The 57,671-nt window shown below is 58.8% G+C and carries 52 protein-coding genes and 1 tRNA gene (1 of these 53 running past the window's edge); 36 read left to right on the top strand and 17 right to left on the bottom strand.

Annotation, left to right across the window (positions count from 1 at the left end; genetic code table 11):
- The 13 genes from J2D73_RS12840 to J2D73_RS12780 form a co-directional block, all read left to right on the top strand.
- Positions 1-217: the end of a TetR/AcrR family transcriptional regulator gene (locus J2D73_RS12840; protein ID WP_243429920.1), read on the top strand. Its footprint begins 626 nt before the window's first position; only the last 217 of its 843 coding nucleotides appear in the window; the start codon falls outside the window, past its left edge; its stop codon occupies positions 215-217.
- A 96-nt stretch (positions 218-313) separates the two neighbouring features.
- Complete coding sequence (gene hisB / locus J2D73_RS12835; protein ID WP_207881933.1) at positions 314-910, top strand: imidazoleglycerol-phosphate dehydratase HisB; 597 nt, start codon at positions 314-316, stop codon at positions 908-910.
- The gene (locus J2D73_RS12830) at positions 907-1,356 is read left to right on the top strand and encodes a hypothetical protein (protein WP_207881932.1); all 450 of its coding nucleotides are present in this window, start codon (positions 907-909) and stop codon (positions 1,354-1,356) included. Before hisB ends, J2D73_RS12830 begins: the two co-directional genes overlap by 4 nt.
- A complete protein-coding gene (gene hisH, locus J2D73_RS12825) occupies positions 1,353-2,051 on the top strand; it encodes an imidazole glycerol phosphate synthase subunit HisH (RefSeq protein ID WP_207881931.1) in 699 nt (232 codons plus the stop codon). Before J2D73_RS12830 ends, hisH begins: the two co-directional genes overlap by 4 nt.
- Positions 2,048-3,379 carry a 1-(5-phosphoribosyl)-5-[(5-phosphoribosylamino)methylideneamino]imidazole-4-carboxamide isomerase gene (hisA, locus tag J2D73_RS12820; protein ID WP_207881930.1) on the top strand — a complete coding sequence of 444 codons (1,332 nt, stop codon included), beginning with the start codon at positions 2,048-2,050 and terminating at the stop codon, positions 3,377-3,379. Before hisH ends, hisA begins: the two co-directional genes overlap by 4 nt.
- Complete coding sequence (gene hisF, locus J2D73_RS12815) at positions 3,379-4,140, top strand: imidazole glycerol phosphate synthase subunit HisF (RefSeq protein ID WP_026398381.1); 762 nt, start codon at positions 3,379-3,381, stop codon at positions 4,138-4,140. Before hisA ends, hisF begins: the two co-directional genes overlap by 1 nt.
- 303 nt (positions 4,141-4,443) lie before the next feature.
- Positions 4,444-4,791, top strand: coding sequence for a phosphoribosyl-ATP diphosphatase (locus tag J2D73_RS21445; RefSeq protein WP_084440601.1), 348 nt, complete (start codon positions 4,444-4,446; stop codon positions 4,789-4,791).
- Between the two features lie 49 nt (positions 4,792-4,840).
- Positions 4,841-5,215, top strand: a complete 375-nt coding sequence (locus J2D73_RS12805) for a histidine triad nucleotide-binding protein (protein WP_207881929.1) — start codon at positions 4,841-4,843, stop codon at positions 5,213-5,215.
- Positions 5,216-5,326: 111 nt separating this feature from the next.
- Positions 5,327-5,791 (top strand): RidA family protein, encoded by a 465-nt coding sequence (locus J2D73_RS12800; protein WP_207881928.1) that lies wholly within the window; start codon positions 5,327-5,329, stop codon positions 5,789-5,791.
- Positions 5,791-6,957, top strand: a complete 1,167-nt coding sequence (locus tag J2D73_RS12795; RefSeq protein ID WP_207881927.1) for a GNAT family N-acetyltransferase — start codon at positions 5,791-5,793, stop codon at positions 6,955-6,957. Before J2D73_RS12800 ends, J2D73_RS12795 begins: the two co-directional genes overlap by 1 nt.
- A gap of 157 nt (positions 6,958-7,114) precedes the next feature.
- A complete protein-coding gene (locus J2D73_RS12790) occupies positions 7,115-7,342 on the top strand; it encodes a putative hemolysin (protein ID WP_207881926.1) in 228 nt (75 codons plus the stop codon).
- Between the two features lie 56 nt (positions 7,343-7,398).
- Positions 7,399-8,226: a DNA/RNA non-specific endonuclease gene (locus J2D73_RS12785; protein WP_341535090.1), complete on the top strand. Its 828-nt coding sequence runs from the start codon at positions 7,399-7,401 to the stop codon at positions 8,224-8,226.
- 294 nt (positions 8,227-8,520) lie between these two features.
- Positions 8,521-8,898, top strand: coding sequence for an RcnB family protein (locus tag J2D73_RS12780; RefSeq protein WP_341535089.1), 378 nt, complete (start codon positions 8,521-8,523; stop codon positions 8,896-8,898).
- Positions 8,899-9,279: 381 nt separating this feature from the next.
- Here the strand turns inward: J2D73_RS12780 and J2D73_RS12775 are convergent, their stop codons facing one another.
- Positions 9,280-10,197, bottom strand: coding sequence for a LysR family transcriptional regulator (locus tag J2D73_RS12775; RefSeq protein ID WP_207881925.1), 918 nt, complete (start codon positions 10,195-10,197; stop codon positions 9,280-9,282).
- Positions 10,198-10,386: 189 nt separating this feature from the next.
- Here J2D73_RS12775 and J2D73_RS12770 point away from each other — a divergent pair, with 189 nt between their 5' ends.
- From J2D73_RS12770 to J2D73_RS12760, 3 genes are all read left to right on the top strand, one after another.
- Entirely contained in the window at positions 10,387-10,854 is a 468-nt protein-coding gene (locus tag J2D73_RS12770) for a lipocalin-like domain-containing protein (protein ID WP_233140515.1), read from the top strand.
- A 197-nt stretch (positions 10,855-11,051) separates the two neighbouring features.
- On the top strand, positions 11,052-11,603 hold the full coding sequence (locus J2D73_RS12765) for a hypothetical protein (RefSeq protein WP_207881924.1): 552 nt from the start codon (positions 11,052-11,054) through the stop codon (positions 11,601-11,603).
- 578 nt (positions 11,604-12,181) lie between these two features.
- Positions 12,182-12,940: a C1 family peptidase gene (locus tag J2D73_RS12760; RefSeq protein ID WP_207881923.1), complete on the top strand. Its 759-nt coding sequence runs from the start codon at positions 12,182-12,184 to the stop codon at positions 12,938-12,940.
- Positions 12,941-13,115: 175 nt separating this feature from the next.
- Here the strand turns inward: J2D73_RS12760 and J2D73_RS12755 are convergent, their stop codons facing one another.
- The 6 genes from J2D73_RS12755 to J2D73_RS12730 form a co-directional block, all read right to left on the bottom strand.
- A complete protein-coding gene (locus J2D73_RS12755) occupies positions 13,116-13,343 on the bottom strand; it encodes a hypothetical protein (RefSeq protein ID WP_207881922.1) in 228 nt (75 codons plus the stop codon).
- A 547-nt stretch (positions 13,344-13,890) separates the two neighbouring features.
- Positions 13,891-14,043, bottom strand: coding sequence for a hypothetical protein (locus J2D73_RS12750; RefSeq protein ID WP_207881921.1), 153 nt, complete (start codon positions 14,041-14,043; stop codon positions 13,891-13,893).
- Positions 14,044-14,943: 900 nt separating this feature from the next.
- A complete protein-coding gene (locus tag J2D73_RS12745; protein ID WP_207881920.1) occupies positions 14,944-16,440 on the bottom strand; it encodes a YifB family Mg chelatase-like AAA ATPase in 1,497 nt (498 codons plus the stop codon).
- A 31-nt stretch (positions 16,441-16,471) separates the two neighbouring features.
- Complete coding sequence (gene serA, locus J2D73_RS12740) at positions 16,472-17,725, bottom strand: phosphoglycerate dehydrogenase (RefSeq protein ID WP_207881919.1); 1,254 nt, start codon at positions 17,723-17,725, stop codon at positions 16,472-16,474.
- A 214-nt stretch (positions 17,726-17,939) separates the two neighbouring features.
- Positions 17,940-18,737 (bottom strand): histidinol-phosphatase, encoded by a 798-nt coding sequence (gene hisN, locus J2D73_RS12735; protein WP_207881918.1) that lies wholly within the window; start codon positions 18,735-18,737, stop codon positions 17,940-17,942.
- Between the two features lie 43 nt (positions 18,738-18,780).
- Complete coding sequence (locus J2D73_RS12730) at positions 18,781-19,272, bottom strand: c-type cytochrome (protein WP_207881917.1); 492 nt, start codon at positions 19,270-19,272, stop codon at positions 18,781-18,783.
- Between the two features lie 161 nt (positions 19,273-19,433).
- Between J2D73_RS12730 and J2D73_RS12725 the strand changes: the two genes are divergently transcribed.
- The 4 genes from J2D73_RS12725 (at position 19,434) to smpB (ending at position 22,491) form a co-directional block, all read left to right on the top strand.
- On the top strand, positions 19,434-20,177 hold the full coding sequence (locus J2D73_RS12725) for a 3-deoxy-manno-octulosonate cytidylyltransferase (RefSeq protein ID WP_207881989.1): 744 nt from the start codon (positions 19,434-19,436) through the stop codon (positions 20,175-20,177).
- The gene (locus J2D73_RS12720) at positions 20,174-21,037 is read left to right on the top strand and encodes a prephenate dehydratase (RefSeq protein ID WP_086643710.1); all 864 of its coding nucleotides are present in this window, start codon (positions 20,174-20,176) and stop codon (positions 21,035-21,037) included. Before J2D73_RS12725 ends, J2D73_RS12720 begins: the two co-directional genes overlap by 4 nt.
- A 63-nt stretch (positions 21,038-21,100) precedes the next feature.
- Positions 21,101-21,997 (top strand): 4-hydroxy-tetrahydrodipicolinate synthase, encoded by an 897-nt coding sequence (gene dapA, locus J2D73_RS12715; RefSeq protein WP_207881916.1) that lies wholly within the window; start codon positions 21,101-21,103, stop codon positions 21,995-21,997.
- Positions 21,997-22,491: an SsrA-binding protein SmpB gene (smpB, locus tag J2D73_RS12710; protein ID WP_086643708.1), complete on the top strand. Its 495-nt coding sequence runs from the start codon at positions 21,997-21,999 to the stop codon at positions 22,489-22,491. The genes dapA and smpB overlap by 1 nt, the downstream gene beginning before the upstream one ends.
- A gap of 119 nt (positions 22,492-22,610) precedes the next feature.
- On the opposite strand, the gene J2D73_RS21040 is transcribed toward smpB, so the two are convergent.
- Positions 22,611-23,336, bottom strand: coding sequence for a cold-shock protein (locus J2D73_RS21040; protein WP_086643707.1), 726 nt, complete (start codon positions 23,334-23,336; stop codon positions 22,611-22,613).
- A 405-nt stretch (positions 23,337-23,741) separates the two neighbouring features.
- Here J2D73_RS21040 and J2D73_RS12700 point away from each other — a divergent pair, with 405 nt between their 5' ends.
- Positions 23,742-24,788 carry a lipid A deacylase LpxR family protein gene (locus J2D73_RS12700; protein ID WP_207881915.1) on the top strand — a complete coding sequence of 349 codons (1,047 nt, stop codon included), beginning with the start codon at positions 23,742-23,744 and terminating at the stop codon, positions 24,786-24,788.
- A 101-nt stretch (positions 24,789-24,889) separates the two neighbouring features.
- Here the strand turns inward: J2D73_RS12700 and J2D73_RS12695 are convergent, their stop codons facing one another.
- Together J2D73_RS12695 and recG are read right to left on the bottom strand one after the other, a co-directional pair.
- The gene (locus J2D73_RS12695) at positions 24,890-26,569 is read right to left on the bottom strand and encodes a putative bifunctional diguanylate cyclase/phosphodiesterase (protein ID WP_207881914.1); all 1,680 of its coding nucleotides are present in this window, start codon (positions 26,567-26,569) and stop codon (positions 24,890-24,892) included.
- A 140-nt stretch (positions 26,570-26,709) separates the two neighbouring features.
- On the bottom strand, positions 26,710-28,848 hold the full coding sequence (gene recG, locus J2D73_RS12690) for an ATP-dependent DNA helicase RecG (protein WP_207881988.1): 2,139 nt from the start codon (positions 28,846-28,848) through the stop codon (positions 26,710-26,712).
- Between the two features lie 196 nt (positions 28,849-29,044).
- Between recG and J2D73_RS12685 the strand changes: the two genes are divergently transcribed.
- Both J2D73_RS12685 and mfd read left to right on the top strand, forming a co-directional pair.
- Complete coding sequence (locus tag J2D73_RS12685) at positions 29,045-29,392, top strand: succinate dehydrogenase assembly factor 2 (RefSeq protein WP_207881913.1); 348 nt, start codon at positions 29,045-29,047, stop codon at positions 29,390-29,392.
- 27 nt (positions 29,393-29,419) lie between these two features.
- Positions 29,420-32,908 (top strand): transcription-repair coupling factor, encoded by a 3,489-nt coding sequence (gene mfd, locus J2D73_RS12680; protein ID WP_207881912.1) that lies wholly within the window; start codon positions 29,420-29,422, stop codon positions 32,906-32,908.
- Positions 32,909-33,018: 110 nt separating this feature from the next.
- Here mfd and J2D73_RS12675 read toward each other — a convergent pair whose 3' ends face one another.
- Together J2D73_RS12675 and J2D73_RS12670 are read right to left on the bottom strand one after the other, a co-directional pair.
- Entirely contained in the window at positions 33,019-34,125 is a 1,107-nt protein-coding gene (locus J2D73_RS12675; RefSeq protein WP_026398773.1) for a glycosyltransferase family 61 protein, read from the bottom strand.
- Between the two features lie 513 nt (positions 34,126-34,638).
- Positions 34,639-35,061, bottom strand: coding sequence for an organic hydroperoxide resistance protein (locus tag J2D73_RS12670; protein WP_026398774.1), 423 nt, complete (start codon positions 35,059-35,061; stop codon positions 34,639-34,641).
- Between the two features lie 141 nt (positions 35,062-35,202).
- Between J2D73_RS12670 and J2D73_RS12665 the strand changes: the two genes are divergently transcribed.
- Entirely contained in the window at positions 35,203-35,658 is a 456-nt protein-coding gene (locus J2D73_RS12665; RefSeq protein ID WP_207881911.1) for a MarR family transcriptional regulator, read from the top strand.
- Between the two features lie 93 nt (positions 35,659-35,751).
- Here the strand turns inward: J2D73_RS12665 and J2D73_RS12660 are convergent, their stop codons facing one another.
- The 4 genes from J2D73_RS12660 to alkB form a co-directional block, all read right to left on the bottom strand.
- The gene (locus J2D73_RS12660; protein WP_026398776.1) at positions 35,752-36,204 is read right to left on the bottom strand and encodes a hypothetical protein; all 453 of its coding nucleotides are present in this window, start codon (positions 36,202-36,204) and stop codon (positions 35,752-35,754) included.
- A 280-nt stretch (positions 36,205-36,484) separates the two neighbouring features.
- On the bottom strand, positions 36,485-37,717 hold the full coding sequence (locus tag J2D73_RS12655; protein ID WP_243429919.1) for a nicotinate phosphoribosyltransferase: 1,233 nt from the start codon (positions 37,715-37,717) through the stop codon (positions 36,485-36,487).
- Positions 37,718-38,324: 607 nt separating this feature from the next.
- Positions 38,325-39,740 (bottom strand): class II 3-deoxy-7-phosphoheptulonate synthase, encoded by a 1,416-nt coding sequence (locus tag J2D73_RS12650; protein WP_207881910.1) that lies wholly within the window; start codon positions 39,738-39,740, stop codon positions 38,325-38,327.
- Positions 39,741-39,944: 204 nt separating this feature from the next.
- Positions 39,945-40,643, bottom strand: coding sequence for a DNA oxidative demethylase AlkB (gene alkB, locus J2D73_RS12645; RefSeq protein WP_207881909.1), 699 nt, complete (start codon positions 40,641-40,643; stop codon positions 39,945-39,947).
- 274 nt (positions 40,644-40,917) lie between these two features.
- Here alkB and J2D73_RS12640 point away from each other — a divergent pair, with 274 nt between their 5' ends.
- The 4 genes from J2D73_RS12640 (at position 40,918) to J2D73_RS12625 (ending at position 43,897) form a co-directional block, all read left to right on the top strand.
- Complete coding sequence (locus J2D73_RS12640; RefSeq protein WP_026398780.1) at positions 40,918-41,331, top strand: hypothetical protein; 414 nt, start codon at positions 40,918-40,920, stop codon at positions 41,329-41,331.
- Positions 41,332-41,578: 247 nt separating this feature from the next.
- A complete protein-coding gene (cysS, locus tag J2D73_RS12635; protein ID WP_207881908.1) occupies positions 41,579-42,982 on the top strand; it encodes a cysteine--tRNA ligase in 1,404 nt (467 codons plus the stop codon).
- The gene (locus tag J2D73_RS12630; RefSeq protein WP_026398782.1) at positions 42,979-43,746 is read left to right on the top strand and encodes an RNA methyltransferase; all 768 of its coding nucleotides are present in this window, start codon (positions 42,979-42,981) and stop codon (positions 43,744-43,746) included. Before cysS ends, J2D73_RS12630 begins: the two co-directional genes overlap by 4 nt.
- A 75-nt stretch (positions 43,747-43,821) precedes the next feature.
- A tRNA-Glu gene (locus J2D73_RS12625) sits at positions 43,822-43,897 on the top strand.
- A gap of 829 nt (positions 43,898-44,726) precedes the next feature.
- On the opposite strand, the gene J2D73_RS12620 is transcribed toward J2D73_RS12625, so the two are convergent.
- A complete protein-coding gene (locus J2D73_RS12620; protein WP_207881907.1) occupies positions 44,727-46,232 on the bottom strand; it encodes an LTA synthase family protein in 1,506 nt (501 codons plus the stop codon).
- Between the two features lie 727 nt (positions 46,233-46,959).
- Here J2D73_RS12620 and J2D73_RS12615 point away from each other — a divergent pair.
- The 8 genes from J2D73_RS12615 to J2D73_RS12580 all read left to right on the top strand — a co-directional run bounded on the left by J2D73_RS12615 (position 46,960) and on the right by J2D73_RS12580 (position 57,031).
- The gene (locus J2D73_RS12615; protein ID WP_341535092.1) at positions 46,960-48,291 is read left to right on the top strand and encodes a capsular polysaccharide export protein, LipB/KpsS family; all 1,332 of its coding nucleotides are present in this window, start codon (positions 46,960-46,962) and stop codon (positions 48,289-48,291) included.
- A 9-nt stretch (positions 48,292-48,300) separates the two neighbouring features.
- On the top strand, positions 48,301-49,665 hold the full coding sequence (locus tag J2D73_RS12610; RefSeq protein WP_207881905.1) for a capsule biosynthesis protein: 1,365 nt from the start codon (positions 48,301-48,303) through the stop codon (positions 49,663-49,665).
- Positions 49,662-50,963 (top strand): glycosyltransferase family 4 protein, encoded by a 1,302-nt coding sequence (locus tag J2D73_RS12605; protein ID WP_207881904.1) that lies wholly within the window; start codon positions 49,662-49,664, stop codon positions 50,961-50,963. The genes J2D73_RS12610 and J2D73_RS12605 overlap by 4 nt, the downstream gene beginning before the upstream one ends.
- Positions 50,964-50,989: 26 nt before the next feature.
- Entirely contained in the window at positions 50,990-51,289 is a 300-nt protein-coding gene (locus J2D73_RS12600) for a hypothetical protein (protein WP_207881903.1), read from the top strand.
- A gap of 284 nt (positions 51,290-51,573) precedes the next feature.
- Positions 51,574-52,149 carry a D-glycero-alpha-D-manno-heptose-1,7-bisphosphate 7-phosphatase gene (locus J2D73_RS12595; RefSeq protein ID WP_207881902.1) on the top strand — a complete coding sequence of 192 codons (576 nt, stop codon included), beginning with the start codon at positions 51,574-51,576 and terminating at the stop codon, positions 52,147-52,149.
- Entirely contained in the window at positions 52,142-53,578 is a 1,437-nt protein-coding gene (gene rfaE1, locus J2D73_RS12590) for a D-glycero-beta-D-manno-heptose-7-phosphate kinase (protein WP_207881901.1), read from the top strand. Before J2D73_RS12595 ends, rfaE1 begins: the two co-directional genes overlap by 8 nt.
- A 2-nt stretch (positions 53,579-53,580) precedes the next feature.
- Positions 53,581-54,756 carry an AGE family epimerase/isomerase gene (locus J2D73_RS12585; protein WP_207881900.1) on the top strand — a complete coding sequence of 392 codons (1,176 nt, stop codon included), beginning with the start codon at positions 53,581-53,583 and terminating at the stop codon, positions 54,754-54,756.
- Positions 54,757-54,880: 124 nt separating this feature from the next.
- The gene (locus J2D73_RS12580) at positions 54,881-57,031 is read left to right on the top strand and encodes a glycosyltransferase family 9 protein (protein ID WP_207881899.1); all 2,151 of its coding nucleotides are present in this window, start codon (positions 54,881-54,883) and stop codon (positions 57,029-57,031) included.
- The last annotated feature ends 640 nt before the right edge of the window (positions 57,032-57,671 follow it).

Here is a 57,671-nt window from a genome sequence, read left to right as displayed (position 1 = left end):
CCGTGCACAGGAACTGAAACAGGATATCCGTGAGTGGATGACGACCAAATGCCGGGAGACGAAGGTCGCCGATCCTGAAACGCTCGCCGACAGGCTTCTGCTGTTGATGGAGGGGGTTTACGGCGCGGGGCAGGCGTTTGCGCTGCCGGGTCCCGCTGCGCAGGCGGCGGCGCTTGCGCGTCTCGTGCTGGATGCGGCGGGATGTGCCGCACCCTGAAGCGGGCTTCACGGCGCGTCCGGGCAGTGCGTCGTTCCGTGAAACTTCTCAGACCGAAGGTGGTGTCCGAAGCAGCCATCCTGTACAAAGGTTGGCATGACCCAGCAGCGCATCGCCTCCATCCACCGCGTCACCGGTGAGACTGATATCGCCGTCACTGTGAACCTGGACGGGACCGGCGTCGCGTCGATCGACACAGGCGTGGGGTTTTTCGACCACATGCTGACGGCTCTGGCTCGGCATGGAATGCTCGACCTCGATATTGTGGCGAAGGGTGATCTGCACGTCGACTTCCATCACACGGTCGAAGATACGGGCATCGCCCTGGGGCAGGCGATCACACGTGCTCTGGGCGACAAACGTGGAGTGCGCCGATTCGGTCATGCGCTTGTGCCGCTCGATGAGGCTCTGGCCGAAGTTGTGGTCGATCTTTCCGGACGGCCGTTCATCGCGTGGACCGTAGATTTCCCGGCCCCTGTGGTTGGTGAGATGGACACGGAACTGTTTGAGGAATTCTTCCGGGCGTTAGCGATGGCGGGAATGATGACCCTGCATGTCACGAAAAAGGCAGGGCGAAACTGTCACCACATCGCGGAGAGCGCATTCAAGGCTGCGGCCCGAGCGCTGCGAATGGCGGTCGAGCCGGACCCGCGCGCGTCGGGCGTGGTGCCTTCGACGAAGGGGGTGCTGTGAAAGTCTTCACCGTATGGGCGCCAGGGCCGAACGCACCGGTCTCGCAGCGTGATGCGCGCGCGCCTGTTCTCGTAAAGGACGGGATTGACTGGCGCGTCGCTTTTTTCGGGTGGCTCGGTCTGCTTCGCGGTGGCGCATGGATGAGCGGGTTGTTCGCAGCCTCCGCGACGATGCTGCTTCGGACCGGCGCGGGTGGCTTCGTGGCGCCGTGGGCTATCCTGTGCCTGAGCCACCTTGTGTTGGCGGTGTTCGCGGGCGATTTGCGCGAATGGGAGTTGCGCCTGCGTGGCTTTCGCCCCGACGGCGTGATCGTGGGCGCGTCTCGCGACGGCGCGCTGTTGCGTTATCTTGACCGCGTTCGGACTGAGGGCGCAGGCGAGCTGCGACGCGGTGCGCCGGGCGGCCTTATTCCTGATCCGTTTGCGGTTGCGAGCGCCCGGTTATGACGACGAAAAGCCCTGATGGCGTCAGGTTGGAACGGCAACTGATCGTTGTGATCGATTACGACGGCGGCAATCTTGCGTCTGCGGCTCGCGCCGCGACGCGGGCCGCAGAAATGGTCGGCGTCGACGCCGAAGTCGTGATTTCAAACGATCCCGGCGCAGTGCGGCAGGCTTCGCGCATCGTGCTGCCTGGGCAGGGCGCGTTTGCGGATTGCGCACGCGGATTGGCGGCGGTTCCCGGCCTTCGGGCGTCCATCGAGGACGCTGTTGATGGCGGTTCGCCGTTCCTTGGCATCTGCGTGGGTATGCAGTTGATGGCCGAGCGCGGGCTTGAGCATGGCGCGACGCAGGGGTTGGGCTGGATCGCCGGGGAAATCGCGCCGATGGAGGCGCCGGGCCTGCGGTTGCCGCAAATGGGGTGGAACGAACTGACGCTGACCCGTCCGCATCCCCTGACCGAGGGACTTGGCCCGGCGCCGCATGGCTACTTCGTGCATTCGTACGCCCTGACTGGGGCCGGGTCGGGAGATTTGCTGGCGACGACCGATTACGGCGGCGCCGTTCCGGCGATCGTCGCGCGCGGCAATCGGGCAGGGACGCAGTTCCACGTTGAGAAAAGTCAGGCTGTGGGGCTGAAAATCATGGCGAATTTTCTGCTGTGGGAGCCTTCGCGCGAATCGGAAGGGGTTGAGGCGTGAGCGAGACGCAGTTGACCGCCGAGCGTGTCCAGGAGTTGTCGGAAGACGACCTGCATGCGTTGTGCGAGGCGACTGACGCCGCGATCCTTGATGGCGGGGGATTCGGCTGGGTCAATCCGCAAGGGTTAAAGACGCTTTCCCGTTATTTTCAGGGCGTCATGCTGGTGCCGGAGCGCCAGTTGTTTGTCGCACGGCACGACGGCGTGATCGTCGGATCGGCGCAACTCGTCCGGCCGCCGCGCAACAACGAAGCGCAGGCGATGGCCGCGAGCCTGATGCATTTCCATATCGCGCCTTACGCTCGTCGCTTCGGGCTGGGGCGCAAGCTGCTTGACGAAATCGTGCAATGCGCTCGCGCGATGGGATATCAACTTCTGAATCTTGACGTGCGTGAAACGCAGGATCGCGCCATCGCGCTGTTTCGCCGCGCGGGCTTCGAGCAGTGGGGCACGCATCCGGGATACGCCATTGTTGGCGGGCGGCTGGTGCGCGGTCATTATTTTGTCATGCGTCTTCAGGAGCAAAGTCGGGTCGTGCATCAGGTGTCGGAAGAAAACTCAAGGTCTGACGCGGGCGTTGTCGGCGCGTCAGCGCGTCCGCTTACGCTGTACCCGGCGATCGATCTCAAGGACGGCGCCTGCGTGCGGCTTCGGCGCGGAGAGATGGATGACGCGACGATCTATTCCGACGATCCCGGCGCGCAGGCGCGACAATGGTGCATCGCCGGGTTTCGCTGGCTGCACGTTGTCGATCTCAACGGCGCTTTTGCCGGTCGCTCAGCCAACGTAGACGCTGTACGCCGGATCGTCGCGAATGCGACGACGCCGGTGCAACTCGGCGGCGGCCTGCGCGACATGGAAGGGATCGCTGCGTGGCTGGAGGCTGGCGTGACGCGGGTTATCCTCGGTTCCGTCGCCGTGAAGAACCCGGAACTCGTGCGTGAAGCCTGTCGCGCTTTTCCCGGCCGCATCGTCGCCGGGATCGACGCACGTGGCGGGCAGGTCGCGACGGAAGGCTGGGCGGAGGTCTCGGATATGCAGGCGACCGAACTCGGGCTGCGCATGCAGGATGCGGGGGTTGCAGCGATCATCTTCACCGAAATCAGCCGTGACGGGATGCTGGAGGGGCTCGATCTGGAGCAGACGGCGCAGCTCGCGCGCACGGTATCCATTCCAGTCATCGCCAGCGGCGGCGTGGGCTCGCTTGATCATCTTGCCGCCCTGAAGCGCGTCGCACAGGACGCGCCGGGGATCGAGGGCGTGGTCGTCGGGCGCGCGCTTTATGACGGGCGTATTTCTCCGCGTGAGGCTCTTGAGGTTCTGGCCTGATGTTGAAGCTGCGCGTCATTCCCTGTCTCGACGTGAAAAATGGCCGCGTCGTGAAAGGCGTGAATTTCGTGTCGCTCAGAGACGCGGGAGACCCGGTCGAACAGGCGGCGCTTTATGACGCAGCCGGGGCGGATGAGCTGACTTTCCTCGACATCACCGCCAGCCATGAAAACCGAGATACGATACTGGACGTCGTGAGCAGGACGGCGGAACGCATTTTTCTGCCGCTGACTGTTGGCGGAGGCGTGCGCGTCACCGACGATATGCGGAGGCTCCTGTTGGCGGGCGCGGATAAATGCGCGATGAACTCTGCTGCGGTGTCCCGGCCTGAACTGATCAACGAAGCGGCGAACAAGTTTGGAAGCCAGTGCGTCGTCGTGGCGATCGACGCGCGCTCCGACGGGCGGGGCGGCTGGGAGGTGTACACGCATGGCGGTCGGACGCCGACGGGACGTGACGCGGTCGAGTGGTGTCGTGAGGTGGCGGCTCGCGGAGCGGGGGAGATACTGCTGACGTCGATGGATCGCGACGGCACGCGGTCCGGTTTCGATCTTGACCTGCTGCGGGCGGCCAATGCGGCTGTCAGATTGCCCGTCGTTGCGTCAGGAGGCGTCGGGGAGCTGGAGCATTTTGTGGAGGGCGCTCGCGCCGGGGCGACTGGCCTTCTGGCGGCAAGCGTGTTTCATTTCGGGCAGTTTACGGTGCCGCAGGTGAAGCGTGCTTTGGCCGACGCAGGTTTGCCGGTGCGGACGACTGCTTGACGCCGATACAATGAATACGCTGCGCAGTGTGATGGGCGACCTGATCGCAGAGTGCGCAAAAGTTTGCAACTGACCGGATGTGAGATGGCCAAGACGCCTGTGAAGAAAAGTTCCGCCAAGACCGCCGGCGCTGCGAAAAAGCGCCGGAGCGCCGGTGTTGACGCCGTCTCGATTGAGGCCGCGCCTGCGACCGGGTCACTTAAGGCGCGCGTGGCGACGGCTCTCGCCAAGGGGCGAGGCAAGGGGAAGGCCAAAACCAAGGCGCGTGTTGGAAAAAACACGTCGCAGTCTTCGGATGTCCGAATTGCGCCCGATTCGGCGATCGACGCGAGCGTTCTGGATCGTCTTTTCGACGTGGTGACGAGCCGCCGCGATACGGACCCCGCGATCAGCCATTCTGCGCGTCTTCTGTCGCGCGGCACGCGCAAGATCGCGCAGAAGTTCGGCGAGGAAGCGGTCGAGTGTCTTATTGAGGCTGTTGCTGGACGCTCCCATGAGATGATCGGAGAGAGTGCGGATGTTCTCTACCATCTGATCGTCATGTGGGTGGATGCGGGCGTGACCCCGGCGGAAGTATGGGCCGAGTTGGCGCGTCGCGAGGGCACGAGTGGAATCGAGGAAAAGGCGTCCCGCGTTCCCGTCAAATCCTGATCGGCGTTGACGCCGCGGCGGACAGTTTTTGCGTATGGAGGAAGACAGGATGGCGGTAAGCGGTATCGGGCCTTACGATCCCCAGAACATTTTTGCAAAAATCCTGCGAGGGGAAATCCCTTGCAACAAGGTTTATGAGGATGACTGGGTTCTGGCGTTTCACGATATTGGACCGAAAGCGCCTTCGCATATCCTGGTGATCCCGAAGGGCGCATACGTCTCATTCGCGGATTTCAGCGCGAAAGCCTCAGGAGAGGAAATCGTCGGCTTCAATCGAGCTCTGGGCTCGATCGCGCGCGAACTGGGGCTTGAGGAGGACGGTTATCGCGTGATCATGAACGTGGGGCCGAACTCGGGGCAGGAAGTCCCGCATTATCACGCGCATCTGCTCGGCGGCGGTCCTCTGGGCGCGCTGATCGGCTGATTTCGTCTGTGGCGTTGGAAGCGCCCGTCTGGCGGAGCCCTGGCTGCCGGGCGCCGGGTCAATGTCGGGGTGAGGCCGCAAGGTGCGGCTCCGAATATGAAGGATCGTTCAATGTCTGAAACTCCCTCTTCTCGTCTTGCCGCGTTGGGGATCGTTCTGCCCACGCCCGCGACGCCTGTCGCCAACTACGTGTCCTGGACGCGTTCGGGTTCGCTGATCGTGATTTCCGGCCAGCTACCACTCAAGGATGGCAAGTTGCTGGCGACTGGCAAGCTTGGCGGGGAAGTGTCGATCGAAACTGGCGTCGAGGCCGCGAAATTCTGCTTCATCAATCTTGCCGCTCAGTTGCAGGCGGCCGTGGGCGATCTGTCGAAGGTCACGAAGGTCGTGCGTTTGGGCGGATTTATCTCCTGCACGCCGGACTTCACCGCGCATGCGGCTGTGATGAATGGCGCGTCGGATCTCGCCGTCGCAGTGTTCGGTGATGTCGGCCGTCATGCGCGTTCGACCGTCGGGGTGCCTTCCCTTCCGCTCGACGCTCCGGTCGAGGTCGAGGGCATGTTCGAGATCGTCTGATGACGGCGTGGGCGCTCACGCTTCACGATTCTATTCGGGGGCTTTCTCCGGAGGCGTGGGACGCCTGTGCGGGCGACGATAATCCCTTCGTCAGCCATGCTTTCCTGTCGGCGATTGAAGACAGCGGTTCAGCGACGCCACGCACTGGATGGCTGCCCCGTCATGCGGCTCTGCACGATGGACAGGGGTGTCTGGTCGCGGTGGCTCCGACATATCTCAAGGCGCATTCATACGGCGAATATGTGTTTGACCATGGTTGGGCCCGTGCGTTTGAGGCAGCCGGAGGAGCGTATTATCCTAAGCTGCAGGTGGCATCGCCGTTTTCTCCAGTTCCAGGGCCGCGTTTGCTGGTCCGACCTGAACTCTTGGCTCCGGGGGGCGCATCGTCCGCACGAGACGCGTTGGCGGATGGTCTCGCGCAGGTATGTAGAGAGTTGGAGCTTTCCTCTTGCCACGTGACGTTCTGCACGGAGCAGGATTATGACGCATTGGGCAAGCGCGGTTGGCTGCAGCGGTTGGGCGTGCAGTATCATTGGCATAATGACGGTTACGCGTGCTTCGACGATTTCCTTTCACGTTTGGCGTCGCGAAAACGAAAGGTTCTGAAGCGGGAGCGGCGGGATGCAAATGCGTGTGGCCTTACGTTTCGCGCGGTTCGCGGCGGCGACATCTCTGAAGCTCTATGGGATGCATTTTTCGAGTTCTACCAATCGACCATCGATCGAAAATGGGGCAGCGCGTATTTGACGCGCGAATTTTTCTCTTTGCTGTCGGCCCGTTTGGGCGACAGCGTGGTGCTTATGATCGCCGATCATGACGGCAAGCCCGTCGCCGGGGCGTTGAACCTGTTGGGGCGCGACGCGCTTTATGGGCGGAATTGGGGATGCGTCGGCGAGTGGCCGTTTTTGCATTTTGAATTGTGCTATTACAGAGCGATAGAGTTCGCTATAGAAAATGGGATTTCGCGCGTCGAGGCGGGCGCTCAGGGTGATCACAAGATTCAGCGCGGTTATGTTCCAAGTTTTACGCATTCGGCACACTGGATAGAAAATCAGGGATTGCGAAACGCGGTAGCCGAATTTCTTGATCATGAGCGCATGGCGATGATTGGGGAAGCGGAGGCCTTGCGTGAATTCTCACCGTATAAACAGGAGGATGCGGGTTGATGGCCGCAACTCGAATGCCGCGTCAGCAAACGAGCAAGATTGTTTTCGCTGTTTTTCAGGAAGCGTTTTCTGGAGTTTGTTGACGTCGCCGATCAAGAATTGCCCTCGGCCTTAGGATGTGTGTCTTCAGCGCTCTCTGTTTTGGATAATTTTTTTCATGAAGCGTTTGTTTTGTGCTGCAGCGGTGGCGTGCGGCATCGCGGGATGCGGCGCCGCGCAGCATCCGTCGGCGGTAGGCATGGCGAATCCAGCGTCGGTGTATTGCCATAAGCAACGCGGAGCGCTGGAGATCAGAAAAGAGCCTGATGGTCAGACCGGGTATTGCCACCTCCCGGATGGCCGGATCATTGAGGAATGGGCTCTGTTTCGCTCTTCGCGCTCGTGAAGTTTTGGGGGCAGGGGTAAGGACGCTTTCTCGTAGGTGAATTGCAAAGAACATTTGTGCAACGCGGCGTGATCCTGAGCCTTCTACGACTTGCGTGCGTCGTCGCGTCAAAGTCGACTCATCGGTGCTTTCCTGGCGCGACCGCGCCGTTGGTCGCCGCGATTGCAGCGATGCTGCCGGTGGCGGTTTTCGCAGCATGCCCTGAGCATTTCGCAGCGAGGAGGGGGCCGCAATCTGATCGGCAACTGATTCTCCTCTGCTCTGCGGAGTTTGCCAGCGGTTACTCTGCAGAAGATCGGGAGCCAGCCTGGAGTGCAGAGCGGCTTACAAGAGCAGGCGTCATTCAGGGAGAAAATCTGAAGGGGCGGGGACGTTTTCATGAGGATATGAGGCTGCCGCGATCCGTTCGCTCGACACGATCCGATTATAAGCGTTCAGGTTGGTCCATGGGGCATCTGGCCCCGTCGGGCGACGCCACGACGAGATCGGGTCGGGAAGAAACATTCGCCCTGTCGAATATTGTGCCTCAGGCGATCGTTCTGAATTCGGGGCATTGGAACGAAATCGAGCGAAACGTGCGACGTATCGTGAAGCGGGAGGGCGCGGCTTATGTCGTTACCGGCCCTGCCTTTCGCGAGCCGCTTGGCGTCGTCGGCGCCGATCGTATTCGCGTCCCTTCGTCAGTCTGGAAGGCCGTCTATGCGCCCGGAAGACACGCGGTGTCTGTCATCGTGTGCCGCAACGTTGGGCAATACGGATGCAACGCAGTAGGGCTCGACGCACTGGCTCGGGTGGCGGGCGTAAAACCCTTTCCCGGCCTTCAGGTCTCTGAACTTCGTAGGGACGAAGAACTTGATCGATTTCTGTTGAGTGGCCGAAGCTAGCCTCATCACGCCATTGGCGCGCGCAGAAGGCGTCGAGGCTCATCACAGGAGTCCTCGGCGCTTTCACGGGATGCTTGCGGAAGTTGCGTCCGGTTGGGACGGGACGCATTTCCGTATATATGTTATGCGAAATAGATTTGAAAGCTATGACTGATCTGATCGCGCGGGTGTGATTGGCGGCGCATAGTCGGATCGGCGAACGCTGGCCTGATTAAGCGCTCTCAAGGCTCGTCTGCCAGCATTTCTCCATATTGTTGCGCTATTGCGGGTCTGTGGCATTTTTTGGAGGTCGTAGTGAGATCGATAGCTGCCGTCGTTACTATGGTCGCATTGTGTGTGACGTTGCCGGTTCAGGGGCAGGCTCAGCCCGCTCCGGGTGGCTGGCACGGTTCAGGTCGCGGCCCCGGCCCCGGCCCTAACCATTTGCGGCATGGCGGAGGTCCGGGCCGGTTCCGTGCGCCACCGCCAGCCCCTATGCGCCCTCCGATGTGGCGATCAGGAATGCGTTATTACGGCGGTTCTCCATGGGTGAACGATTGGCGCGGTTATCCGGGCCTCTATGCGCCGCCTTACGGGTACCGCTGGGTTCACGACGGGAATTCATTCCTGCTGACAGCCGTTGCGACCGGGGTAATCTCGGCAGTAGTGGCTGGCGCTTTGGCGCACCCGTAACGGGAGAACAATGCAGGACTTCTGTTGGCTGCTCCGGGCTTGGGGCAGCATTAACTGACGGCTGCACGGCCACTGAATTCCGCGTCGTCATTTGCAAACAAAATCGTCGACGCGGACTTAACGCCTGTGAAGAATTTATTTGAGAGCGTGACTACCTGAATCTGGCGGCTCAGTCTTTACGATAGCTGCGGATGGTTGGTGGACGCGGATGCTTTTTGGTTCATGGCGAGAACTGGTCGTGGTGGGGAGGATGAGCTCCGCAAGATTCTGTAGTAACTGTCAGAAATTTGGGGTTTTTCATCGATGTAGTTATCTATTGTATATTTTATATATTAGAAAAATAGAGAAAAATTTAATATATTTAGATTTATATTTTGGAAATTACAAATAGAAAAATCCGAGGTTTTGAATGTGAGGTTTGAGTTCTCGTAAGAAAGCCTGAACGCTGGCTCGCGCATGCTGTCTTGTCGGTTGCACAGCGTAGAGGTCAATAGTCTCGCCTCTCATATTCGGCAGAACGCGTATGAGTCGACCATTTTCGAGGTCTTTATGGACGTCGCAGAGAAGTTTGTAGCCGATTCCTTGGCCAGATAGAATCCAGTCGTGAAGTATTTCTGCGCTTGTTGTTGAAAGTCGTGGTTTTACAGAAATTACATCGGTATCCATCTCATCGCCTATCACCCATTTATTTAACAATGTCATTGTTTTGTTGCGGACGAGGCAGAGGCAATCGTGGTCGAGTAGGTCTTTGGGGGTGGCAGGAACTCCGCGGCGGGCGAGATAGGATGGGGATGCGCACAGTACGCGCGTGGTGGAGGCCAGTCGCGTGACGACTGCGCCGGCTTCGTCTGGCATCCCGAGGCGCAGGATCACGTCCAGGCAGTCGCTGAAATTGTGGAGGCCTTCGGCGGCGACGGCGAGGCTGATATTGATCTGGGGGTGCTTCAGGCTGAATGCTTCGATGAAGGGAGCTATTTGATAGCGACCGATTTCGACGGGAGCGCCGACGTTCAAAGAGCCTCTTGGCGCATGCGCCGCGGCGGCAATTTCGCTTTCAAGCTGATCTATCTCGGCAACGATACCCAGAGCGTTTTCATAATAGACCCGACCAGTCTCGCTCGGCGCAAAATGTCTTGTGTTGCGGATCACCAATGTGCTGCCGAGACGCTTTTCCAGTCGCGCGAGATGACGCGATATAGCTGCGGGCGAACTGCCGAGACTACGCGCCGCTGCGGTCAGGCTCCCTGCCTCGATGAGCGATATGAAGAACCGCAGATCCCCTGTCTGGTCATCCGCCATGATGGACACTTCTCCCTGGAGCGCATTTCGGGTTTATTTTTGCATTTTTGTAAATAGTTTTTTTCCCAAAAAAGCACTACTCGAGCGCAATCAACGGGAGCATTAAAGGACCTACTACAACAGATTGTGATGAAGCTTCCGGTGCGGTTGACGACGACTGCCCGGAGAGGGCTGTGTCGAGGTGATGGCATGTCGATTTTGAGTGATGAGCTGGTGTGTGAAGGCGAAGAACTTCGGAGCAGACTGATCGGAACGTGGGAGCTCGTGTCCTACAAGGTGGAAGAGAAGGACACTCTCCGCACGATCGACGCCATGGGGGCTTCACCGCGCGGCCGCGTCATCTTCACCGACAGCGGTTGGGTCGCCTTCAATCTGGAGGGAAGCGGGCGCGAGTTCTCCAACACCGACGCGGGGCGGGCTCAGCTTATGAAGACCCTCGTGGCCTATATCGGGCGGTATCGCATTGAGGGTAACTGCTGGATCACCAGCGTCGAGACCGCGTGGACTCCCGACTGGGTAGGAACCGAACAGCGTCGTCAGGTTGTTCTGGATGGCCGTGATCATGCGGACGTGGTGACGCCTTGGCGGAAGATGCCGAACTGGATGCCCGATAAACTCACGCGCAGTATCATCCGCTTCCGCCGCGCAACGCCGTAACTGGCGCGCTGGCCTACGCCGACCAGTTTCCTCGCGGTTACCCTCTTGTCTTTCATAGTGCACGGTAATCCGGAACAGGGCGGATAGCACGCTCCAAGCCGCGGCACGCCACGTCAGCCGAATACGGGCTTTCGAGACAGATACTCTTGCGAACCAAGCCGCTCTCTCCGGGCGGCTTTCTTCGTGGAGAGCATTCCGTGTCCAATTTTTCTCGCCGCTCATTTCTGCGTAATTCTGCGTTTGTAGGAGTTGCGTTGACTGCGGCGGCCTGCACCGTCACGGCCACCGGCGGCGTTACCGCCATTACTCTGAATGTAGCCAAGCTGCAGGCTTATGGTCAGGCGGGCCTGAATGGCGCTGCGACGATTGTAGGACTCGCTGCTGGCGTGGCGTCGTTGACGCCCTATCTGCCGACGATCGAGGTGGCGGAGACGGCTCTGGTCGCCGCATTGACGGCGTTTAGCTCGGCGGCGGGCGCGACTGTAACGATCACCTATGACGACACGAACTGGAAAACGCGTGTCGACAGCCTGCTCTCAGACCTTTCGACAGTAGCGAGTTCGATCGACGCCGCGATTCAGGGGGCCGGTTCGGCTCTGTCAACGGCGGTGCGAAATGACGCCACGACAGCGCTGAACGCGCTTGAGACAGTTATCGCGCTGTTTCGCGCGTTGCTATCCGGCGCCTCTGCGGGTGCGACGCCAATGAGTGAGGCGCAGGCGCTTCATGTGCTTGGCGTCGCACTGTAAGTTGGGGCTGGCAGCGTGCCTGCCCGCGCAGTCCTCCAACTGCGAGATGCGGAAGCATTGCCCTCGGCCCATGACGGGCGTTTAGGCGCCGAGCGTAGACGGCGTCGTTCGGGCGAGAGCCGAACCTATGCTTTGACAAGCGCTTTTTTTATCCTTCTTTCATCCTGTTCAGAGCTTCCGGGGCAGGCCAGGCGCGACCTTGTGGGTGTCAGCCTGCCAGATCTCGTTTCCTGCGCCGGACAGCCTGCGGAGAGGATGCGTGTGGGACACGACGACTGGGTTTTGACTTTCGCTCCGGTGACAATCACGACCCCGTCCGTAACTGGCTCAGTGCCTTTGCTCGGTGATCTGCTGAAACCGTCTGTGACGGCGAGCGCGCAAGAATCATGCCGCATGACAGCGCGTGTTCGCGGGGGACGGATCGCGAGCCTGCATTATGTCGGCACGTCGTCGCTGCTGTTTGGTGCGCACGCGGCCTGCGCGCCGCTCGTGCGAGATTGTCTGAAATATCCGGATCGAACGTCTTTGCCAGAAAATTACAGTGCAGACAATATACTTTCACAAAAAGAAAATGGACTATGATCACAAGAAAACTAGGTAAACTTCCGGCTCGCCATGATTTGCGCACTTTTCGCATGGCGGAGCCTCTTGCAGCGGCGTTGCCAGTTCCGCCGCTGTCCGCGAACTGGGCCACGGACGTATCGTGGCCAATGTGGGCGAATGACCGCTACGGGTGTTGTACGCAGGTTGGCGTCGCAAGCGCGATCCGAACATGGACCGGGGCGGCGCAGGCGCCGGTTTTGCTGAGCGAATCTCAGGTAATGGACAATTACGGCGCAGAGTCTGGATTTAACCCCGATATTCCGTCAACTGATCGGGGCGCTGTGGAAGTTGACGTGCTCGAGCGCTGGCGTGTGGAGGGGTATGAGCGGCCTGGACAGACGCGGGACTATCTGACGGCTTATGGGTTCGTGAATCCACAGGATGTCGCAGGCGCACAGCGATCGATTGCATTTTTGGGCGGTCTTTATATCGGGCTGTCGCTTCCGGAATGGGCTTGTGTCGTCGGGTGCGGTGATTGGGATTACACGCCTGATCGTAACAATGCGATTGCGGGCGGGCATTGCGTTTGGCTGCATGGTTACGACGCGGACTGGCTCTATCTGAATACGTGGGGCGAACAGAAGCGCATGTCTCACGCGTTCATGCGACAGTTCTGCGATGAGGCTTACGGGCTGGTTTCTCGACAGAACTGGATGTGCGTTGATGGCGTCTCACCAAACGGCGAGGCGCTCGACGCCCTCGTCAACGAGATGCGGACCGCAGCCTGTGTCTGAACTCGGACTTGTCGCCGGATCATGCTTGCTTATGGGTGGTTTACTTGGTCAGGTCGGTATGATTTTGATCCTTCGCTGGCGCTCCAGGAGACGCTGGCCCTACGGTGGAAGTGGGCGGCTCTGACTATGTTTAGCGTCAGAGGGAAGGCGTGCGGACATGCTTTACGGGTGGCAATTACAACATGCCCAACCAGGCGAAGCCCGCCCAGAATGCGAAAATAAGAAAAATACCTCCCAGGAGAACAGGAAGCACGAGAGTTCGCAAAACTGACGTGCTTCCCGTAGGTTCTTCGCCAATGCCTTCGGCCTGTTCTATGGCGTTGGCTCTGCTATCGGCTTCCGCATCTTCGGGCGATTGCTCGGTCCAGCCGACATCCGTTAAAAAATCGGGGTCTTTGCTCATTGACGGGTTTCTGCCTGAATTAAGAACACTTCGAACGCTATGCGCATTATGGCGTGTAAAATGCAAGCTGAACCGGTGGTCACAATCGTAATCGCAGTTGTGGCATTTGGGCGAGACGTTCGCCAGGCGGCTTTGTCCTGCGCATGGCGTTAATTGGATTTTCTATCTTTTCTGGTTGCCCATGATGAGAAGGCGGGGCCGTTAGAGTTTGTCATTATCTATGAATATTTAAATATATGATTTAAATTGGTGTGGGTGTCACGTAATGTTTTATTTTAATTTATAAATAATTTTGTTTATCGATTTTTTTGTGAATAAAGATTCGTATTTATTTCTTGCTTGGTGGGGATGACGCCAGATAGTTTGATGTCTGGGTCGCATGACGGTGGTAATTGGTCAGATCGCTCCAATATGCGATGAATTTTTGAGAAAAATTTTTGTTATATTTAAATAAAAATACCGAATTTGTGCGTAAATTTTATAAAAGGTACACCTTGCCTTACGACAAGAGGAAAAGTCCTCCTACCGTAAGGTCGTGGGAAAAACTTCAGGAAGAAGTATAGTCCTCGCGGCAACTGCGACCAATGAAGATCGCGACAGCTACCTGTCCTGCAATGTTGAGAGACAAAGCGGTAAGCCATGCTCCTTCCATGCCAAGGAAAATATTCACCAGCATCAGACCAAGAATGTAAAACCACATGACTATAATCCAAATTCATCCACTGTCCTGTTCTTCTGGTATCAGCGAAATTACGAATTGAATTTGATCTTGATCAATGAATGTCGCCAAATCGCAATTTTTTTAGGGTGCCGATTTTTTTTACGCTCAGGCGACGCGAGGTAACAGCAGCTTTCCTGTGATTTTAATTTATTGGTTTTTATATATAATTTTGTTGTGCAGATATGTGCCGCGTCTGAAGTCGATCGCTACGTCGAGGAGCGAATTGCGCCAGCTGTGCGATATCGCAGCCATCCCGCCGCCAATAACGAGGGGCGGGATTGAACGATCCTATCTTCCCCCGCAACTGAAAAGCGACACAGCCTCCGACCGATTGTTCCTTCAGATGCGTGGGGTGGCTTGGTGGAGCTATTGAACAGGCGAGATCGCTCCGTTTGGTCCTTGGGCAGCGTCGTCTTCCGGCCCGTTTGATGAGTGTCCATCGTAACCAACATACAGAGGTGATTTCGTCGTCACTTTTTCTGCTTGCGGCGTCGGTGTGGAGCACGCGGCCAAGGAGATCAGCACAAGGGCGCCAATGGCTTTTATCATCGTTTCCTCTCGAGAGTTTTCCGTGTTTTTTTTTGACGTAAAGAAGGGGGAGAGGCAAGTTTCGACATTCGGTGTCATCAAGTATTTTCTGTAAAAATCTTGAAATATTTGTATTTGCGCTGATAGGTGTCGCCTCTTTGGCTTCAGTGCTCGCTAACATGCAACACCGTAGTTACGTGCGAGACGTCTCTCTGAGGCGCGCCGTTTCAATTCCCGGGGAGCGCCCCAAGACATATGGGTGTGATGGTAAAACGTCGTGACGCGAAAACGCTCACTGGAGGACTGCGGTGCTCAGATTGACGTTCGAGATAGTGCATTCCGTCCACATGGTCACAGCAGCGATGCATGCCTCGGTCTGAGGCCGATCGCCTCCGTGACGTGTCGCGCTTCGATTAAGTCGCGGTCGTCGAGATCCGCTATGGTGCGGGCGACGCGCAGCAGGCGTGTAAAGCCGCGTGCTGAGAGACGTAGTTTTCGCGCAGCGTTCTCCAGAATGTTTTTCGCCTCAGGTGAGAGCTCGAAATCTTGAGTCGATACCTCAGCATTGCGAAGACCGCCGGCTCGGTCATTTTGGCGCGTTCGAGCGGTAACGACGCGGGCCGCGACAGCTTCGGAGGACTCCCCGGACGGTGCTTGCATGAGGTGGAGGGGGCTCAACGGTTGCACGTCGACCCAAAGATCGATGCGGTCCAGCAGCGGCCCCGACAGGCGGGAGAGGTAATCTTCCCCGCAGCGCGGCGCCTTGCGGCATTCGCGTGACGTGTCGCCCAGATATCCGCAGCGACACGGGTTCATAGCGGCGATCAACTGAAACCGTGCCGGGTATGTGACGTGCGCGGCGGCGCGGGCGATGGTCGTTCGACCCAACTCCAGCGGTTGACGCAGGGATTCGAGCGCCTGCCGGGAGAATTCCGGCAACTCATCCAGAAACAGAACGCCTCGATGCGCCAGACTGACCTCGCCGGGCTTCGCGCGGGCGCCGCCGCCGATCAGCGCAGGCTGCGTGGCGGAATGGTGCGGGTCGCGAAACGGCGGCCGTAACAGAGGACATCCATCCGTCAGCAGCCCCGCGGCGCTGTAGATGCGGGTGACCTCAAGCGTCTCTTCCTTCGAAAGAGGCGGCAGCAATCCGGGCAGGCGAGACGCGAGCATCGACTTGCCGGAGCCGGGCGGCCCGGACATCAACATCGAATGACCGCCCGCAGCGGCGATTTCCAGCGCCCGCCGGGCGACGGCCATGCCCTTCACCTCGGCAAGGTCAGGACCGATCGGCGCTTCGTTTGTCAGTGAGGGGAAAGCAGGCTGGGAGAGAACCTGCACACCACGAAAATGGTTCACCAGCGACACAAGATCAGGCGCGGCCAGAATATCGATATCGCCGCCGAAAACTGCCTCTGTCGCCTGTGCGGCAGGGCAGACCAGCCCAAGTTTCAGCGCGGCGGCCGATATCGAGGCGGACAGGACGCCGGCGACCCTGTTCAAGCCGCCATCGAGCGACAACTCGCCAAGCACGGCGTAACGCCCGAGTTCCTCTATGGGCAGGACTTCCATCGCCGCCAGCACGGCGAGCGCGATGGGAAGATCGAAATGCGATCCTTCCTTCAGAAGATCGGCTGGGACGAGATTGATGAGAATCCGTTTTGGCGGCAGCGCCAGTCCCATGGACGTCAGGGCGGCGCGCACGCGTTCCCGCGCTTCGCCGACGGCCTTGTCAGGCAGGCCGACGATGAGAAACGCAGGAAGGCCGCTTGCGATCTGGACTTCAACCCAGACCGGAGCGGCCTCTATGCCCGAGAAAGCGAAACTACGGACCCGGGCGTTGATCATGAACCGGACGAGACCTCGGTTACGGCGTCAGTCAGCGGCCCTGGTAGAGCAGGCGAGCGCGAATGGAGCCATCCAGCTCGCGCAACTGATCGAGCAGGCGATGGTCCTTGTCGTGATCGCCGCCCGTGTTGGCCTCGACCACGACGTAGCCCAGCTCGCCGTCCGTCTGAAGATACTGCGCCGTGATGTTGCAGCCTTCGCGAGAGAAAATCTCGTTGATGCGCGACAGGATGCCCGGAACGTTGTGATGGACATGCATGAAGCGCGTGCCGCGCGGGCTCTGCGGTAGCTGCACGCTCGGGAAATTCACAGCGCCCAGCGTGGAGCCGATGTCGGAGTAATCGACGAACTTGCGAGCGACTTCGACGCCGATCCGTTCCTGCGCCTCGGCGGTGGAGCCGCCGATGTGCGGGGAGAGAATGACGTTATCGATCCCCTGCAGCGGGGATACGAAACGCTCGCCCGCAGCTTTCGGCTCCTTGGGGAACACGTCGATGGCGGCGCCGAGCAGATGTCCGGATTTCAGCGCGTCGGCTGCGGCGTCGAGGTCGACGACGTTGCCGCGCGCATTGTTGATCAGGAAGGAGCCCGGCTTCATCGCACGAATCTGCTCAGCGCCGATCATGTTCGCCGTGCCGGGAAGCTGCGGAACATGAAGGCTGACCACGTCGCTTTCCGCCAGCATCGCCTCAAGGGAGTTGGCGGGAGAGGCGTTGCCATGACCGAGCTTGTCGATCACGTCGTAATAGATGACGCGCATGCCGAACGCTTCAGCCAGCACCGAGAGCTGCGAGCCGATCGATCCATAACCGACAATGCCAAGGGTTTTGCCGCGCACTTCCCAACTGTTGGTCGCGGATTTGTCCCACTGCCCGTCGTGGCAGCCGACCGATCGGGGGAAGATGCGGCGCATCAGCATCACGATCTCGCCCATCACCAGTTCGGCGACGGAGCGGGTGTTGCTGAACGGGGCGTTGAACACGGGGATGCCCCTTTCCTGCGCGGCTTTCAGGTCGACCTGATTGGTGCCGATGCAGAAGCAGCCGATGGCGATCAGACGGTCCGCCGCGTCGATGACTTCACGTGTGAGCTGCGTGCGCGAACGGATGCCGACGAGATGCACGCCTTCAAGAGCGCGTTGCAGCGCTTCGCCCTCAAGCGCGCCCTTGTGGCGGACGACGTTCTCGTAGCCGCTGGTTTTCAGCAGCGCCACGGCGCTGTCATGCACGCCTTCGAGAAGGAGAATGCGAATCTTGTCCTTGGAGAGGGACAGTTGAGAATTCATTCGGTTAGCTCGCGGCAGTTGCGCAAATCCGGGCCACGATCCGTCTGGCGGGCGGCGTTGGCGCGAAGGCGACCGCTAAGCCTTCATCGCGCATATCCGTCCGGCGCGTGGCGGCCGTCGGGATGACGGGAAGCGGCGGGGCCGCCGCCATAGCACGTTTCAGTGCGCCCTGGAAATCATGGCGATTACGTCAGGGTTGCGTTCGGCGCGCGGTTCAGGCCCGGAGGCTCTCGACCGCCGAGTCGAGCAACGTCGCGTCGCCGACGGCGAGCACTGTGCCGTCTCCGGCGTCCGAGAGCGGCGCGCCGTTCCAATCGGTCACCCGTCCCCCGGCGCCTTCAACCACCGGGATCAGCGCGGCCCAATCCCACGGTTTCATCGCGCATTCAGCGATGACGTCGATATGCCCCATCGCCAGCAGACCGTAACTGTAGCAATCGCCGCCCCAGCTTGCGCGCTTGGCCTGCTTCTTCAACCCGTTCCATCCCGGTCGAGGAGCGAGATCCAGCATTTCGGGAGAGGTGCAGGAAAGATCAGCGTCAGCCAGCGTTGCGCAGGCGCGAGCGGAAATCGTCCGCCCGACGTCGGACGCGTTCTTTCGAAACAGCGTCTGGCGGCCGGTTACGCCTGTCCAGCGTTCACCTGTCACAGGTTGGTCGATGATTCCGATCAGCGGTTCCCCTTCATGCATCAACGCGATCAGCGTGCCGAAGCTGGGGCGGCCGGTGATGAAGGCGCGTGTCCCGTCTATAGGATCCAGAGTCCAGCGGTAGCCGCTGGTTCCGCTCTGCAGACCAAACTCCTCGCCGAGAACCGCGTGATCGGGGTGACGTTCGGCAAGCATCGCGCGCATCACCCGCTCCGCCATGCGATCAGCGACGGTGACGGGACTATCGTCCGCCTTGTCGAGCGTCGCGATCGGAGCGCGGAAATAGGGGCGGATGACGGCGCCAGCGACATCGGCAAGCGCATGGGCTGTTTCGATGAGGCGGTCGAGATCGTGAAGCGTCATGAGCGATCCTGTTGCAGGTCTGGCCACGTCCGTAAGCGCGGCGTCACGGCGTCGGGGCGGGGTGGAGAGTTTTGAGCCACGCGATGATGTCGGCGCGATCATTGGGGTCGGGCACTCCGGACAGTGACATTCGCGTGCCGGGAGCAAAGGAGAAGGGATTGCTGAGCCACACGTCGAGCCGCGCGTCGTCCCAGGTTTCACCGTGATGTGCGCTCAGGGCGGCGGAGTAGGAATATCCCGCCCGGCTTGCCACTCCGCGCCCGATGATGCCGGCCAGAGCGGGGCCGACGGCGTCATGGCCGTCCGGCGAGAGTTCATGACAGGTCGAGCAGATACGCGCGGCCAGAATTGCGCCATGAGCCACGCTGATCGGGCGAGGCAGGGCGTCGTCGTCTGTTTTCTCCGGGATTTCGAACGCCGGTCGTGGAGGTGGCGCATATGGTATGGCCCATGACCCGCACAGCCATGCGGTGGCGGCCGCCACGCACGTGATGAGGATCGCCGTGGCGATGCGGTTCAAGGTCGAAAAATCCATGCTCACCCTGGGGCGGTCGTCGCGCAAAGGCGCGGGGCAGGGCGGCGCCAGACCGTGGTTGCGTCGATCAGCCGTCTTTTCTAGAGTGCGCGCCGCTTCATGTGAAGCGGTCGGCGGCGCTTTCGCCGTCGTGCGTGCTTCCGGGTTCCGTTCCGTCGATGATGTCGCCTCTTATAGTGATTCCGGCCCGCATGGCCTCAACCCGACTTCCCGGCAAGCCGTTGGCGGATATTGGCGGTCGGCCGATGATTCTCCATGTGCTCGAGCGCGCTATCGCGTCTGGCGTCGGGCGTGTCGTAGTGGCGGCGGCGGATGAAGAAATCGCCGTCCGCGTGCGCGAAGCCGGGGGAGAGGTCGTGCTGACCGACCCCGAATTGCCGTCGGGCTCGGACCGGGCGCATGCCGCAGCGGAAATTCTGGATCCCGAACGTCGGCATCAAGTCGTCGTCAATCTGCAGGGCGATTTGCCGGGGCTTGATCCTCAATCGCTTCGCACGGTGCTGGCGCCGCTGTCCGACGACGCCATATCCATTGGAACGCTCGTCGCGCCGATTCACACTGCAGAAGAAGCCGCTGCGGACTCCGTCGTAAAAGTCGCCTGCGCCTTTTCCGACGATGATACTGCGGCGGCGCGCGCACTCTATTTTTCCCGCGTGACCATACCCTGGGGCGCCGGGCCGCTGTGGCATCATGTCGGCGTTTACGCCTGGCGCCGCGATGCGCTCGAACGCTTCGTCGCTTTGCCGGAGTCCGTTCTGGAGCGGCGTGAAAAACTGGAGCAGTTGCGCGCGCTGGAGGCCGGGATGGCGATCGGATGCGCGCGCATCCCTGTGGCTCCGTTTGGGGTGGATACGCCCGACGACCTCGCCCGCGCGAGGCGCATGATTGAAAGAGTAAGTGCATGACGACCGGGGCATCCCACACGATCGCATTTCAGGGGCGACCCGGCGCTTACTCCGACCTCGCATGTCGTAAGGCGTATCCAGGATGGATGACGCTGCCTTGCGAAACCTTCGCCGACGCCATCGCCGCGGTGAATGATGGACGCGCCGCGCTGGGCATGCTTGCCTGCGAGAACAGCCTGGCCGGGCGGGTGCCCGATATCCACGCCCTGCTGCCCGATTCCGGGCTGCATATCGTGGGAGAGCACTTCCAGCGTGTGGAGCATTGCCTGATCGGCGTGCCTGGCGCGCGGATCGAGCAGGCGAAGCGGGTTCACACGCATACGGTCGCCCTGGGGCAGATCAGGGGGTTGGTGCAGGAGTTGGGACTGACGCCCGTCGTCGAATTCGATACTGCGGGCGCTGCTGAGCTTGTGGCGCAGTGGGGGCGACCGGAGGAAGTCGCCGTCGCTTCTGAACTTGCGGCCGAGCTGAACGGGCTGACTATCCTGCGTCGCAATGTCGAGGACGCCGCACACAACACCACCCGCTTCTACGTGACGTCTCGCGATCCGCAGGCGGCGCCGTCTGCGGCGGCGATGATGACCACCGTGCTTTTCGGAGTGCGAAACGTTCCCGGCGCGCTCTACAAGGTACTCGGCGGTTTCGCCACGAACGGCGTCAATATGACCCGCCTTGAAAGCTACATGACTGGCGGCTCCTTCGCTGCGACGCAGTTTCTGCTGGACGTTGAAGGAAAACCCGACGATCCGGGGCTTAAACGGGCGCTCGCGGAACTGGAGTTCTTCGCCGAGCGCTTTCGGATACTGGGCGTATATCCTCAGTCCCCCTTTCGGTTCGAAGCGCGCAACGTAGCGGCCTGAGAGGGCCAAAGTCATTCAATGCGACGGCTGGCGCCGTCCAGCCTGAACGCAAGAAGAAGACCAATGACAGACATCATGTTTCAAGGGTCGTTTACGGCCCTGATTACCCCCATGAACCTCGACGGTTCCCTCGATCTCGCCGCGTTCGACAGGTTCGTCGAATGGCAGATCGCAGAGGGAAGCGACGGTTTGGTTCCAGTGGGAACGACAGGGGAGAGTCCTACCCTGTCGCATGAAGAGCATCACGATATTGTCGAGCGGACCGTCCGCATTTCTGCGGGACGCGTGCCGGTCATCGCGGGCGCTGGCTCCAACAGCACGGCCGAGGCGATCGATCTCGCGAAGCATGCGCAGGCCGCCGGCGCCTCGGCTGCGTTGGTCGTGACGCCGTACTACAACAAGCCGACGCAGGAAGGACTCTACCGACATTTCTCGGCGATCGCCGATGCGGCGCAGATTCCCGTCGTTCTTTATAATATCCCCGGCCGTTCGGTGGTGGATATCAGCGTCGAAACGATGGCGCGTCTTGCGGCGAACGCCAATATCATCGGCGTGAAGGATGCGACGGCCAATCTGCTGCGTCCCCTTCAGGTGCGACGGGCGATACGCAACAAGCGCTTCAATCAGCTTTCCGGAGAAGACGGAACTGCGGTGTCCTTCCTCGCCGCCGGAGGAGACGGGTGCATCAGCGTGACCTCCAACATCGCGCCCGCCCTGTGCGCCCGCGTGCAAAAAGCGTGGCGTGAGGGCAGAGCGTCCGAGGCGCAGGAGCTCCAAGACCGTCTGTTGCCGCTACACGACGCTCTGTTCTGCGAGAGTAACCCGGCACCTGCAAAATACGCCGCATCGCTCCTTGGGTTGGCGGGCGAGACCTGCCGCCTGCCGCTCGCGCCTTTGTCAGAGGCGGCGCGCACGACGGTGAGGGCGGCGCTCGTCGAGGTCGGGCTGCTCGACCGATAATGGCGACGTCCAAAAAAAAGAGCGGCATGATCTCGCATGGCATTGCCGCGCAGAACCGCAAGGGCCGCTTCAACTACACCATTTTGGAGACCTTTGAGGCTGGGCTGGTCCTGAAAGGACCAGAAGTCAAAAGCCTGCGGTTGGGGCGCGCGACGATCACCGAGGCGTATGCGGTCGAGCGTAATGGCGAGCTATGGCTGCTGAACTGTTTCATCCCTGAGTATCAGGGGGGCGTGTTGTCGCGCTTCGACAGCCGGGCGCCGCGTAAGCTGCTGCTGAACAAAAAGCAGCTCAACCACCTGCTCGGCGCCGTGGCGCGCGATGGCGCGTCTTTGGTGCCGCTCGACATCCACTTCAACGATCGCGGCTTGGCCAAGCTTACGCTGGGATTGGGCGAGGGACGCAAGAACGTCGACAAACGCCGGGCGATTGCGGATCGTGACTGGCAACGAGACAAGGCGCGCCTGATACGGAGCAAAGGCAAGGAATATTGATCTGACGTCAGTTAGTCTGTCTGTTCGTCGGATATGAAAAAGCCCCGCGCTCCATATGGAGCGCGGGGCTTTTTGCATGAAGTGGAATGCGCCCCCGCAGGGAGGGCGCGCTCCGATCCTCAGTCGACCGAAACGGCTGCTGCTTCAGGACCCTTCTGGCCCTGCACAACCTTCACGTTGGTGGCCTGGCCTTCGTTGAGGCTGGCGATGCCTGAGCGCTCAAGAGCGGAAGCGTGGACGAAAATGTCCTTGCCGCCGGATTCCGGAGTGATGAAGCCGAAGCCCTTCGTGGCGTTATACCACTTGACGATGCCACGGATGTCCTCAGCGGAGGACAGGTCCGGAGCCGGACGCGGGGCGCGGCCGCCACCGAAGCCAGCGCTGCGCGGAGCGCCGAAACCGCCGCCAGCCGGGCTGCGGGGACGTTCGGGCTGGGCCGTGCTCTCGTCAACCGAGATCACTTCCGCAACCTGGCGACCCTTCGGGCCCTGCCCGATGCGAACGCTCAGCGTCGCGCCGGGGCTGACGCTGTCATGGCCAGCCTGCGAAAGGGCGTTGGCGTGCAGGAAAACGTCTCCCGAACCATCGGACAGCTCGACAAAGCCGAAGCCCTTCTCGCCGTTGAACCACTTGACGGTGGCGTCGATTTCGGGGCCGGAGGGAATTACCTGCGGGCTGGAAGGACGGCGCGGAGCGTATCCGCCACCACCGCCACCACCGCCAGCGCCACCATAGGGAGAGCTGTTGCCGCGATCCCCGTACGACGGGGGCGAGCTCATGAAATCGTCATCATATCCGCCGCGGCGGGGAGAGCGGGAGCTGCGGTCGGTCCTGTTACTTCTCAACGGTCTTGATCCCGAGGTCTGGCTTGGCGATAGAAGTCGCCTTGTGAAATAATTCCGGATCGAGAGAGGCGGTCTGCGTGCAGACTGCCGTCGCGACTTGCATGACCTCAGGGCCGTGCGGTCCGGCGCCCGGAACCTCAATTGAATAGGCAGGCTTCGGGCCTGCACACCAAAGCATAAGGTCACGGCAAAAAGCTACTGCCTTTTTGCCGGGAAGGTCCGGTGGGAAGGTGAATTTCTTGCAATCTGCGCGCTCTGAAGACAGAGATTGCGGCGGTGGAATTTCGGCGTGAGACCTTCCGGCGGTTCGATACGCTACTTTCTAAGCCCCCATAATTGCCGTAATGACGGCGATGCAGAGCCGGGACGACCTTCGACGCGGCGTAGAGACGGAGCACGAGCCCGATGCGGCAGGACAGGAAAAAAGAAGCAGGCGGCTATCGCTGGCGCCTCACCGCCGCCTTCGGGACGCTAGCCTCTGGCCTGCTGACGATTTCCCATGCAGGCGCGACGCCGCTTCAGGACAAGCAGGGCACGTGGACGCTTCAAGGCGAAAACGACGCTGTCTCGACGCTGAAGGGCACGTCTGATCAGTACTACACCAGCGGTCTGCGTCTGAACTGGACGTCCGGCACGGACGATCTGCCTGCGCCGTTTGCAGCAGTGAACCGCGCTATTCTGGGCGAGGGGATGCAGCGGATCAGCATGGGTGTGCAGCAGCTTATCTTCACGCCTCACGACACGCAGATCGCAACGCCTTCTACACGTGATCGGCCGTATTCCAGCCTGTTGCTGGGCACGATCAACCTCATCAACGATACGGACCTGTCACGGAGCACGTTTGGCATCCAGTTCGGCGTGATGGGGCCTGCCGGGTTGGGCAGACAGTTGCAGAACGGCTTCCACAGCGCGATTGGCGACACGAAAAATCTCGGCTGGAGCCATCAGCTCGCCAATCAACCGATCTTTCAGGTACAGGGCGGTCGTATCTGGCGTCTGCCACTGGCGACGATTGGCGGCAGGAACGGCATCTCGTTCGACATGCTGCCGAACGTCAACGCCGCCGTGGGTGATTACCGTATCGTCGGCGAGCTGGCCGATACGTTGCGAATCGGTCAGGGCCTCGATAGCGACTTCGGTACGCCTACAATCAGTCCGGGCACGGACGGCACCGACGCCTACAAGGCGACTCGGCCGTTTGCGTGGTACGCTTTCGGTGGCGTAAGCGGCGACGCGGTCGGGTATGACGCCTCACTGCAGGGCAATACGATGCGTAGCAATTCGCCGCACGTGGCGAAGAAGTGGGACGTGGGTGAAATTCACGCTGGCTTGGCCGTCATGTTTTACGGCTTGCGTGTTTCGTACAGTCAGGTCTGGCAGACGCAGCAGTTCAAGACGGCGCGAAGCGGGCTCTTCAACTACGGTTCGCTTATGGTTTCGGCGAAATTCTGAAAATATAGAGGCGGTTTGAATGCCAGGCCGCCTTAGATCGCCCTGACGCGGCTGAAAAACGGCGCCCGACCGCGAAGGGCGTCGCGGTCGGATTTCTTTTGTCAGACCGAGCGAGAAATCGGCAATTCGATGGTTGGGCGGCCGATCAGATACCCCTGAATTTCCTCGCATCCGTGGGCGTCGAGAAAGCCGAGCTGTTCCTCAGTCTCGACGCCTTCTGCGCAGCACGTCATGTTCAGAGAATGGATCATGTGCAGCATTGATCGCAGGACAGTTTCTACCCTGCTGTCGCTGCCCAGTCGCGTAATGAACATTCGGTCAAGCTTCACCTGATCGAACGGGTAGTTGGTCAGTCGCTCCAAAGCTCCAATGCCGGTGCCGAAATCATCCAGAACCAGCCTGACCCCCATGGCGCGGATGCGTGCAAGTTCCTTGCGTGCGCTGTCAGGGGGGCCAAAGCGACTGCGTTCGGAGAGTTCGATCTGAAGCCGTGCGGGGTCAAGCCCAGCGCGGTGCACCGCATCAGAGATCGTGGAGGCGACCCGCTCTGTTTCGAGCCACGACGGCGAGACGTTGATGCTGACGCCGAGCGCAGTTTCCCACGCGTTGGCCTGAGCGCAGGCCTCACGTAGTACCCAGCGGTCTATTTCTTCGATAAGTCCTGCATTCTCAGCGCAAAGAAGAAAGGCCGCAGGATCTATCGGCCCGTGTCCGGGCCTGTTCCAACGCACGAGCGCCTCAAACGCGACGACTGCCTGGGTGCTCGTCTCCAGCACGGGAAGCCAGTTGAGAGTGAAGCTTCCGGTATCGATAGCCTGCCGCAGATCATTTTCCATACCGATCTGCTCTGCGTGGAAACGTGCGATTTCCGGAGCGATACGGTTTACGCGCGGCCCTGCATGCATGCCGCGGATACGGGCGAGGGCGGCGTTGGCGAACCCTATCAGTGTGTCCGCTTCAGGCGCGTCGAAAGGATAAACCGCCCAGCCGATGTACGGGTCGAACGGGAAACCGAGGGTCTGGGTTTCAGACTGGGCGCTCAGTTTTTCCACGATCTCTCCGGCAAGGCGGGCGGCCTCGTTGATGTCGTGCTTCAGAGGCAGGATGATCGCGAAACTGCCGCCGCCGAGGTGGACGGTAAAGCATGGATCAGGCGCCGCTTCGGCAAGAATTGCGCTGGCGCGATTGATCAGCATGTCCGATTTCGGCCAGCCATCAGTATCGTTGATAGGGCCGACGCGCCCGAGGTCAAGGCGAAGCAGGGCGATCGGAGAAGTCGGAGAGAGACCTGCGCCCGCCATCCGCGCATCCAGATAATGCGTGAGGGCGACTATTCCCGTGGGTGGTTGGCCTGTTTCACGTTTAGGGGAGGCATCCCCCGACATGACGTCGCCCATGGAAGCGAGGCGCGTCAGCGTCCGTTCTGGAAATGGTCTGGCGGTGCGGTTGAGACAGATCAGAAGCGGTCCGTCTTTCGCGCCCTCATCAAGAGATTTGACCAGCCATGTGTGGAATTCGCCTTCCGGCGTGTCGAAAACCCCTGACGTCGCGTCGATGTTCGCGCCATCTGCGCCAGAGGCCGCTTCGATCGCAGTCATGATTCGGGGCAGATCGACGCCTGACGCGTTGGCGGCTGCGACGATGGATGGTTGGGGAACGCGGGAGCGTCCGCGCGCAACGATAATCGTGGCGTCGCAGGGCAATAGCCGGGCGACCGACTGGGCCAACGCGTTGAGGTCCGGTTCCTGCTGCGCATCGGGTGCGGCGGTCTGGTGACGCATTTTGTAATTCTACGCTTTCAGGCCGGTAAGACCGGATCGCTGTCTATAGGGTGCAACGTGCGCGGCGATCGTCCCCACGGTGCCGATTCTCCGTAAATATAGATTTAATCCCGAAAAAAAGACGATCTGTGGCGCGCTGTCTATCCCGCTTGTATTATTTTGTCGAACTTCGCCTTGCCGAAAAGCATCAAAAGGCAGCGGAATGCTGCGTTCTGATGACGCCCTTGCAGCCCGCGTTCCGCTGATTGGCGCGCAAGCGCAACAAGATTACGCGTCTCATCAAGGTTCGCCTCCATCGTTGCGATGCGAAAACCCGGCAATCCTGACTGTCTGGAGCCAGCCACTTCACCGCCTCCGCGCAGTCGAAAATCTTCGTCGGCGATCAGGAAACCGTCTTCGGTATCCCTCAAAAGACTCAAACGTCGCTTCGCGGTCACGCCGACCTCTCCACCATGCAGCAGCAGACAGAACGATTCGGCGGAGCCGCGTCCCACACGGCCGCGCAACTGATGAAGCTGCGCAAGGCCGAAGCGCTCCGCGTGCTCGATGACCATGACAGACGCGCTGGGCACATCCACGCCGACTTCGATCACTGTCGTCGCGACCAGAATGGCGGTACGGCCGCTGGCGAAAGCTGCAAGGGCCGCCTCCCTGACAGCGATATCCTGCTGTCCATGCGCCAGACCCACACCGTAACGACCTTCAAAACGCTGCACAAGCGACGTATGGCGGGCTTCTGCGGCGGCGATGTCCAGCGCTTCGCTTTCGCTGACCAGTGGACATACCCAGAAGACGCGGGCGCCGCTCGCCAGCGCCCGTTCGAGGCCTGAGAGAACGCCGTCGAACGCGTCCGGCCCGTGCACAGAAGTTTTAATCGGTTTGCGTCCTGCGGGTTTTCCGTCCAACCGACTGACCTGCATGTCCCCCCATTGCGTCAGCAGGAGCGTGCGCGGGATCGGAGTAGCTGTCATGACCAGCATGTCCACGGCCGCTCCTTTCGCGCCGAGCGTCAGGCGCTGCTCCACACCGAACCGGTGTTGCTCATCCACGACGGCAAGGGCGAGGTCGTGATAGCGCACCCCATCCTGAACCAGCGCGTGTGTGCCGACGATGAGGGAGGCGGAGCCGTCTGCTATGGCCTCAAGCGTCGCTTTGCGCGCCTTGCCGCGCACTGACCCGGAGAGAAAAGCCACGGGGGCGGGGGACAGTCTTTCAAATGTCGCCAGATGCTGACGTGCAAGGATTTCAGTTGGTGCCATGATCGCCGCTTGCGCGCCGGCCTCCGCCGCCTGCAGCATCGTCAGCAAAGCCACCAGCGTTTTGCCCGCTCCTACGTCGCCTTGCAGCAGGCGGATCATGCGGCGCGGGGCCTCGAGATCCGCGCCAATTTCGCGTAGCGCTTGTGTCTGGGCCGGTGTCGGCGAATGGCCGAACCTGGCCAGCGCCTCCCGTCGCAACGCCCCGGAACCGATCAGCGAACGTCCGGGGCGGTTGCGATTTGCCTCCCGCGCCAACAACGTGGCGGCCTGATCGGCGAGGAGTTCGTCGCACGCCAGTCTCTCGCGCGCCCTTCGCCGCGCGTCGATCCACACGTCAGTTGCGGCCTCTGGCCCGGATATAGCGAGATCGTCGGATGGAAAATGCGTCCACAGCAATGCGGTTCGGAAATCAGGCCACCGACGCCGCGCGACCACGGATGGCTCCTCCCACTCCGGTAGTTCGGGCAGGCGGGCGAAAGCCTTGCGTATGGCGCTGCGGACCTGCCCGGTGAAAAGTCCTGCGGTCAGAGGCCATACCGGATCGAGCGCCGGAACGGCGCCTCCGGCGGACAGAACATAGTCCGGGTTGGTCATCGTCAGCCGCCCATTGAACGTATCGAGCAGACCGGAGACGAGAACGCGTGCGCCGGATGTCATGCGCCGGGCCTGCCAACGGGAGAAGAATGCGACTTCGAGCCTGCCTGCGCCGTCTTCGAGCTGGACTTTCCATGGTTGGCGTCTGTGCGCGGGCGCTGTCACGTGCCCGACTGTCGCTTCCAGCGTCGCAACGCGCCCGGGCTGCGCGTCGCTAAGGGCCGGTCGATAACGCCGGTCGACGACGCTCTCTGGCATGTGAAACAGCAGATCCACCACGCGCGAGCCACCGACCGCGCGAGTCAGGAGTTTCGCCTGTGCAGGCCCGACGCCGGGAATATCCGCTATCGGCGCCAAAAGGGGGGAGAGCCAGGCGTCATCTTGTTGCGGCGCGCTCTCCGCAACCGTCAGCGTGTCCTGTGTCATGTCGCGGCAGGCGGCCTCGGCGTCTGGTCCGGATCGGACGGCGGGCGAGCGTTTTCGGCCTGACGCGGTGGCGGGAGCCGAGTCGGTGCCGTGAGTTGTGCTCTCCTTGCTGGCGGTTGGGCTGGACACGGGCGGCGCTACGGCCTTTCTTGCGGGCTGACAGGCTGGGGTCACAAGGCTATAGGACAGCGACGCCATGGAACAAAACGAAACCATCACTCCTCCGACGCCGCCGAAAGGCGCGTCAGCAGACGCGGTCGCCGAACTGGACGCCCGTCGCCGCAAGCTGCTGTTTCGTGCGCGGCACCGCGGCACGTTCGAAACGGACATCCTGATCGGGGGCTTCGTCGAACGTAACGCCCAGACGATGGACAGCGTTGCGCTGGACGATATGGAGGCGGTGCTGGAGATTCCCGATCCTGATCTCGCCGACTGGCTGACCGGGCGGATGCCGCTGCCCGAGGATCAGGCGACGCCGATGCTGCGCGCCATGATCGACGAATATCGTCGCCATACGGCCGCCGGGCAGGAGCGCAGGGGCTGAAACTCGCGATGAAGACGGAGAGCTGTAATGGAGGCTGACGTTCGGGCCGCGCCGCGCGCGCTGGCGCAGGGCGCGACGGTCTGGGGCGTGCCGGAAGGGTTTGACGCCCTGCTTCTGGCGAAAAGAGCCCGCGAACATGACGGCCCTGTTCTTCATGTGGCGAGAGATGACGCGGCGTTCGCCAGGTTGAGCGATCTGCTCGACTATCTCGGCGGAGACGTCGAGGTGTTGCGCTTCCCGGCATGGGACTGTCTTCCTTACGATCGCGTCTCGCCCAACCCGGTACTGGTGGCCGAGCGCGCGGCGACCCTGACGCGCCTGCTGGAGCCCAAGCATTCGAATGCTGCGGGGCGCGTCATACTGACCACGCCGCCCGCCCTGATGCAGCGTGTGCCGCCGCGTGACGCGTTCCGGGGGCAATCGCTGACCATCGCGCAAGGGGAGAGCCTCGATCAGGCGTTTCTGATCGAGTTGCTGATCGCCAATGGCTACACGCGCACTGATACGGTGATGGAGCCGGGCGAGTTTGCGACGCGCGGCGGTATTTTCGATCTGTTTCCCGCAGGGCAGCCCGAGCCGGTGCGTCTTGATCTTTTCGGAGACGAAGTCGAAAACATTCGAAATTTCGATCCAGGTACCCAACGTTCAAGCGGCAGGGTGGAGCAGCTTTCGCTGCATCCGGTTTCAGAATTTTCTCTTGATCCAGCCAGCATTTCGCGCTTTCGCAGCGCATGGCGCGACCAGTTTGGCCCGGCAGCCGCATCCGACCCGCTGTATGAGCATATCAGCGAAGGTCGACGCCATACCGGGGTCGAGCACTGGCTGCCGCTGTTTCACGCCAGCATGGAAACGCTGTTCGATTATCTCCCGGGCGCTGCGGTGTCGCTGGACCATCAGGTAGAGGAGTCGATCGGCGCCCGCCTCGACATGATCGAGGATCATTACCAGGCTCGCCGCGCACCGCCGCGCGAAGGCGAAATTCCGTATCGTGCTTTGCCGCCGCACCTGCTTTACCTCGATCGGCGAGGTTGGGACGCGGCGCTGGGTCGTGTGCCGGTCACGAGCTTCAGCCCGTTCGCAAAGCCGGACGGCGCGCAGGGGCTGGACGCAGGCGGGCGCCCTGGAATCATGTTCTCGAAGCTCGCGCCCGCCGGGCAGCGGGAGGAGACGTTCCGGCTGGTGGAGGATCAGGCGCGCGTCTGGACCGACACGAAGCGGCGTTGCTTCGTCGCAGCCTGGACAAGGGGCTCGCGCGAGCGGATCAAGACATTGTTTCAGGAACACGGTGTTTCTGTCGAAACCCTTGACGACTGGACTTCCGCCCGGCGTATGAAGCCGGGGCCGGTCGGTCTGCTGGTCCTCGGGATTGATCGTGGGTTCGTCGGCGACGACCTTGCCATCGTGTCCGAGCAGGATCTGCTGGGCGAGCGGATCGGCAGGCCTCCGCGCAAACGCCGTCGCGCGGACGAGTTGATCGCCGAGGCAGGGGAGATCACCGAAGGCGATCTGGTGGTCCATCAGGATTACGGCATTGGCCGTTATGACGGGCTCGAGACGGTAAGCGTTGGCGTGGCGCCGCATGATTGCCTGCGTCTGCTCTATGACGGCGGGCAGAAACTTTACCTGCCGGTCGAGAATATCGAGCTTCTGAGTCGCTTCGGTTCGGATCAGGCCGGGGTCGCGCTCGACAAACTTGGCGGCGCGGCCTGGCAGGGTCGCAAGGCGAAGATGAAGCAGCGTATCCGCGACATGGCGGGGCAGCTTATTCGCACGGCCGCCGCCCGCGCGCTGCGCGAGGCGCCGGTGCTGGGCGCGCCCGAGGGTATGTGGGAGGAGTTTTGCGCGCGTTTCCCGTTCGTGGAGACGGAGGATCAGTCGCGCGCGATCGCCGACGTTCTGGAAGACATGGGCGCGGGGCGCCCGATGGATCGTCTGGTCTGCGGCGACGTAGGCTTCGGCAAGACCGAGGTCGCCCTGCGCGCCGCCTTCGTTGCGGCGATGTCCGGGTCGCAGGTCGCCGTGGTGGTGCCGACGACGCTGCTCGCGCGTCAGCATTTCCGGACATTCGAAGCGCGCTTCGAAGGGTTTCCCATTCGTGTGGTGCAGCTTTCGCGCATGGTCACGGCGAAGCAGGCGGCGGAGGCGCGCCGGGGAATTGCGGACGGAACCGTTAATGTCGTCATCGGCACCCATGCCTTGCTGGCGAAGGGCGTTCAGTTTGCCGACCTTGGTCTTCTGATCGTCGATGAGGAGCAGCATTTCGGCGTCAGTCACAAGGAAAAACTGAAAGCGCTGCGTGAGGACGTGCATGTTCTCACGCTTTCCGCAACGCCGTTGCCGCGAACGTTGCAGCTTTCGTTGTCCGGTGTGCGGGAGATGAGTCTGATCGCGACACCGCCGACGGACAGGTTGGCTGTGCGCACCTTCATCATGCCCTTCGACAGCGTGGTGATCCGCGAGGCCGTGCAGCGCGAGCGTTTCCGCGGCGGGCAGATTTTCTGCGTGGCGCCGCGCATTGAGGACCTGGATCGTTTGGGCGAGCGGTTGCGCGACATCGTTCCTGACGCGCGTGTGGTGCAGGCGCATGGGCAGTTGTCCCCGACCGAGCTGGAACGGGTGATGACCGAGTTCTCGGACGGCAAATACGACATCCTGCTCTCGACGAACATCGTCGAAAGCGGCCTGGATATGCCTGCGGTCAACACGCTGATCATTCATCGCGCCGATATGTTTGGCCTTGGACAGCTCTATCAGCTTCGCGGTCGCGTCGGTCGCGGCAAGCAGCGTGGTTACGCCTATCTGACCTGGCCGCAGACGCATGTTCTCTCGGCGTCGGCGCAGAAGCGGCTTGAGATCATGCAGACGCTCGACACGCTCGGCGCCGGGTTTACGCTGGCGTCGCACGATCTCGATCTGCGTGGCGCGGGCAACCTGCTGGGCGACGAGCAGTCAGGTCATATCCGCGAAGTTGGTATCGAGTTGTATCAGCAGATGCTGCAGGACGCAGTTGCTGATCTGCGGACGGAGAAAGGGCGCGCCCGGGCGGAAGATCGCGACTGGACGCCAAACATCGTGCTTGGACTGCCGGTGTTGATTCCTGACGGGTATGTCGCTGATCTTCCGGTTCGGCTTGGGCTCTATCGCCGTATCGGCGCGCTTGCCTCCAATGCGGAAGGCGAAGCGATGGAGGCGGAACTGGTCGACCGCTTTGGCGCGCCGCCGCCGGAGGTCAAGAACCTGCTGGATGTGGTCGAGTTGAAGCGTTTGTGTCGTGGCGCGGGCGTGGAGCGGCTGGAGGCGGGGCCGAAAGGCATGGTTCTGCAATTCCGCGGTAACAGCTTCGCCAATCCAGAAGGGTTGATCCGCTGGATGGGCGCGTGGAAGGACGGGGCCGTTCGGCTGCGTCCCGATCACAAACTTGCCGTTGTGCGGGAATTGACCAACGTTCAACGTATTGATCTGGCGCGTCGGGTGGTGACGGCTCTGGACAAGCTGGCCCGCAAGGCGACCGGGTGAGGGCGGAGAGCGTGTGGTTCTGGCTGAACGTGTCTGGGCCGTCAGGGATAATTTCAGCTTCATGGCAATAGCGCCGTCCAGCCCGAGACGGGCTGGACGATGACGGGGCTTTACTCTGATGAGGCGTCAGTTGTCATGGCGTCGATTTTATCGAAAAAGCTCACCAGATCTTCGATCGTGACGTCGATTACGTATTCGTTGCGCTCCGGCGTGGGCCAGAGACAGCCCCTGGTGAGATAGACGTTCCGGTGCTCCATGAGATAACCGATGTGAAGTTGTACGGCGTTCCAAAATCCGATGCAGCCGACCACGGTTCCTTTGCCACAAAAAACTGCGCTATGCATGCCGGAACCGTGTTCCCCGATCACGACCGACGAACGTGAAAACACGTTTATCTGCTCCGGGATCGACAGTTCTTCCGGTCGTATGATTTGATACCCCCGTTCGCGGGCCATGTTTTCGAATGCATCTCTGTTCGGAAAGAGCCTGTTGCTCCCAGATTGATTGCCCCGCGATACGAGTATTTTTTCTGGGGTTTTCGGGGACGGGGGCGTGAGCGCGAATGATCTGTAGAAGTCTTTTACGTAGCTATGAAATGCAAACTCTTCTGTGTAGCAGTAAGACGGCACTATGGCGCGCCTGCACAGCACGACATCGCTGTCCGGGTTATATTTCAGAATATTCTCTTCCATGACGCCGCATGATATTTTTAGAAATTCCGTGACCCAGGCTGGCGCGTACGCGGGGAGAAGAACCTTCAGATCAAAGAAATCGGCCAGATAAAAGTCGCGGACCACGCCGAAACGCGGGAGGTAGTCGACAATCCAGTGTCCCCATACGTCGAACGCGACGCCGTCGGCGACGATGATCGGCTCGTCGATGATTACTTTGTTCCTGCCGCTTAAATTGATGTAGTCGTCGTGCGGCGGGATGCTTCTCTGATTGTCGCGGCCTGTCGCGTTATTGTAGCCAATAAATCTATTCAATATCAGCCCGCCGGGACGCGTGACGATGACATCTTCGACGTCATAAAGCCCGATTGGATTGAGCGCCTCGTGGGGTCTTTTCCAGTGATAATCGTAACGCCATCCTTGGTCGTCGGAAAGTTCCCATATTTTATAGGGACCTGAGACGTGCTCGGCAGGGCGCAATTTCCGAAAGCCCGATACGCCTGAGTTAATTGGTTCGTCGCCATCTGAAAAATTTATAAATTTCATGATGTTTTCCTATGATAAATTCTAATGGCGTGATGCCTGGGACGTATGACTGTGGTCTGGCCCTCAAGAATGTGTGGCAGAACACTTGCACGACGCGCCGTATCGAGGAATTTTTGATGCGGGATCAGGGGGTAAACTCAAGCTTTTCGCAAGCCTGTCGCAAATTTTCGAATCATTTTTGATCTGGTTAGCGGACGGCGGCGTCGCGGGCGCTGGTCTCTGAAGCGCAAAATAGCTTAAGCGAGGTCGCGAAGCATATGTAATCTATCTGCCGCATTTGCTCCCCACATGTAATGCAACCGTAATTGCGACCACAGTGAAGGGAGTATTGGCGTGCGTGCATTTGTAGCGCAAGCATCGAAGATGCCTGTCACGTCACGACTTGAACGTGAGGTTAATGGAGCAACGTCCGGTCATGTGGCTGGGGGCACATGCCGCTGACAAATCCGTCAGTATTACTGATCTGCCTAACAGGGTGGTTGTCCCCGCCGGATCAAGCCGGCGGGGACCGGCTCATGCTACGGTGAGGCTTACGGCGGCGCCGTTATGGGCGAGGTGCGAATACGGGCAGACGATATCGGCCTGCGCCACGAGCGCCTCGGCCACGTCACGCTCGACCCCCGGGACGGAGACGGACAGCGCGATCTCAAGTCCGAAGCCCTGACCGTCGTCACGCGGGCCGATGCCCACTGTCGCTGTGACGGTTGTGTCCTCGGACAGCTTCACCTTTTTCTGGTTGGCGACGTATTTGAGCGCCCCAAGAAAACATGCGGAATAGCCCGTGGCGAAAAGCTGTTCCGGGTTGGTGCCGTCGCCGCCGGAACCACCGAGTTCCTTCGGAGTGTCCAGTGTGACCGCCAGACGTCCGTCGCTCGATTTCGCAGATCCCGTGCGGCCGCCTGTTGCGGTTGCTTCAGCGCGATAGAGAATAGCCATGGTCGTTTTCCTTTATATTTCGCGGTATAAATTATCGCGATAAATGTTTTCTAGGCGGTGACTTTCAGCTTGTAAAGCGTTTTCTTTATCGCGATATGAAGTTCCGTGATAACAAACTGCGCCCACTCACGGAGATCGAACGTGGACCCGTCGCCCTGCCCGCCGCCGCTTGATGCGCATCTGTGCTACGCCATCTATTCGGCCAATATCGCGATCAACCGGGCATATCGTCCCGCGTTGGAACGCCTAGGCCTGACCTATCCGCAGTATCTGGTCATGAGCGTGCTTTGGGAGAGGGGCGGGCAGTCCATTGGCGACATCGCAGGGCGACTCGCGCTGGAGTCGAGCACGATCACGCCGCTGGTGAAGCGTCTGGAGGGGGCTGGTTTCGTGCGCCGGGAACGTAATCCGGAAGATGAACGCCAGGTCATCGTCACCCTGTCGCCGCAGGGCGTGGCCTTGCGGCAGGACGCCGCCTGCGTTGGAGAGACGTTGCTTGGTCGCTCAGACTTGTCCATCGCGGAACTGATGCGACTTAACGACGAGATTCGTCGTTTCAGAGATGTGTTGATCGCCAACACGCCGGATGCCGAATAGCCATCTGACCGTCGGTGGTCCAACTCTGCAGCGGGCTGGACGTCGCGCCGCAGAGCAAGTGCGCCGGGAAGTTTGTAAACGACCTGTCAGGGATTACTCCCCGTCGGCCGCTCCCAGATCGTCGTCTGCGCCGAAATCCATCTCTCCGCCTTCGTCTTCGACCAGTCTGCGAGGATCGAGCGAGCGCCAGTCGCGTTCCATGTGCGTGGCGGGGCGAGACACGAAGTCGTCGAGTTCGGTCGCTGATTTCCAGCCGTCGTCGCCCGCTTCGAGCACCTCGGCATTTTCGCCGAACGCGAACCACGCGTTCAGCGTGTCGCGCGGGGAGGCGCCCGGTGCCCGGCACAATTCCACACTGTCGCGGACATAGGCCCGAGCGAACGCATTGGCGTGAGCCACATCGTGAAAGCCTTTTACGTCTTCAACGATATTGTCTTCTGCTCCGCCGGACAGATCGAGAATGCGGACGCGCCAGCCAGCGTCTTCCTCTCCCGGCTGCGCTTCGTCATCGAGATCGGCGTGATCCTTGAAGTCTTCGTCGTTCATGTCTGCTGTCATGGTCTCTCTGCCGTCCTGAAAAACAACGCCGTTGTGGACGCTGCGCATGGTTGGTCCCGTCCTGGAGCATCATCCGATCAGACTGAAACGGTTGATCGGATAAAGAGGCTCATCAAAACGACAAACCGGAGCCTTATCCGTGAACCGGTGTGAACGGGTAAGGCTCTAGCCGAGCCCGACCGGAGACGATACCCCGGCGCTTAAAAGGGACTGCCGGTTCGTTCGGGGGGCGACGACTGCGTCGCAAACCTTCGGGTGGACGGCGGGGTCAGGAACGTTTCTTTTTCTCCGCTTCCGCCCGCCGGAACGAAGGCAGCAGAAACTCACGCCCGATCTTCACGCTTTCGACCCCGTCATACGTGACGATATCAGCCGTGGCGTATGTTTCGTTCCACAGTTTGGGGATGAATGATCCTGTGCCGACGACGTCGATCGGGGCGCTGGCGTCCGCCATACTGGCGCATTTCGTCACGCCGAAGCCGGAGGAGACGACGATGCGCACCTTGTCGAAGGCAGCTTCGTCCAGAACCTCCCGCATCCGCCAGATGGCGGCGGCGGAGACGCCCGTGCCGATCAGGTATCGCAGTTCTCCCTCCGAACGGTAACGGCGGATCGCCTCCGGCACATGGCGAGCCATGACGGCGTAGGATTCCTGCGGATCGAGACCTTCGAGGAAACGACCGCCATGCGTGTCGAGCCGCAACGCGAGTCGCCCTGCGGCGGCGAGTTCTGGAAATCTGCGGCAGACCGCAAGGCCGTCCGTTATTTCCCGCCCGTAGTAATCGACCAGCACCACGAGATCGGTGTCAGGATAGACTTCATGGAACATCTCGGCCGCGCGAACGGTCGAGCCAGCGTATCCGATCAGGGCGTGCGGCATGGTGCCGAAGCCTTTTGCCTGCCCGAAGAACGCCGCAGTGGCGTCGTTAGCGCCGCCGATGAACCCGATGGCGCCCTCTCTCTGTGCGGCGCGGCTGCCGACAGAGGCTCCGTATGCCATCAACTCCTGCATCTCGTAACCGGCGCAATGGCGGGCCTCCATGGCGAGGAACTGCGCTTTGGGGAGTGACAAAGCCATCTGGTAGGCTCGATGGGCGGCGACGCAGGCTGGGCCAAGCTTCTGGAGGATCAGCGTCTCCAGATCAGTCAGATGACTGAAGAAGCCGGTCAGATACAGCAGCGGCTCGCCCGCGCCGACCCACTCGCCTTCCGGGTGGACCGTTTCGACGATGATTTCGATTCCACGTTCGCGCGCCACATTCTCCAGCCACTTCTCCAGCATGGCGGTGGCGGCGAGCACCGGGCGGCGGATGAACACGGCGTAAGTGACGGCCCGGTCGCCGAAGCGGGTTACAATCTCTCGGGTGCGGTTGAAGTAGCTGTCCGTCCGGGCGCGAATATCTGCGTCACTGAGCGCTTTCACGTAACACGCCGACGAGACGCCAGAAGAGAGCGTGGTGTCCGTCGGGGGCGCGGTTGGTCGGGTGGGGGGAGGCGTCATCGTTACTTCCTTCTGTCCTGCGCGCGGGTTTCCGCGCCTGGACACGCGGCGCGTTTCTGACACAACGCGCGAGGCTGGCGGTGGGCGTCCACGCCGCCGCTCCGGATATGTCGTGCTGCAGGAAGCATTGCCGGGGAGAGGGGCGCACGGCAAGCCGCCCGCCGGGGCGGCGGGAGCAAGTCTCCGTGCGCGTTGTTTGCGTGAAGGCGGTCTTATCGTGCTGGAATGCGTGAGGAACGGGGGAGCCGGCGCCCGTGCGGGTTGGGAGACGTCTGTTTTGCTTCGTCATTGCGCGCGGTAGCTTCTCGGCCCCCGATTTTCTTCGCAGCGGCGCTCGCGTTTTCTGTCGACTGTCAGGTCGTCGTTGTGCAGGGAGGTTCTTCTGAGCAGAAAAAGCGCTCTGGCGGGGCGTCTCCGCGCGCTCAGCGCGTAAGACCGAGTCTCGTTGTAAGGCGCCACGTATTGAAGGTCAGGAACGCATTCGGTGCGATACCCGGATGGCGCCTATTTTGCCTGACTGGTTGGGCGACGTTGTTGGGCGGTCGGGCCGATGCTCGCCGGACCGTCGCCAGCGGGCATCGGCCTAGACCGTCCGGAACTTCGCTGCTCAGGCCGCCGCGCGTACAGCGCGCAGACGGGTGGTCAGTTCTTCTGCGATAAGGAACGCGAGTTCCAGAGACTGCTCCGCGTTGAGGCGCGGGTCGCAGAACGTCTCGTAACGGGCGCCGAGGTCGTGCTCCGTCAGGCGATGCGCGCCGCCGACGCATTCGGTGACGTTCTGACCCGTCATCTCGATATGAACGCCGCCTGGCGCCACGCCTTCAGCGGCGAACACGTCGAAGAAGCCCTGCACTTCGGACAGGATAGCGTCGAACGAGCGGGTCTTCACCTTGCTGGACGTCGAGATGGTGTTGCCGTGCATGGGGTCGGTCAGCCATGTGACCTTGCGGCCCGTGGCGCGCACATTGCGCAGCAGGGGCGGCAGGAACTCATGGATCTTCTCCGCGCCCATGCGGGAAATCAGCGTGATGCGTCCCGCCTCGTCCGTCGGGTTGAGGATTTCCAGCAGGCGTTCGAGGTCGTCGACCTTCGTCGTCGGTCCGACCTTGACGCCGATCGGGTTCCGCACGCCGCGCAGGAATTCGACATGCGCGCCGTCCGGCTGGCGGGTGCGGTCGCCGATCCACAGGAAATGGGCCGAGCAGTCGTACCATTCGCCCGACGTCGAATCGACGCGGGTCAGAGCCTGCTCATACGGCAGCAGCAGCGCCTCGTGGGAGGTGTAGAACTCGGTCTCGTCGATCTGCGGCGCGGTCTTGGCGTTCAGGCCACACGCGCCCATGAACGACAGGGTCTCGTCGATGCGTTCGGCGAGGACGCGATAGCGCTCGGCCAGGGGCGAACGTTCCACGAAGCCGAGGTTCCAGCGATGCACCTGGTGCAGGTTGGCGTAGCCGCCGCCAGCGAACGCGCGCAGCAGGTTGAGCACGCCAGCCGACTGGAAATAGCCGGTCTCCATGCGCTGCGGGTCAGGAATGCGGGCTTCCGCCGTGAACTCGGAGCCGTTGATGATGTCGCCGCGATATGACGGCAGCACCGTGTCGCCCAGAGTCTCCGTGTCGGATGAGCGCGGCTTGGCGTACTGGCCCGCGATGCGGCCGATCTTCACCACCGGCACCTTGGCGGCGAAAGTGAGGACGACGGCCATCTGCAGCAGCACGCGGAAGGTGTCGCGCACGATGTCGGCGGAGAATTCCGAGAAGCTCTCCGCGCAGGCGCCGCCCTGCAGGACGAAGGCGCGGCCAGTGGACGCTTCGGCCAGATGCGCGCGCAGGCGCCGCGCTTCTCCGGCGAAGACCAGCGGAGGATACCGATGCAGGCGCGCTTCGACCCCTTTCAGGGCTGCCTCGTCAGGATAAGTCGGAGACTGCTTGATCGGAAACGACCGCCACGTCTCCGGCGACCAGTCGGCGGAGGCGCGGACTGCTTGCTGCGGAGAGGTCGGGTTGAGCGTGACACTCATGGTCGTTTCCTGTCGGTATCTGGAATGCGCGGTTCTTGCGCGTCTCTGGTGAAGTAAAAAATGGCCCGGGCCCGGCAGTCCGGGAGCGCGGGGCGGCATTTATGCCCAACTTTGATATGGGATGCAAAGAAAGCCGGACGCCACGCGGCAGGCGCAGAATAGGCATGTGCGGAGGGCGCTCCGGCGCGGGGTAGGGAGCGTGCGTCAGGGCGTCGAGAAGTTGTCCATGTCCGTCGTAACCTGACGAAAGGTAATGTTGATGCGGCGTGGACCCGTCGCGGGATGCTCGCCGGACGGCAGCGGCGTCACGCCGTGAAATGTCAGACGCGACGGACCGCCCCAGACGACGACGTCGCCATGTGCAAGTCGGATGCGGCGCGTGGGGTCTGAGCGGTTGAGGCCGCCCCAAAGGAAGGTCGCAGCGACGCCGAGAGAGACCGAAACGATTGGCGTGATGAGTTCGCCTTCGTCGCGGTCCTGATGCAGCGACATGCGCGCCCGATGATTGTAGCGGTTAATGAGGCAGGATTGCAGCGGCGCGCGATCGAAGCCGGCGGCGGCGGCGGCGCGGCGCGACAGGGCGGCGAACGCGGGAGGCATGGGCGGCCATGGGCGGCCCGTCGCTGGGCAGAGTGGAGCGTAACGATATCCCTTGCGGTCGGAGCGCCAGCCGAACACGCCGCAAGCGGTCATTTCGACCGACATGCGGCCGCCGCCGGGCGTCTCCAGCTGCTCGAAGGGACACTCCGCGCTCACCGCTTCCACTCCGGCCAGCAGGGCTGGAACGTCGGGCAAGGCCAGCCCCGGAAAAAGCACGGCGCCTTCTGCCAGCGGGACAGGGCGAGGCGGCGCCTCTGGCGCTTCCCGCCGTGACTGTTCAAGGTCGAAAAGATCCGCGGTCATGGCTCCAGTTCTCCGTCCGCGTGGGGATCGCTTGCTCGGTGCGCGGTGGTTCTCGCGCTCTCATATTTTGTATAGGTAACGTGTGGGCGCAGCTTCAGGAGCCGGGACGCTCTGCGTGGAACGTTGTTGCCGCTCTTGTCCCGGTCGTGCGAAGCTGTCGCGTCAGTTCGCTCCCGGCCAGCGAACCGGCGACTGCGGTCGTCGCCGAATCTCTATGATCGGCCCGATCAGGCCCTCGCGCTGCGGGGAGTGTCAATCGCTGAAGGTGTGCTTTATGGTTGTTTCCCGACGTTCCCGTGTTTTGGCCGCCGCGGCTCTGGCGTTGCTTGCAAGCCCGATCATGCAGGCTGAGGCGGCGCCGTTGTCCGCGTCGTCCGATCCGTTGGCGGGCGCGGAGATCACCACTGGCGATCCGACGCAGCAGAGTTCCGGCGTCGCTGGAACTGAATCGCGCCAGCACGAGCACATGACGGTTCGTGGCCATCATTCCCTGCCGCCCGGGTATCAGGACGCACCGTCCATGGACATGACGCATGGTCCGGACCCAGACCATGAGGCGTCGGTGCAGAGGGACTCTGTGACGGGCTCCAATCTGTCCCATTTTGGGTCGTCCTATCAGGACAACGGGCCTACAGGCCGTGGCCAGCTGGGTGATTCCACCGGAAATGGCTGGGTGACGCCGCGCTGAGACCCGAGTTTACGGGGAGAGCGTAACGAGGCGGCGTTTTTTGGCGCTGCTCAGGTCGTCTGGCGGCCGGTTGTGAGATCGCCGCCTTGTCGCGGCCCTGCTGTTGCCGCGGCGCGTGCAGGCTGGCACTTCGGCGAACGACGCCAGGTGCAGTGGAGTTCGCGCCAGATGTTGCCTTCCCGGCAGGGGCGACGCATGTTCGCGCGCTCAACCCACGAATTTCTATTTCTTGATCCGGACCGGGACGATGACCTTACCGACGCCGCTGCAGGAGGCCACGCGGCCTGTCCTGTCGCTTCACGATAGCCAGCGACGCGCCGTCGCGCCCTTTACGCCGCTCGATCCGGAACACGTCCGTATCTATTACTGCGGACCCACGGTCTACGACTTGCCTCATGTGGGCAATCTGCGTGCGATGCTTACCGCCGATATTTTGACGCGCGTCCTGCGGCGTCTTTATCCGCGCGTGACCTTTGTGCGGAACATCACAGACGTCGATGACAAGATCACGGCGCGGGCTCGCGATAATGGCGAGGATATTGCCGCGCTTACTGAGCGCACGACTGCGAAATTCCACGCAGATCTGTCTGCGATGAACATGTTGCCGCCCGACATTGAGCCGCGCGCGACGCATAATATCGCAGAGATGCAGGCGATGATTTCGCGTCTGATCGAATATGGGCACGCCTATGAAGCTGAGGGGCACGTATTGTTCGCGGTGGCGTCGTTCCCGTCTTACGGCGCGCTCTCCGGGCGCGATCCGGAAGAACTTGTGGCGGGGGCCCGGGTGGAGGTCGCTCCATATAAGCGTGACGCAGGTGATTTCGTCCTGTGGAAGCCATCGACTCCCGATCTGCCGGGGTGGGAATCGCCCTGGGGTCGCGGACGACCGGGATGGCACATCGAGTGCTCTGCGATGGCTCATCGTTACCTTGGAGAGAGTTTTGACATTCATGGCGGCGGCAGCGATCTGCTGTTTCCTCACCATGAAAATGAGCGCGCGCAGAGTCTGTGCTGCTTTCCGGGCGGCCGGTTCGCCAATTACTGGCTGCACAATGCGATGCTGCTGGTTGACGGCGAGAAAATGTCGAAGTCGCTCGGTAATTTCCTGACCATCCGGGACGTTTTGGCGCGTGGGCCGGTGGAGGCGTTGCGCCTGCTTCTGATGAGCGCACAGTATCGTTCTGTTCTGAATTTTACGTGGTCAGGACTCGAAGAGTCGCGCAGGACGCTTGATCGTTTTTACCGGGCTCTGGCGGGCGCGCCGGAGCGCCCCGAAGACGCCGAGCGTGCGCCGCCGGCGGCGTTTCTGGCTGCCCTGTGCGATGATCTGAACACGCCGCGCGCGATTGCGGAGATGCATGCGCTGGCCGGCGCAGCGCTGCAAGGAGACGCTGCCGCGGCGGCCGACCTGCGTGCGGCGGGGCGGCTGATCGGAATGCTGGAGCAGGAGCCCGACGACTGGTTTCGTGGCGAAGAAGGTGAGGGCGCATTGAGCGCCGCAACAATCGAGGCGCTGATCGAAGAGCGCCTTGCGGCCCGCAAGGCGCGGGATTTCGCACGGGCGGACGGCATTCGCGCCGAGCTTTCGGAGGCAGGCGTGATCCTTGAGGACGGCCCTTCGGGCACCACCTGGAGGCGTGGCTCGTGACCGGTCGGGACGGCGGCGCCGATCTTCAGCCATTGGGAAATACCCCGGTCGTTATACTCGTGCGCCCGCAGCTGGCCGAGAATATCGGCACGACGGCGCGCGCGATGGCGAACGGGGGGCTGTTCCATTTGCGTCTTGTGGCCCCACGCGACGGCTGGCCCCAGGATCGCGCGTGGAGAACCGCCTCCGGCGCCGACCGTATTCTGGAGGCGGCGACGGCTTATGAGACGGTCGATGACGCTGTGGCGGACCTGCACCACGTCTTCGCGACGTGTCCCCGGCCGCGTCATATCGTCAAGCCGGTTCTGACTGCGCGTGGCGGCGCGGTGGAACTGCGGGCGGCGACCGCGCGGGGTCTCAAGGTCGGACTGATGTTCGGGCCTGAGCGCGCGGGTCTCGACAACGAGGACATGGCGCGCGCTGACGCCCTGATTCGTTACCCGCTCAATCCGTCGTTCATGTCGCTCAATCTCGCCCAGGCGGTGATGATCATGGCGTATGAGTGGTGGCTGACCGAAGACGCCACGCCGTCGCGCGAGTTGATGACGAATGAGACGCATGTCGCGACGAAGGGCGAGCTTGAGAACTTCATGCGGCATCTGATTCGGGAACTCGATTCCTGCGGTTTCCTCCGCAACGAGCAGAAGCGGCCGGGCATGGTCCGGAACCTGCGTCATTTCTTCACGCGTGGCGAAGTCACCGAGCAGGAGTTGCGCACGCTGCATGGCGTGATCACGGAGTTGAGTCATCCGAGACGCGGATAAAGCCCTGTTTTGATACTTTTCTTGCGCGAGCCCCTTGACGGGGTAAGCGCCCTCAATTACCAACCGCCTCGTCCTGTCCCGTTCGTCTAGAGGCCTAGGACACCGCCCTTTCACGGCGGTAACACGGGTTCGAATCCCGTACGGGACGCCACTGATTTTGTTGGATAAAGCATGTTATCCGACAGTGGCTTAGGCGTTCAAGCGAACGCCTAAAACTTGCCGAAGCGCGATATCGTATTCTAACGGCGACCAAGCTCTTACAATTGGTCGATCGCGCCGGAGCGTTCGGTTGGCGGCGAGGCCTCATACGTATTCTGTTGGACCAGGGCTGCAATCCGTGGCGAGCATCACTGTATTATTGAATACGTCTGATATGACGAAGGCGGCCTTCGTCAGCCGCCAACGCGTTCGCAGGCGGCGATTAACGAGCTGTGTTGTTGTGTCGTAGTCGGCGCCAGATTGCCCTGCGATCATTCTGCCATGTCTTACGGCCGATTGCGGTGTCGGTTCGATGTTGAAGGGCCTACCGAGGGATCTCGACGGCGATGGACGATGGGAAGGAATGGTCGGTAGGGCGTCGCTCGTCGGCTATTCGGCCATGGCATGTTGGCGGCAGGCTAAGGTTATGTCGATTAGTCGATGAACATTTATGTTCAAAATACGTGGCTTCATTTTCTGGCGCGTGATTGTCCCCGGTTACCATAGTGGCGAGCAGACTCAGGTCGAACGTAGCGGTGTCGCCCCCAGTGTGGAACGATTTTGGTGGATTGAGTGCGTGTGACACTTGATCGCGATTCTTCGTCGGCTTGAGGCGGACCTCAGTCCGGGTTTTTATGTCTCAAGCGGTTAGAGCAAGTTTTGTGCAAGCGAGACGGTTGTTACGCCTTTATGTCTGTCCGAAATTGGCGGGCACGATTAGCGTATCGTCCAGAAAATAAACATCTATACGTGAAAAAATTTAATTAATACTTCAATAGTTGTTATTTGATCTTGGTTGTTAGTGTGTTGCAGCCATCAACGATGATATGGTGCAGGTCGGCGGGAGTAATATTTTTCGGAAAATGAAAAGAAAAATGTTCAGAAGTTCCAAAGTGCTCTAGTATTATCGGCGTGTGCCTTGAGGCGCATGGTGTAACGACCTTAGGGATGGACGGCCTGTGGTCGCCATAAAAGGCAAGAATTGCGGGGTGTCCAGACACGTGGAGTGCGTCGGATATCATGCCAAGTAATTCATCTCCGTGACGGAGGTGTGCGAGGTAGTCCTTCAGGCCACCCTTCCACGGCCCGTGATTTTCTATGCTTACGGCAAAAATAAAGGTAGCTTTATTCTCGCATTTTGCTATTTCAATTTTTTTTATGAGATGGCGTCCCAGCGCTAAATCGCTAATATGTGGACCGGATTTTTCATCACCGTAAAAATCATCGCCCCCTACTATGTCGGTAAAGCCGATATTGGGCATGAGTCTGTCTCGCCCGTAGAAGCGCAGATCATATGGATGCACGAAAATACGAGATGCGTAACGGTTGGCCAGACGATTTGGCAGCGCGTGCGCGCCTTGACGATGCGCGCTCAAATATGGATCAAAGCGACGGAATCCAAGCTCCGCTTCCTGGTGTCCAAACAGAACGCCGTACTCTGATCGCATCGTGTAGGCGCCGAAACCCGAAACGAGAAGATTTCCAACACTTCCGGCTGCCTTCGATTTCGTCAGATTTGGCAAATCTGGCGCCGTAAGCTCCGGCAGATTTAGGTCGCGGGGGTCAGAAAAAGATTCGCATTGAATCACCACGACTATGGGCTGTCGCGTTTCGGGGGGCTGTGAGTTGACAGTGTCCAGCGAAATGAATGCTGGCAAGACGCGAACGCTATCGTCGCGCCAGCGTAACCAGCTGAGGGCAAACGTTGCGAGCAAGCCGTAACGTCGGATGCCAAAATCTATGTCGGCTTCTGGTAGGAGTGTTCGAGGAAGACTGGTTGCGCCAAATAAGAGTAATGCGGTCCAGGTTAGGAGGGTTAGGATGCCGCCGTTGATGCGAATTAAAAAGCGGGCTGAGCCACGTCCGGCGGCTAGCGTCGCCACATCTGATATGAGAAGAGCTATGAGCGTCGTAGTTACAAACGAGATGCCCGTTAGCAATGCGATGCGACCAGGTATTGAAATCGCGTTGATATAAAATCGTGGGTGTAAAAAAAAAATTCTTATCACGGCAGCATCGCTGAACAGCAACGCTTCGCCTAGGACGCTACGCTTGAGATTGGAGCCCAGCGTGAGAAGGCCTAATATAGCACATGTGATAATTGCACCGAATATGACACGTCCTGTCAATGTCAGGATTACGCCCAGAAGCAATAAGATAGGCAGTGCGCGGATGAAGAATTCGACGATCGACTGCGGGAATAGCGTTTTCCCGGTGCGCGGTAAAGTTGCAGCATCGGCGCACAACGCGATGATAAGAACGATTACTAGGGTGAGGATCAACAGCATCGCAGTATACTTATTTTATTGCATTTCTTCGTAAAGTTTATCATATTTTTCTTGTGCCATATTCTGTTTAATTTCTTGCGACATATTTAATTTCGTTGATCGTTGTCAAGCCACTATGCCGAACGACGCAGGAGGAGGTCGTCTGTTGACAGTCCTGCGCGTGCCTGACAAGTAAAAGATACGGTTCGCATTTGGGATCAACGCGGAAGCCTCCATTCGTTATAGCGCTGCCCAGACGCAGTGCAGATGGGATTGTTCAGTGTTGAGCTTCAGATCGCAACTGCCAGTGGACCTTGCGCCCGTTCTTCTGCAGACACCCCCGTTTCACCGTGACGTTCCCGCTCTTGGCGAGGTAGGCTGTTCTTGGGACGATTTAACTTCGGTGATTGACGGCCCCGGCATCGATGGTGTTGTCAAGGCGCTTCTTGCTGCTAGGGTAGGGGGGGCATTCTGGGCCCCATCTCCATCTATCGACAAAAGACGGCCGGTCATAGTTTGCGCACCCCGAGATGTTCATCGTGCTGCAAGCTTATGGGATGCTGCCTGTGCGGCGTGTGATGTAGAGCGCCTCCTGTTTCTTGCGCCCGGTCAAGGTCGGCGACTGACCGGATTGGCGCGTCGTGTGCGACGCAGCGGGGGAGGGGTTCTCGTAGACCCTGTCAACCCGTGGGCGCTTTATGATAGTGCAGAAGCTATCATTTGCGATGCCGGGACGACAGATGCGTTTATGGCTCTAGGCGCATTGTGTGGCTTGTCTTTGCAACGGAAAAGTGAAGGATCGTTAGATTTTGGCCTTGATTCCGTAACGTTAGGTCGGGCCAAGACGTTGCTTTGTGACGCCACAAAATATCGATGCCCTTTCTCTGGTGCGCCAATTACTGCAAAAGATGCAATAAACTTATTGGAAGAGTGGAAAGCAGTTATTGCGCGAAATCGGACAGTCGCAGTGTGTACTGGAATGTCGTTTTGGAAACGCAGGCGCATCGCAGATATATTTGTGACAGCTGACATCACGAGACCCTTTCCTGCTTTTCGACGCAGCGCAGCGCGAGCGGTGGCTGCTTCGCGGAACCGTGGGGTAATTGCTGCTTGGTCGACCCGCATTTCGTCCAATCTCAGTCGCCGAGCTGCTCGAGCTGGAGTTTCGCTTGCTCGCGTTGAAGACGGATTTATCAGGTCGGCGGGGTTGGGAAGTGGATTTATGCCGCCAGCGTCAATAGTTGTTGATATGCACGGTATTTATTATGATCCTAGCTGTCCGAGCGACCTTGAAAGATTGCTTGCAATGCACCCATTTGGAAGAGAGTTAGAGGCGCGTGCCGAAAAATTGATAAATCGTATCGTTAAAAACGATATATCTAAATATTCATACGGAGGCGATTCGCCAGAGCTGGGTGCGCCGCCGGGGCGTCGCATTATCCTTGTGCCAGGTCAGGTAGCCGACGATCTTTCAGTCAAGTTTGGTGGGGCCGGAATCGCAGGAAATATCGAGCTCCTGCAATACGTGCGGAGCGATTGCCCAGATGCTTTCATCGTCTATCGTCCGCATCCAGACGTAGACGCGGGTCACAGGCTCGGCGGAATTCCAGATGAGCGCGCCATGGAATTCGCTGATATCGTCTGCCGTGATGGTGCAATGGCGCCGCTACTCTCGGTGATCGACGAGGTGCACACGTTGACCTCCCTTGCGGGATTTGAGGCCTTGATGCGTGGCAAGATTGTGACGACATATGGGCAGCCGTTTTATGCAGGATGGGGTCTTACGCGTGATCGTGCGCCCGTTGAGCGCAGAACGCGGCAGTTGAGCCTCACCCAATTAGTGGCCGCCACACTGTTGCTTTATTCTAGTTATATCGATCCTGTGACGAGACTTCCCTGTGGGCCGGAAGTGTTACTCTCGCGTTTCGAAGTCGCGTCGCTTTGGAAACCGAACTTACTTATGCGACTGCGGCGTCGTCAGGGCAGTTTCAGAAAGGCTGTTAACAGCGGGCTTCGTTTTTCCAAGCGAACTCTTGCCCACACCGGACGTAATCTTTTGCGGTCCATTGATCGCCGTTAAGAAAGTGCAATGCTTACATCCCATTCAAATGTAGATGATCATGCAGGTGTGCGACGCAACGTATTGCTACTTCAAGGTCTGATGGGGCCGTTCTTCCGCATGATCGGACAGGCTCTTCGGCGGAATGGCTACGGCGTTTGGAAAGTAAATTTCAACGGTGGCGACAGGTTGTTCTGGCGTTTACCGGGAGGTATCGATTTCACTGGACGCCCCGATGAGTGGCCAGAGGCGTTGGTGCGTATTCTCGCCAAGCATGAAATTACGGACGTGGTGTTATTCGGAGATTGCCGTCCGCTTCATAGCGCTGCTATCGCGGTATGTGCGCGATTGCACATTCCCGTGCATGTCTTCGAGGAGGGGTATCTACGTCCTGATTGGGTGACGCTTGAACTTGGTGGGGTGAACGGCAACTCTATGTTGCCTCGTGATCCAGCTTACTACCGCGATCGCGCTCGCCAGCTTCCCGCTGCTGCAGAGCATCATTCCGTTCCGTCATCGTTTAGAATTCGTGCGTTGCAGGGGGTGGCGTATAATTCCGCAGACTTGCTTTCGCGGTGGCATTATAGGCACTGGGATAATTACCGGCCTTGGCATCCGTTGACCGAGGGGGTGGGTTGGTTGCGTAAGTTGGCCAAACGTAAAGAGCGCGGGCGACGAACAGAAGCGACGCTTGAAAGGCTGCGGGGTTCAGACGAGCCGTTTATGCTTTTTCCGCTGCAACTCGATGCTGATGCTCAGGTGCGGCTGCATTCGTCGTTTAGTGGTATGGCGGAAGCTATTAAGGTTGTAATAGCGTCGTTCGCCGCGCACGCGCCAAAGCAGATGAGGCTTGTGATCAAGGAGCATCCGTTGGATAACTTCGTGCGCAACTGGCGTCATGAAGTGGCGCTGCAGGCGGCAGCTTACGGCGTGGCCGACCGCGTTGAATATGTCGAGGTCGGTGAAATATTAGAGCTGGTCCAAGCTGCATCTGGCGTGATTACAATCAACAGCACGACAGGCACTTTGGCGCTTGCAGAAGGCAAGTCGGTGATCACGTTGGGCGACGCGGTCTACGATTTGCCAGGCATCACCTTTCAGGGGCCGCTCGCCGATTTTTGGGCGGAGCCAGACGGCCCAGACATGAATATGTTTGACGCTTATCGACGTGTTTTGATAGATCGTTGCCTTATTCCTGGTGGTTTTTTTTCGAATGAAGCAATCGAAAAATTGACTGCCAGCGCAATAGAACGTCTTACGAAACACAGTCCGCGTGATTTCGCGACTGCGTCTCGAGAAGAGATGGCTCGCCGTGAGATGCTTCGTCCAAAATTTGCGCAAAATACCAAAAAATCGACGAGCATTGGTGATTCGTCGCGAGAATTTTCTGTATGATTACGAAGTCTAATTCGGATGTGCCATTTTATATACTTGATATTTCACGTCTACTGTCGCGCTCGCGCGCGCGCGTGCCGACAGGCATTGATCGTGTGGAACTCGAATACGCTCTCTATCTGTGCGCCAACGTGCCAGACCGCATAGAATTTGCAGCTGTTCATCCTCTTGGAAAATTTGCGATTCTGCCTTTTAGCATTGCTCTGGACTTCGTTTCATCACTCGCCATGTTATGGGACCGAGGGGGACATGACGCTGGTGCTGCCTTTCGCTTGAGTTTGTGGCTTTTGCACGGAATCATTTTGACGAAGACTAAAGGTAAGCAGACATTCATGCGGCATCGCCAGCAAAAGGGGGGGCGCAACGTCTATCTTCTTCTTTCTCATCATCATTTGACGCGTCCAAAACTCGTGGCGGCGGCGATACGACGGCACGACGCCCTTTTTGTACCAATGGTTCACGATTTGATCCCGCTTGATTACCCAGAGTACGCTCGAGAGAGGGAACCGGCGCGCCACCAGAAGCGTATAGACACGGTCGTCCGTTATGCAGACGCGGTAGTCACTCCGTCCGACGCAGTGCGCAAGTCGCTCATGCCGTATTTTGCCAAAGCGAGCAGATCGGATGTTCCTGTTTGGCCTGTAGCGCATGGCGTGCACCTTCGGGCTTTGTCCGGCAATAAGAGGGCGCTCAATCAGGCAAAAAATGCCGCTCCTTATTTCATCTGCCTCGGGACGGTGGAAGCGCGCAAAAACCATCTTCTACTACTGAATATTTGGCGCCGCTTGATCGAGGTACATGGATCAACTGCGCCGCATCTCATCATTATAGGTAAACGTGGGTGGGAAAATGAGCAGGTGTTAGATATGATCGAGCGTTCGCCGACATTGCGTGGTTTTGTCGTCGAGTACAACTCATTGCCCGATGCGGAGGTGGTGGGGCTGTTGAGTGGGGCTCGTGCTCTCCTGTTTCCGTCATTTGCTGAGGGTTTTGGATTGCCGCTGGCTGAAGCTTTGGCGCTGGGGACGCCTGCCATTTGTTCGGATATATCGGTTTTCCGTGAAGTAGGGGGGGGGGGAGCGTATTATATTGATCCGCTTGACGGTATCGGCTGGCTGCGCGCTATTGAGGAATTCGCGGGTCTTTCAGGGCAGAAGTGCCCTGTTGCCCAGGTGCTCGATCAAGGTAGTATTTTGGATTGGAATCAGAGTATCGGCCAAGTTTTGACCAAAATTGAAGAATTCGTAGGTGTTCCTTGCGTCACGTCCACGCCGCCGCGGCAGATCGACTTGAAATAGTATCTTGAAAACTTCAGAAATATTTCGTGTTTTTTAATGTTGTGATTGAATTCAATATACACCAGAGAAATGCGCGAACTTTATTGTTTCCGGGCTCTTGGGGCGGCGGAGTTAGGCGCTTGTCGGGTCCTGTTCGTAGCAATCAGAGTTTTTCTATCTTGGATCTGAGCATTGAAGCCGCCAGAGTGAGCGAAATATTCTCCAGCGTTGGAAGTTTCAAATGTGTCACGCGCTCATCCGTCAATCAAGCGGCGAAAGACAGAATTACAAAACGAAACCGTGGTGGATTTTTTGAACATTTTGGCCTTGACGAACAAAATTTTTGAGAAGATTTTGTTATAGAATAAGATGGTTCGTCATGGGTGCCCTTTTAGCGCTTTCGGGTGCGTATTTCGAACTGGTTTTGGAACAGCGTGACATGGCCATGTCCGATGCATTTGATGATGATTGCAAAAGATACGTGCCTCCGAAAAAGCTTGGCTTGGGTTCTGGTGGCGGCCTTCGATTCCACAGTCGAATTGAGTAATTGGGGGACGGAATCGCTGGATGTATATTTTTTGACGCATTGGCCGACGCTTTCAGAATTGTTTGCGTAGTTGGGGGATGACTTATGGGAGTGAAAATTAATCATCGCCATACTAACGAATGCCGGGACCAGCACGCTCGCGCGGCCGTTTTCTTTGACCGTGACGGTGTTCTGAACGTCGATACCGGCTATCCTTCCGTGCCAGAAGAGCTTGTGCTGATTCCTGGGGCGGCGCAGGCAGTAATGCGTGCTAAAGCTTGTGGTTACGTTACTGTGGTTGTAACGAATCAATCCGGCGTAGCTAGGGGTTTGTTCGATGAAGCTGCGGTAGATCGGTTCAATGCTCATCTTGCCGATGAGGTCGCGAGGGAGGGGGGTGTTCTGGACCGCTTTTATGTGTGCCCTTATCATCCGGATGCTCGGGTGGCTGCGTATCGTTGCAATCATCCCGACCGCAAACCGAACCCCGGAATGATTACGCGAGCCGCAAGCGAATTAAATTTGGACCTCTCTAGGTCCTTTCTGGTCGGTGACAAAAATACAGATGTTGAAGCCGCTGCTGCGGCGGGTATCCCGGGTTATCTTTTCTCAGGCGATAACCTAATGAGTTTTCTTTCTCCATATTTGCAGCCCTTATTTTCTGAGAAAAATCATGATTAACGATTTCAATTTCGGTCGCGTTGTCATCATCGGTGACTTGATGTTGGACTGCTACGTGAGTGGCTCCGTGCATCGTATCTCACCGGAAGCGCCGGTTCCGGTCTTGCATCGTGCGCATCATACCGTCGTCCCAGGGGGCGCAGCGAACGTAGCCATGAATGCGGCGACGCTAGGAAGCAGCGTCGCGTTGATCGGAATAGTTGGTCGAGACATTTCTGCTGAAATGCTCAAGAAAGCTCTGGCTGATGCGCCGGGCATTGATCTCTCTTATATTGTCGATGACCCTGAGTGGATTACCATTGCGAAAACTCGAGTTCTGAGCGGTCGGCAACAGATCGTTCGAATCGACGAAGAGCGGATTGAAACACCATCCGCCGAAACGCGTGCGCGATTGATTCACGCAGCTACGATGGCCATAAAAGATGCAGATGTAGTTGTATGCTCTGATTATGCGAAGGGGGTGTTGTCGGACGATGTCATTCAAGCAGTGTGCGTGATGGCCTCTAAACGTGGTATTCCGGTTGTTGTTGATCCGAAGCGTAAAGATTTATCAGCATACAAAGGGGCATACCTTATCACCCCGAACCGTAACGAGCTGTATATGGCCACGGGGATGTCTTGCAAGAACGACGAAGAAGTTGAGCGCGCGGCGCGCGTGGCTTCGGCGGCATTCGGCGGAAATGTACTAGTGACACGTTCCGAAGATGGGATGACCTTGTATGAAACCGATGGAAAGATCACGCATGTTCAGGTCCGGAAATCCGAAGTATACGATGTCTCGGGCGCAGGGGATACAGTGGTTGCCACGATCGCCAGCATCCTCTCTGCTGGTCAGGATCTCGAAACCGCGGCGGTTATCGCATCGAGTGCGGCGTCGATTGTTGTCAGTAAACTCGGCACGGCTACGGTATCGCGCGCGGAGTTGAGTGCCGCCCTCCTTTGGGAAATCCAGGAGGACGGAGAAACTGCTACTCTTGCTCGAGCCCAGGATATTATTGAGGTTTGGCGGCACCATGGTGCGCGGATAGCATTCACGAACGGATGCTTCGATTTGGTCCACCCTGGCCATATTGCCTTGATTAAAGCAGCTGGCAGACAGGGGGATAAGCTGATTGTCGCCATCAATAGTGATGCATCGGTGAAGCGTCTTAAGGGGCAGACCCGACCTTTACAAGACGAGCAAGCCCGCGCAACTGTGATTGGCGCTCTGCGCGACGTCGATTTGGTTGTGATTTTCGATGAAGACACGCCCCTCGAAACGATAAAGGCACTTCGCCCCGACGTGATTGTAAAAGGTGCCGACTATCAAGAATGTGACGTGGTTGGCGGCGATTTTATAAAAACTTATGGAGGAAGTGTGGTCTTGGCAGAGCTGATATCTGGTCGATCAACCACGTCTATTGTTCGTAAAATGCAGGCGGGAGCGTAGTTGTGGTCCCGCCCGAGTCAGCCGATCGGTCTGGGAATCCCAACGGTGAGTGGTTTCGTTGGTTGGTGTCTAATTCACTGCCTCTCTGGAGTTCGGCTGGCTTTGATTCTGCACGCGGCCTATATTATGAGCGTTTAAATTGGGACGCCACTCCGGTTGATCTGGAAGCTCATCGGCTAATGGTGCAGGCACGGCAAATTGCCACGTACTGCCGCGCCAGCCTCGATGGTTTTTACGACGCGTCGAATCAGGCGTTGACGTGCCTTGATCACGTGGAGCGATTATATTACCGGTCGGACGGGGAGTCCGGGTGGGTTTTTTCCATAACTTCTGGTGGAAGTCCAGCTAACCATACCCGAGACCTATACGGTCACGCGTTCATCCTGTTCGCATATGCTTGGGCTATCCGCGTTTGCGACAGCCCGCGCTATCACTCGATCGCTCGTGCGACGGTCGATGAAATCAAAATACTTTTTGCTACAAAGAATGGAGGGTATCAGGACACGATTCCCCCGCAAGACGACCTTCGGCGGCAAAATCCACATATGCATTTGCTTGAAGCTTATTTGGCATTATTCGAGGCTTCTCGTGATGATTTTTATCTAGATGAAGCCAGTAAGCTTGTTGACCTAGCTCTGCATAAATTAATTGAACCAAGAAATGGTTTTCTTTTGGAGTTTTTTTCGGCGGATTGGTTGCCTGCAAAAATATCTGGAGAGAACCTTGTAGAGCCTGGTCATCTGTTCGAATGGTCATGGCTTTTGTCTGAATATCGAAATTTGGCTATTTTGACTGAAAGCCAAAGTTTGCAAATTGAGCAAGTGGCTGAGCGTTTGTTCCATGTGGGGCTGGCACACGGATACGATGCAACGGTGAATCAAGTATGGGACGCGATGACGGATGAAGGTATCGTTTCCGAGCGATCGACGCGTGTGTGGCCCCAGACAGAGTTGCTTCGTCTGCTTTGTCAACGTGATCGTGTAGGTAAGGTTGCATCTTTTCCTGTAGATGTCATCGGAAGTCAATTTCTTGCGCGCTATGCGCCCGCTCACCTGGGGGGAGGGTGGATAGATCGCTTCGACCAGGAAAGTAGGCCCTTGGTCGATTATATGCCCGCTAGCTCTCTCTACCATATTTATGGTGCCGCCCGAGAGTTGATTATGACTGGAGACTATTAGGAAAGTTGAAAATATTGCGATATGAAATAAGAAAATTTCTGTGTCGCGTGTACATCGAATAATTTCAGACGATCTTTCGTTGGCGAGATGTAGAGTTACTTGTTTCATAAATGGTGAGTTTGCTATGAGTTTTTCTAACCCGATCCGTTCTCTCTATCGCCGAGTGACTTTCCAGGTCCGGGCAGTGCGCGGCGTGATTAAAGCCCATGATAAGAAAGAGGAACCCGAGAACACGGAAGACGCGGAATGGAAAAGACGCCTTGATTTAGCTGACAAGGCACGGGATACAGGTCGTTTCCGTGATGCTGCGGAGCTTTTTCTAAAAGTTCTCGAAGTTCGAGAGGATCGGGGGATTCGCATACAGGTTGGTCATATGTACAAGGAGGCGCGCAATTTTGACGCTGCGCGTCATCATTACGATATTGTGTATGCTGCAGATCCGACTGATCCTGAGATTTCTCTTCAGCTTGGGCATTTTTGCAAAGTTCAGGGTTTGTACGAAGATGCCTTAAGACATTACCGCAATGCGTCGGAACTGAAGCCCGATTGGGATTCCCCTAGGAATGAGGTGGAGTCTATCGAACTATCCGACGATCTTCGCTTGGAAAGGGCACGTTTTTCTTTTTTATCTCAAGAAAATTCTAAAGATAAAAGAAAATTTTCCGAAAATGATCTTCTTGATTCTCTTCTGGATGGTTCGCTGATTGCTCAATCCTATGACGATCTGTGCGTTGCACACCAGCCCGCGTTTGTGCCAACTCGCAATGGCACCCCCCAAACAACCGAGTGGGGGCGGGGTCTGACAGTACGGGGGGTTTCCGCTCTTCGCGGTTATATTGTATCGTCAGTGCATATTGATCGCGTGGACATCTTTATGGATGGGGATCTAATTTGTAGCGAGCCGTTGACCATTGCAACGCAGCCACGTGAGAAGAAAAATAAAGATATTAGAAAATATTGTTATAATGCGTGGATTGATTTTAGCGATGTCGCGCCGGGTTGGCACGACTTTGTTTTTCGTGCCATGGCGTCAGATTTGGAAGAAGCTGAGGAAAAGACGTGGCGGCGTGAGCGTTTGATCGTTGCGCCTGCGTTCGAAAGTATACATTATCACCAGTCCGATGCAGTAATCGAGCCAGTAGACAAAAAATCTGCTTTTACGCTAGTAGAGCAGATTAATGCACGACCCAGTATACTGCACAGATGCTCCACTCGGTCGTTTCCGTTCGATATCAAAACGGTTGCAGTGCTGCGCCCCGATCAACTTGGGGATTTAGTTGCTTCCATACCTGCATTGCAAAAAATTCGCGCTGCGTTGCCAGACGTAAAATTGGTTGGTTTGCTTAGTCGCGCCAATGAGGGACTCGCTCGCTCGCTAGGCATTTTTGACGAAATTGTTCTTGTTCATTTCCCGGATGATCCGGTGATGCATCAACGCATTATGTCACTTGAGGATCAGATAGCTCTTAAGAAAGTTTTGGCGCCGTTCAAATTCGATCTTGCCATTGATCTTCCTGTTTCTGCTAATTCACACAAGCTCCTTCCATTGACGGGCGCACCTTTGACAATGGGTTTCGGTGGTCCGCGCAAGTCAATCGATATGAATTTTTCCAGTTACGATGCGAGTACAGGTTGTGACTTTGTAAAGCACTCAGCTCGAACCGCCATTATTGGTGACGCATTGGCGTTGGCGATTGACAGTGGAGCACGCGTTATTAGGCGTAGTGACTTAAATCGCGAAACATTGCTAAATTACGGTGTTCCTGTCGATCAACCATATATAGTCATCCACAGCGGAGCACGCATTAAATTTACGCATTGGCCGCATTACGCGGAATTAGCTGAACGCGTCGTTCGTGACATGGGAATGCGTGTGGTTTACTTGGCCGAAGGCAGTGAACAGAAGGCACGATTGCCAGCGGATCTCCTAGATAGTGGAGGGATTGTTTATGTTGGCGGGCAAATGCCGTTCGATCATTTTGATGCTTTTCTATCATTTTCGTCTGCGTTTATTGGTAACGATTCGGGGCCAAAACATTTGGCGTCTCTTCGGGGGACACAGGTTGTTAGTTTGCACTCATCGCGTATAGGGTGGCAAGAGTGGGGGCAGGAGCGGGGCGGAATAGCGATCAGTCGACGTGTACCCTGCGCAGGATGCTCATTGCATCACAATTACGATGAATGCGCTAAAGACGTTGCCTGTATCAAGTTGATTTCTGTAGAGGAAGTTTATACGGCAATATTGCAACTTTTGTCGGAAAGTGGAGCAATTTGATTTCTTTTATAAGAATTAGAAAATGTAACTGGAGGTTTTTACTGAACTCGAGCGCCTCAGAAGTCTTTCGTCTTTGAAGCGTTTCGAGCCGATCGAAGCGCGGCATAGGTCGATGTTGACGAGTTAATATGAGTATCGCCATTTTATCTGATGTTGGTGCTGGAAAGTCTGAAGATGCAGAATTCAAGCAGTCTCTCTGGTGAGCTCGTGAAGCGTAAGTGATCGCTCGGTTCTACAAATTGATAGATTCGGAGCCTCATAGTGCCGTCGGGGGCCTCTCGTGGTGAAAAATCCTGCGGCAAGACCTTGGTTTGAACTATTCAACGCTACAATGCACGAAAGTTCTTTATCATTCCGTTTCGAATGCGTTTGGCGATAGGAAAACGTAGGTAATCTATTTATTTGCGTTGATGGAATCATCAGCACTGCCATGAGGGTCAGTTTTTTAGCTCGTCGGTAATATGTTCAGTTACCGATGCATCGATTAGATCGACCAGAGAGCGCGGAGTTGTGATAGAAAATTATCGCACCAAGCAATCTATACTTGTTCTATGTGTCGGAATTTAAGCTTTTAGAATGTAATGATCAGAGCCTGTTTGGAAAATCGGTCTGATGTGATTCAAGCTCTGGATGTGGACGC

The sequence above is a fragment of the Acetobacter sacchari genome, assembly GCF_017377715.1.
In the GTDB taxonomy this organism is placed as follows: domain Bacteria; phylum Pseudomonadota; class Alphaproteobacteria; order Acetobacterales; family Acetobacteraceae; genus Acetobacter; species Acetobacter sacchari.
This window is presented reverse-complemented; position numbering and strand designations above follow the sequence as displayed.

What these genes read in the sequence shown, in the direction of transcription:
- hisB (WP_207881933.1), top strand. Translation starts at nt 314, where the DNA reads ATGACCCAGCAGCGCATCGCCTCCATCCACCGCGTCACCGGTGAGACT.
- hisH (WP_207881931.1), top strand. Translation starts at nt 1,353, where the DNA reads ATGACGACGAAAAGCCCTGATGGCGTCAGGTTGGAACGGCAACTGATC.
- hisF (WP_026398381.1), top strand. Translation starts at nt 3,379, where the DNA reads ATGTTGAAGCTGCGCGTCATTCCCTGTCTCGACGTGAAAAATGGCCGC.
- J2D73_RS12805 (WP_207881929.1), top strand. Translation starts at nt 4,841, where the DNA reads ATGGCGGTAAGCGGTATCGGGCCTTACGATCCCCAGAACATTTTTGCA.
- J2D73_RS12800 (WP_207881928.1), top strand. Translation starts at nt 5,327, where the DNA reads ATGTCTGAAACTCCCTCTTCTCGTCTTGCCGCGTTGGGGATCGTTCTG.
- J2D73_RS12795 (WP_207881927.1), top strand. Translation starts at nt 5,791, where the DNA reads ATGACGGCGTGGGCGCTCACGCTTCACGATTCTATTCGGGGGCTTTCT.
- J2D73_RS12790 (WP_207881926.1), top strand. Translation starts at nt 7,115, where the DNA reads ATGAAGCGTTTGTTTTGTGCTGCAGCGGTGGCGTGCGGCATCGCGGGA.
- J2D73_RS12775 (WP_207881925.1), bottom strand. Translation starts at nt 10,197, where the DNA reads ATGGCGGATGACCAGACAGGGGATCTGCGGTTCTTCATATCGCTCATC.
- J2D73_RS12770 (WP_233140515.1), top strand. Translation starts at nt 10,387, where the DNA reads ATGTCGATTTTGAGTGATGAGCTGGTGTGTGAAGGCGAAGAACTTCGG.
- J2D73_RS12760 (WP_207881923.1), top strand. Translation starts at nt 12,182, where the DNA reads ATGATCACAAGAAAACTAGGTAAACTTCCGGCTCGCCATGATTTGCGC.
- J2D73_RS12755 (WP_207881922.1), bottom strand. Translation starts at nt 13,343, where the DNA reads ATGAGCAAAGACCCCGATTTTTTAACGGATGTCGGCTGGACCGAGCAA.
- J2D73_RS12750 (WP_207881921.1), bottom strand. Translation starts at nt 14,043, where the DNA reads ATGTGGTTTTACATTCTTGGTCTGATGCTGGTGAATATTTTCCTTGGC.
- J2D73_RS12745 (WP_207881920.1), bottom strand. Translation starts at nt 16,440, where the DNA reads ATGATCAACGCCCGGGTCCGTAGTTTCGCTTTCTCGGGCATAGAGGCC.
- serA (WP_207881919.1), bottom strand. Translation starts at nt 17,725, where the DNA reads ATGAATTCTCAACTGTCCCTCTCCAAGGACAAGATTCGCATTCTCCTT.
- hisN (WP_207881918.1), bottom strand. Translation starts at nt 18,737, where the DNA reads ATGACGCTTCACGATCTCGACCGCCTCATCGAAACAGCCCATGCGCTT.
- J2D73_RS12730 (WP_207881917.1), bottom strand. Translation starts at nt 19,272, where the DNA reads ATGGATTTTTCGACCTTGAACCGCATCGCCACGGCGATCCTCATCACG.
- J2D73_RS12725 (WP_207881989.1), top strand. Translation starts at nt 19,434, where the DNA reads ATGTCGCCTCTTATAGTGATTCCGGCCCGCATGGCCTCAACCCGACTT.
- J2D73_RS12720 (WP_086643710.1), top strand. Translation starts at nt 20,174, where the DNA reads ATGACGACCGGGGCATCCCACACGATCGCATTTCAGGGGCGACCCGGC.
- dapA (WP_207881916.1), top strand. Translation starts at nt 21,101, where the DNA reads ATGACAGACATCATGTTTCAAGGGTCGTTTACGGCCCTGATTACCCCC.
- smpB (WP_086643708.1), top strand. Translation starts at nt 21,997, where the DNA reads ATGGCGACGTCCAAAAAAAAGAGCGGCATGATCTCGCATGGCATTGCC.
- J2D73_RS12700 (WP_207881915.1), top strand. Translation starts at nt 23,742, where the DNA reads ATGCGGCAGGACAGGAAAAAAGAAGCAGGCGGCTATCGCTGGCGCCTC.
- J2D73_RS12695 (WP_207881914.1), bottom strand. Translation starts at nt 26,569, where the DNA reads ATGCGTCACCAGACCGCCGCACCCGATGCGCAGCAGGAACCGGACCTC.
- recG (WP_207881988.1), bottom strand. Translation starts at nt 28,848, where the DNA reads ATGACACAGGACACGCTGACGGTTGCGGAGAGCGCGCCGCAACAAGAT.
- J2D73_RS12685 (WP_207881913.1), top strand. Translation starts at nt 29,045, where the DNA reads ATGGAACAAAACGAAACCATCACTCCTCCGACGCCGCCGAAAGGCGCG.
- mfd (WP_207881912.1), top strand. Translation starts at nt 29,420, where the DNA reads ATGGAGGCTGACGTTCGGGCCGCGCCGCGCGCGCTGGCGCAGGGCGCG.
- J2D73_RS12675 (WP_026398773.1), bottom strand. Translation starts at nt 34,125, where the DNA reads ATGAAATTTATAAATTTTTCAGATGGCGACGAACCAATTAACTCAGGC.
- J2D73_RS12670 (WP_026398774.1), bottom strand. Translation starts at nt 35,061, where the DNA reads ATGGCTATTCTCTATCGCGCTGAAGCAACCGCAACAGGCGGCCGCACG.
- J2D73_RS12660 (WP_026398776.1), bottom strand. Translation starts at nt 36,204, where the DNA reads ATGAACGACGAAGACTTCAAGGATCACGCCGATCTCGATGACGAAGCG.
- J2D73_RS12655 (WP_243429919.1), bottom strand. Translation starts at nt 37,717, where the DNA reads ATGACGCCTCCCCCCACCCGACCAACCGCGCCCCCGACGGACACCACG.
- J2D73_RS12650 (WP_207881910.1), bottom strand. Translation starts at nt 39,740, where the DNA reads ATGAGTGTCACGCTCAACCCGACCTCTCCGCAGCAAGCAGTCCGCGCC.
- alkB (WP_207881909.1), bottom strand. Translation starts at nt 40,643, where the DNA reads ATGACCGCGGATCTTTTCGACCTTGAACAGTCACGGCGGGAAGCGCCA.
- J2D73_RS12640 (WP_026398780.1), top strand. Translation starts at nt 40,918, where the DNA reads ATGGTTGTTTCCCGACGTTCCCGTGTTTTGGCCGCCGCGGCTCTGGCG.
- cysS (WP_207881908.1), top strand. Translation starts at nt 41,579, where the DNA reads ATGACCTTACCGACGCCGCTGCAGGAGGCCACGCGGCCTGTCCTGTCG.
- J2D73_RS12620 (WP_207881907.1), bottom strand. Translation starts at nt 46,232, where the DNA reads ATGCTGTTGATCCTCACCCTAGTAATCGTTCTTATCATCGCGTTGTGC.
- J2D73_RS12615 (WP_341535092.1), top strand. Translation starts at nt 46,960, where the DNA reads ATGGCTCTAGGCGCATTGTGTGGCTTGTCTTTGCAACGGAAAAGTGAA.
- J2D73_RS12610 (WP_207881905.1), top strand. Translation starts at nt 48,301, where the DNA reads ATGCTTACATCCCATTCAAATGTAGATGATCATGCAGGTGTGCGACGC.
- J2D73_RS12605 (WP_207881904.1), top strand. Translation starts at nt 49,662, where the DNA reads ATGATTACGAAGTCTAATTCGGATGTGCCATTTTATATACTTGATATT.
- J2D73_RS12595 (WP_207881902.1), top strand. Translation starts at nt 51,574, where the DNA reads ATGGGAGTGAAAATTAATCATCGCCATACTAACGAATGCCGGGACCAG.
- rfaE1 (WP_207881901.1), top strand. Translation starts at nt 52,142, where the DNA reads ATGATTAACGATTTCAATTTCGGTCGCGTTGTCATCATCGGTGACTTG.
- J2D73_RS12580 (WP_207881899.1), top strand. Translation starts at nt 54,881, where the DNA reads ATGAGTTTTTCTAACCCGATCCGTTCTCTCTATCGCCGAGTGACTTTC.